The 57,671-nt window shown below is 50.8% G+C and carries 52 protein-coding genes and 1 other annotated feature (2 of these 53 cut by a window edge); of the genes, 8 read left to right on the forward strand and 44 right to left on the reverse strand.

Translation table 11 applies throughout. The features are described 5' to 3' along the window. From pyrF to pyrR, 6 genes are all read right to left on the reverse strand, one after another. Positions 1-724, reverse strand: the 5' portion of a protein-coding gene (gene pyrF, locus BBD42_RS28335) for an orotidine-5'-phosphate decarboxylase (protein ID WP_099520882.1). The gene continues 8 nt to the left of window position 1, outside the view; the window shows 724 of its 732 coding nt (coding positions 1-724); the start codon lies at positions 722-724; its stop codon lies off the left edge, out of view. 134 nt (positions 725-858) lie between these two features. Next, positions 859-4,080 (reverse strand): carbamoyl-phosphate synthase large subunit, encoded by a 3,222-nt coding sequence (carB, locus tag BBD42_RS28340; protein ID WP_099520883.1) that lies wholly within the window; start codon positions 4,078-4,080, stop codon positions 859-861. Further along, complete coding sequence (locus tag BBD42_RS28345; RefSeq protein ID WP_099520884.1) at positions 4,067-5,218, reverse strand: carbamoyl phosphate synthase small subunit; 1,152 nt, start codon at positions 5,216-5,218, stop codon at positions 4,067-4,069. The genes carB and BBD42_RS28345 overlap by 14 nt, the downstream gene beginning before the upstream one ends. 62 nt (positions 5,219-5,280) lie before the next feature. Further along, a complete protein-coding gene (locus BBD42_RS28350) occupies positions 5,281-6,570 on the reverse strand; it encodes a dihydroorotase (RefSeq protein WP_099520885.1) in 1,290 nt (429 codons plus the stop codon). 32 nt (positions 6,571-6,602) lie between these two features. After that, complete coding sequence (locus BBD42_RS28355; RefSeq protein WP_099520886.1) at positions 6,603-7,502, reverse strand: aspartate carbamoyltransferase catalytic subunit; 900 nt, start codon at positions 7,500-7,502, stop codon at positions 6,603-6,605. Next, complete coding sequence (gene pyrR, locus BBD42_RS28360; RefSeq protein WP_442952562.1) at positions 7,503-8,048, reverse strand: bifunctional pyr operon transcriptional regulator/uracil phosphoribosyltransferase PyrR; 546 nt, start codon at positions 8,046-8,048, stop codon at positions 7,503-7,505. A gap of 524 nt (positions 8,049-8,572) precedes the next feature. Between pyrR and BBD42_RS28365 the strand changes: the two genes are divergently transcribed. From BBD42_RS28365 to BBD42_RS28380, 4 genes are read left to right on the forward strand one after another with little or no spacing between them, the layout of a single operon-like run. Next, the gene (locus BBD42_RS28365; RefSeq protein ID WP_099520887.1) at positions 8,573-10,093 is read left to right on the forward strand and encodes a spore germination protein; all 1,521 of its coding nucleotides are present in this window, start codon (positions 8,573-8,575) and stop codon (positions 10,091-10,093) included. A 15-nt stretch (positions 10,094-10,108) separates the two neighbouring features. Next, complete coding sequence (locus tag BBD42_RS28370) at positions 10,109-11,314, forward strand: Ger(x)C family spore germination protein (RefSeq protein ID WP_099520888.1); 1,206 nt, start codon at positions 10,109-10,111, stop codon at positions 11,312-11,314. Positions 11,315-11,318: 4 nt separating this feature from the next. Further along, positions 11,319-11,558, forward strand: coding sequence for a hypothetical protein (locus BBD42_RS28375; protein ID WP_099520889.1), 240 nt, complete (start codon positions 11,319-11,321; stop codon positions 11,556-11,558). Positions 11,559-11,579: 21 nt separating this feature from the next. Then, positions 11,580-12,677: a GerAB/ArcD/ProY family transporter gene (locus tag BBD42_RS28380; RefSeq protein ID WP_099520890.1), complete on the forward strand. Its 1,098-nt coding sequence runs from the start codon at positions 11,580-11,582 to the stop codon at positions 12,675-12,677. A gap of 128 nt (positions 12,678-12,805) precedes the next feature. On the opposite strand, the gene BBD42_RS28385 is transcribed toward BBD42_RS28380, so the two are convergent. The 3 genes from BBD42_RS28385 to lspA form a co-directional block, all read right to left on the reverse strand. Then, positions 12,806-14,041, reverse strand: a complete 1,236-nt coding sequence (locus BBD42_RS28385) for an LL-diaminopimelate aminotransferase (RefSeq protein ID WP_099520891.1) — start codon at positions 14,039-14,041, stop codon at positions 12,806-12,808. 126 nt (positions 14,042-14,167) lie between these two features. Then, complete coding sequence (locus BBD42_RS28390) at positions 14,168-15,145, reverse strand: RluA family pseudouridine synthase (RefSeq protein WP_099520892.1); 978 nt, start codon at positions 15,143-15,145, stop codon at positions 14,168-14,170. Then, entirely contained in the window at positions 15,126-15,650 is a 525-nt protein-coding gene (gene lspA / locus BBD42_RS28395) for a signal peptidase II (RefSeq protein ID WP_099520893.1), read from the reverse strand. Before lspA ends, BBD42_RS28390 begins: the two co-directional genes overlap by 20 nt. Before the next feature lie 161 nt (positions 15,651-15,811). On the opposite strand from lspA, the gene BBD42_RS28400 reads away from it, so the two are divergent. Then, a complete protein-coding gene (locus BBD42_RS28400) occupies positions 15,812-16,513 on the forward strand; it encodes a TraR/DksA C4-type zinc finger protein (protein ID WP_237163260.1) in 702 nt (233 codons plus the stop codon). Between the two features lie 124 nt (positions 16,514-16,637). On the opposite strand, the gene BBD42_RS28405 is transcribed toward BBD42_RS28400, so the two are convergent. The 33 genes from BBD42_RS28405 to BBD42_RS28570 all read right to left on the reverse strand — a co-directional run bounded on the left by BBD42_RS28405 (position 16,638) and on the right by BBD42_RS28570 (position 53,704). Next, positions 16,638-16,985, reverse strand: coding sequence for a DUF5665 domain-containing protein (locus BBD42_RS28405; protein WP_099520895.1), 348 nt, complete (start codon positions 16,983-16,985; stop codon positions 16,638-16,640). 146 nt (positions 16,986-17,131) lie between these two features. Further along, positions 17,132-20,221: an isoleucine--tRNA ligase gene (ileS, locus tag BBD42_RS28410; protein WP_099520896.1), complete on the reverse strand. Its 3,090-nt coding sequence runs from the start codon at positions 20,219-20,221 to the stop codon at positions 17,132-17,134. 90 nt (positions 20,222-20,311) lie between these two features. After that, positions 20,312-20,612 (reverse strand) — a binding site (T-box leader). Between the two features lie 68 nt (positions 20,613-20,680). Next, positions 20,681-21,178 (reverse strand): DivIVA domain-containing protein, encoded by a 498-nt coding sequence (locus BBD42_RS28415; protein ID WP_046230429.1) that lies wholly within the window; start codon positions 21,176-21,178, stop codon positions 20,681-20,683. Between the two features lie 87 nt (positions 21,179-21,265). Further along, positions 21,266-22,054, reverse strand: a complete 789-nt coding sequence (locus BBD42_RS28420; RefSeq protein ID WP_056041611.1) for a YlmH family RNA-binding protein — start codon at positions 22,052-22,054, stop codon at positions 21,266-21,268. A gap of 27 nt (positions 22,055-22,081) precedes the next feature. After that, complete coding sequence (locus BBD42_RS28425) at positions 22,082-22,330, reverse strand: YggT family protein (protein ID WP_056042062.1); 249 nt, start codon at positions 22,328-22,330, stop codon at positions 22,082-22,084. A gap of 34 nt (positions 22,331-22,364) precedes the next feature. Next, positions 22,365-22,820, reverse strand: coding sequence for a cell division protein SepF (locus tag BBD42_RS28430; RefSeq protein ID WP_046230426.1), 456 nt, complete (start codon positions 22,818-22,820; stop codon positions 22,365-22,367). 3 nt (positions 22,821-22,823) lie between these two features. After that, positions 22,824-23,540, reverse strand: coding sequence for a YggS family pyridoxal phosphate-dependent enzyme (locus BBD42_RS28435; protein ID WP_099520897.1), 717 nt, complete (start codon positions 23,538-23,540; stop codon positions 22,824-22,826). A gap of 5 nt (positions 23,541-23,545) precedes the next feature. After that, positions 23,546-24,400 (reverse strand): peptidoglycan editing factor PgeF, encoded by an 855-nt coding sequence (gene pgeF / locus BBD42_RS28440; protein ID WP_099520898.1) that lies wholly within the window; start codon positions 24,398-24,400, stop codon positions 23,546-23,548. A 33-nt stretch (positions 24,401-24,433) separates the two neighbouring features. Continuing rightward, the gene (locus tag BBD42_RS28445) at positions 24,434-24,712 is read right to left on the reverse strand and encodes a YlmC/YmxH family sporulation protein (protein ID WP_046230423.1); all 279 of its coding nucleotides are present in this window, start codon (positions 24,710-24,712) and stop codon (positions 24,434-24,436) included. A 273-nt stretch (positions 24,713-24,985) separates the two neighbouring features. Next, positions 24,986-25,768, reverse strand: coding sequence for an RNA polymerase sporulation sigma factor SigG (gene sigG / locus BBD42_RS28450; RefSeq protein WP_056041617.1), 783 nt, complete (start codon positions 25,766-25,768; stop codon positions 24,986-24,988). Positions 25,769-25,870: 102 nt separating this feature from the next. After that, entirely contained in the window at positions 25,871-26,593 is a 723-nt protein-coding gene (gene sigE, locus BBD42_RS28455) for an RNA polymerase sporulation sigma factor SigE (protein ID WP_046230421.1), read from the reverse strand. Positions 26,594-26,598: 5 nt separating this feature from the next. Continuing rightward, on the reverse strand, positions 26,599-27,603 hold the full coding sequence (gene spoIIGA, locus BBD42_RS28460; protein WP_237163261.1) for a sigma-E processing peptidase SpoIIGA: 1,005 nt from the start codon (positions 27,601-27,603) through the stop codon (positions 26,599-26,601). 257 nt (positions 27,604-27,860) lie between these two features. Next, entirely contained in the window at positions 27,861-28,994 is a 1,134-nt protein-coding gene (gene ftsZ, locus BBD42_RS28465; protein ID WP_099520900.1) for a cell division protein FtsZ, read from the reverse strand. A 16-nt stretch (positions 28,995-29,010) separates the two neighbouring features. Continuing rightward, positions 29,011-30,258, reverse strand: coding sequence for a cell division protein FtsA (gene ftsA / locus BBD42_RS28470; protein ID WP_056041624.1), 1,248 nt, complete (start codon positions 30,256-30,258; stop codon positions 29,011-29,013). A 354-nt stretch (positions 30,259-30,612) separates the two neighbouring features. After that, positions 30,613-31,362 carry a cell division protein FtsQ/DivIB gene (locus BBD42_RS28475; RefSeq protein WP_099520901.1) on the reverse strand — a complete coding sequence of 250 codons (750 nt, stop codon included), beginning with the start codon at positions 31,360-31,362 and terminating at the stop codon, positions 30,613-30,615. Positions 31,363-31,446: 84 nt separating this feature from the next. Next, positions 31,447-32,724 (reverse strand): UDP-N-acetylglucosamine 1-carboxyvinyltransferase, encoded by a 1,278-nt coding sequence (gene murA / locus BBD42_RS28480; protein WP_099520902.1) that lies wholly within the window; start codon positions 32,722-32,724, stop codon positions 31,447-31,449. A 15-nt stretch (positions 32,725-32,739) separates the two neighbouring features. Continuing rightward, the gene (murB, locus tag BBD42_RS28485; protein WP_099520903.1) at positions 32,740-33,645 is read right to left on the reverse strand and encodes a UDP-N-acetylmuramate dehydrogenase; all 906 of its coding nucleotides are present in this window, start codon (positions 33,643-33,645) and stop codon (positions 32,740-32,742) included. Between the two features lie 170 nt (positions 33,646-33,815). Then, a complete protein-coding gene (gene spoVE, locus BBD42_RS28490) occupies positions 33,816-34,913 on the reverse strand; it encodes a stage V sporulation protein E (RefSeq protein WP_099520904.1) in 1,098 nt (365 codons plus the stop codon). 44 nt (positions 34,914-34,957) lie between these two features. Next, a complete protein-coding gene (gene murD, locus BBD42_RS28495; RefSeq protein ID WP_099520905.1) occupies positions 34,958-36,403 on the reverse strand; it encodes a UDP-N-acetylmuramoyl-L-alanine--D-glutamate ligase in 1,446 nt (481 codons plus the stop codon). 322 nt (positions 36,404-36,725) lie between these two features. Then, positions 36,726-37,688: a phospho-N-acetylmuramoyl-pentapeptide-transferase gene (gene mraY / locus BBD42_RS28505; protein ID WP_056041635.1), complete on the reverse strand. Its 963-nt coding sequence runs from the start codon at positions 37,686-37,688 to the stop codon at positions 36,726-36,728. A 4-nt stretch (positions 37,689-37,692) separates the two neighbouring features. Next, positions 37,693-39,132, reverse strand: a complete 1,440-nt coding sequence (locus BBD42_RS28510; protein ID WP_237163262.1) for a UDP-N-acetylmuramoyl-tripeptide--D-alanyl-D-alanine ligase — start codon at positions 39,130-39,132, stop codon at positions 37,693-37,695. Next, positions 39,129-40,619, reverse strand: coding sequence for a UDP-N-acetylmuramoyl-L-alanyl-D-glutamate--2,6-diaminopimelate ligase (locus BBD42_RS28515; RefSeq protein ID WP_099520907.1), 1,491 nt, complete (start codon positions 40,617-40,619; stop codon positions 39,129-39,131). Before BBD42_RS28515 ends, BBD42_RS28510 begins: the two co-directional genes overlap by 4 nt. A gap of 99 nt (positions 40,620-40,718) precedes the next feature. After that, the gene (locus tag BBD42_RS28520) at positions 40,719-42,662 is read right to left on the reverse strand and encodes a stage V sporulation protein D (RefSeq protein ID WP_099520908.1); all 1,944 of its coding nucleotides are present in this window, start codon (positions 42,660-42,662) and stop codon (positions 40,719-40,721) included. A gap of 221 nt (positions 42,663-42,883) precedes the next feature. Continuing rightward, entirely contained in the window at positions 42,884-45,028 is a 2,145-nt protein-coding gene (locus BBD42_RS28525; RefSeq protein WP_237163263.1) for a penicillin-binding transpeptidase domain-containing protein, read from the reverse strand. Positions 45,029-45,157: 129 nt separating this feature from the next. After that, the gene (ftsL2, locus tag BBD42_RS28530; RefSeq protein ID WP_056041647.1) at positions 45,158-45,559 is read right to left on the reverse strand and encodes a cell division protein FtsL; all 402 of its coding nucleotides are present in this window, start codon (positions 45,557-45,559) and stop codon (positions 45,158-45,160) included. A gap of 19 nt (positions 45,560-45,578) precedes the next feature. After that, complete coding sequence (gene rsmH, locus BBD42_RS28535) at positions 45,579-46,529, reverse strand: 16S rRNA (cytosine(1402)-N(4))-methyltransferase RsmH (protein ID WP_056041648.1); 951 nt, start codon at positions 46,527-46,529, stop codon at positions 45,579-45,581. Positions 46,530-46,605: 76 nt separating this feature from the next. After that, a complete protein-coding gene (gene mraZ, locus BBD42_RS28540) occupies positions 46,606-47,043 on the reverse strand; it encodes a division/cell wall cluster transcriptional repressor MraZ (RefSeq protein ID WP_046230405.1) in 438 nt (145 codons plus the stop codon). Positions 47,044-47,232: 189 nt separating this feature from the next. Next, complete coding sequence (locus tag BBD42_RS28545; RefSeq protein ID WP_099520910.1) at positions 47,233-48,279, reverse strand: DUF4349 domain-containing protein; 1,047 nt, start codon at positions 48,277-48,279, stop codon at positions 47,233-47,235. A 153-nt stretch (positions 48,280-48,432) separates the two neighbouring features. Then, positions 48,433-49,692, reverse strand: coding sequence for an adenosylhomocysteinase (locus BBD42_RS28550; protein WP_046230404.1), 1,260 nt, complete (start codon positions 49,690-49,692; stop codon positions 48,433-48,435). Between the two features lie 27 nt (positions 49,693-49,719). Continuing rightward, positions 49,720-51,360 carry a bacillithiol biosynthesis cysteine-adding enzyme BshC gene (gene bshC, locus BBD42_RS28555; RefSeq protein ID WP_099520911.1) on the reverse strand — a complete coding sequence of 547 codons (1,641 nt, stop codon included), beginning with the start codon at positions 51,358-51,360 and terminating at the stop codon, positions 49,720-49,722. Between the two features lie 174 nt (positions 51,361-51,534). Then, entirely contained in the window at positions 51,535-51,930 is a 396-nt protein-coding gene (locus BBD42_RS28560) for a DUF3397 domain-containing protein (protein ID WP_099520912.1), read from the reverse strand. A gap of 13 nt (positions 51,931-51,943) precedes the next feature. Further along, positions 51,944-52,951, reverse strand: a complete 1,008-nt coding sequence (locus BBD42_RS28565) for a ketopantoate reductase family protein (protein ID WP_099520913.1) — start codon at positions 52,949-52,951, stop codon at positions 51,944-51,946. Positions 52,952-53,050: 99 nt separating this feature from the next. Beyond that, entirely contained in the window at positions 53,051-53,704 is a 654-nt protein-coding gene (locus BBD42_RS28570; protein WP_099520914.1) for an RsfA family transcriptional regulator, read from the reverse strand. A gap of 463 nt (positions 53,705-54,167) precedes the next feature. On the opposite strand from BBD42_RS28570, the gene BBD42_RS28575 reads away from it, so the two are divergent. Both BBD42_RS28575 and BBD42_RS28580 read left to right on the forward strand, forming a co-directional pair. After that, a complete protein-coding gene (locus BBD42_RS28575) occupies positions 54,168-54,404 on the forward strand; it encodes a DUF2626 domain-containing protein (RefSeq protein WP_056041661.1) in 237 nt (78 codons plus the stop codon). Between the two features lie 188 nt (positions 54,405-54,592). Continuing rightward, positions 54,593-55,690: a hypothetical protein gene (locus BBD42_RS28580; protein WP_099520915.1), complete on the forward strand. Its 1,098-nt coding sequence runs from the start codon at positions 54,593-54,595 to the stop codon at positions 55,688-55,690. Here the strand turns inward: BBD42_RS28580 and BBD42_RS28585 are convergent. After that, entirely contained in the window at positions 55,685-56,959 is a 1,275-nt protein-coding gene (locus BBD42_RS28585) for an extracellular solute-binding protein (RefSeq protein ID WP_099520916.1), read from the reverse strand. The genes BBD42_RS28580 and BBD42_RS28585 overlap by 6 nt on opposite strands. Here BBD42_RS28585 and BBD42_RS28590 point away from each other — a divergent pair. Further along, entirely contained in the window at positions 56,934-57,245 is a 312-nt protein-coding gene (locus BBD42_RS28590) for a hypothetical protein (protein WP_099520917.1), read from the forward strand. The two genes, BBD42_RS28585 and BBD42_RS28590, sit on opposite strands and share 26 nt — an antisense overlap. A 42-nt stretch (positions 57,246-57,287) precedes the next feature. On the opposite strand, the gene BBD42_RS28595 is transcribed toward BBD42_RS28590, so the two are convergent. Then, positions 57,288-57,671: the final stretch of a PhoH family protein gene (locus BBD42_RS28595; RefSeq protein WP_046230396.1), read on the reverse strand. The gene runs 948 nt beyond the window's last position; 384 of the gene's 1,332 nt are visible here — the last part of the coding sequence; its start codon lies beyond the right edge, outside the window; its stop codon occupies positions 57,288-57,290.

The following is a 57,671-nucleotide window of genomic DNA, read 5'->3' on the forward strand; positions in this document are numbered from 1 at the left end:
GCTCCTCAATAATCGCTTCTAATACTGCTCTTGAATTTGCGGCAGCCGTGATCGGCCGGCCAATAACCATATAGTCTGTACCTTGCTTTAACGCTTCTGCTGGTGTCATAATGCGCGATTGGTCGCCCACATCGGCACCTTTCGGGCGAATGCCCGGCGTTACCGTCTGGAAGGAAGCGCCGCATGCCTGCTTGATGGCCTGCACTTCAGCAGGGGACGCCACTACGCCATTCAGACCTGCAGCGCGGGCAAGCTCTGCGTACCGCAGAACAGCCTGCTCCACCGTTCCAGCAATGCCAATTTGCTCGTTGAGCATCGCTTGGTTGGTGCTGGTCAGCTGGGTCACTGCAATGATGCTTGGCTTTTTTTGTCCAACAGCAAGCGCAGCTTCCATGCCCTCGACCGCTGCCGCAAGCATTGCGCTTCCGCCAGCAGCATGGACATTAAACATGTCGACGCCGAGCCGGGTCACACTGCCTGAGCCGCCTTTGACCGTGTTCGGAATATCATGCATCTTTACATCAAGGAATACAAGGTAGCCCCGCTCCTTAAGTCCCGTTATGAACGCAGGACCCGCAGCATAAAACAGCTGCATGCCCACCTTCATATAACAGGGGATACCTTCCAGCTCATTCAATAAGCGCTCGGCGGAAGCCGCGTCCGCATAATCGAGCGCAACCATAATTTTTCCGGCTGCCTGTTCCCGTTCCCGTGTCAAACCCATCGTTAACCGTCCCCTTTGCCGTGTTTTTGCGAAATATGCGCATTAAAAAGGCCATCCGCCGGGCCACGCGCACCCGCAAAAGCAAAGCCATTTGCGGGCCGCAGGCAATCGGCGCTGGCCGTGCTTGCTAAAACTTATTTGTGCAGCAGTGTTGGCATCGAACGCGAGGAGAAGTTGATGGTCTCCATCATCCGCAGCAAGGCGCGAACCGTATCAAGCGACGTCATACATACAACGCCGTTCTCAACCGCTTCACGACGAATACGGAAGCCGTCGCGCTCAGGCGTTTTGCCTTTTGTCAGCGTATTGAAGACGAACTGTGCTTTGCCTTCACGGATCAGATCAAGAATGTTCGGCGATCCTTCGCTGAGCTTGTTCACTGTCGTTACCGTCATGCCCGCTTCTTCAAGCATAGCTGCCGTGCCGCCAGTTGCAATGATTTTGTAGCCAATGCTGTAGAAGCCACGAAGCAATTCGAGCGCCTCTTCTTTATCTTTATCCGCAACGGTCGCAATGATCGAGCCCGTTGTCGGGATTTTCATGCCTGCGCCTAGCAATCCTTTGTACAAGGCTTTCGCATATTGCACATCGCGTCCCATAACCTCACCCGTCGATTTCATCTCCGGTGTCAAGGTAGGGTCAACACGGCGCAGCTTCGCGAACGAGAAGACCGGAACTTTAACCGATACATACTCGTCTTCAGGCCACAGTCCGTCTTTATGGCCCAGGTCAGCCAGCTTCGTGCCAAGAATCGCTTGTGTCGCAAGGTTCGCCATTTGCAAGTTTGTTACTTTGCTCAGGAATGGAACCGTACGCGACGACCGCGGATTTACTTCAATGACATACACGATCTCGTTATGAATTACGAACTGGATGTTAACCAAGCCGATTACGTTCAGCGCCTTGGATACTTTGATCGTAATGTCGACGATTTGCTCCTTCACGCTGTCAGACAACGATTGCGGCGGATACACAGCAATCGAGTCGCCGGAGTGAACGCCTGCGCGCTCAATATGCTCCATGATGCCTGGAATCAATACGGTGTCGCCATCACAGATCGCATCCACTTCCGCTTCCATGCCAAGCATATAACGGTCGATGAGGACAGGATGCTCTGGATTGATCTTTACCGCTACTTCCATGTAGCTCAGCAAATCTTCATCCGAGTATACGATTTCCATTGCGCGGCCGCCCAAAACGTACGATGGACGAACGAGTACAGGGTAACCAAGCTTTTGTGCCGTCGCTACTGCTTCGCCAACCGAGGTTACTGTGCTGCCTTCCGGCTGAGCCACGTTCAAGCCGCGAAGCAAAGCTTCGAACTTTTTGCGATCCTCTGCCATATCGATGCTTTCCAGGCTGGAGCCGAGAATTTTCACGCCAGCTTTGGACAGCGGAGCTGCGAGGTTAATCGCCGTTTGGCCACCGAACTGCACGATTACGCCGATTGGCTTCTCTTGCTCAATAACGTTCATGACATCTTCAAGGAATAAAGGCTCAAAGTACAGGCGGTCCGATGTGCTGAAATCGGTCGACACCGTCTCTGGGTTGTTGTTGATAATAACCGCTTCATAGCCAGCTTTCTGAATCGCCCATACCGCATGAACCGTCGAATAGTCAAACTCAATGCCTTGTCCGATCCGAATGGGGCCAGAGCCAAGTACAAGCACTTTCTCTTTCGTCGAAGGCGTTACTTCGTTTTCTACCTCGTAAGTTGAATAGTAGTAAGGCGTGCTCGCTTCAAACTCAGCGGCGCAAGTATCAACCATTTTGTATACAGGTACGATATCAAGCTCTTTACGATAAGTACGAATATCATGCTCATTCGTGTGGCTGCCATTCGGGTTGCCTTCTTTGCGAAGCTCAGCGATCGAACGGTCGGAGAAGCCTTTGCGCTTCGCCTGGTACAGCGTTTCACGGGAAAGCGTTGCTTCCTGGCGGATTTTATCCTCGAATGCTACGATGCCTTCGATTTTGTCCAGGAACCACCAGTCAATGTTCGTCAGATCTTGAATTTCCTGCAAAGCATAACCACGGCGGAACGCTTCGCCTACCAAGAACATGCGCTCATCATCCGGTTTTTGCAGGCGTGCGCGCAGCACATCATCGCTGAGGTCTACTGCTTCCTTCAAGTGGATGCGATGCGTGCCGATTTCAAGCGAACGGACCGCTTTATGAATCGACTCCTCGAAAGTACGGCCAATCGCCATAACTTCACCTGTCGCTTTCATTTGCGTGCCGAGCTTGCGGTTCGCATTCACGAACTTGTCAAACGGCCAGCGCGGAATTTTCGATACGATGTAATCCAGCGTAGGCTCAAAGCAAGCATACGTTTGGCCGGTTACAGGGTTTACGATTTCATCAAGCGTGTAGCCAATTGCGATTTTAGCAGCCATTTTAGCAATCGGGTAGCCTGTTGCTTTGGAAGCCAGCGCCGAAGAGCGGCTAACGCGCGGGTTAACTTCGATTACATAATATTGGAAGCTTTGTGGATCAAGCGCGAACTGTACGTTACAGCCGCCTTCGATGTTCAAAGCGCGAATGATTTTAAGCGAAGCGGAACGAAGCATTTGATACTCGCGGTCCGACAACGTTTGGCTAGGCGCTACTACGATACTGTCGCCAGTATGTACGCCAACCGGGTCAAAGTTTTCCATGTTGCAGACAACGATACAGTTGTCATTCGCATCACGCATAACTTCGTATTCAACTTCCTTCAAGCCGGCAATCGATTTTTCGATCAAGCATTGGCCGATTGGGCTGTAACGGATACCGGAAGCAACTGTTTCTAGCAATTCTTCTTCGTTTGCGCAAATACCGCCGCCTGTACCGCCAAGCGTGTAGGCAGGACGAACGATAATCGGGTAGCCGATTTCATTGGCAAAAGCAACTGCTGCTTCAACTGTCGTTACGATGTCGCTCTCTGGTACCGGCTGCTCCAGCTCGCGCATCAGATCGCGGAACAAATCGCGGTCCTCGGCTTTTTCGATAGCTGTCAGCTGTGTGCCGAGAAGCTGCACATTTTCTGCTTCCAATACGCCAGCGCGCGCCAGTTCAACCGCCATATTGAGGCCTGTTTGGCCGCCAAGCGTCGGCAGCAAACCGTCTGGACGCTCCTGACGAATGATTTGCGATACAAATTCAAGCGTAATTGGCTCAATGTAAACTTTATCAGCCATGTTTGTGTCTGTCATAATGGTAGCCGGGTTGCTGTTAATCAATACAACCTCATAGCCTTCTTCCATAAGCGCCTGGCAAGCTTGCGTGCCGGCATAGTCGAATTCAGCGGCTTGGCCGATTACAATCGGGCCGGAGCCGATGACGAGAATTTTTTTGAGTTTATTATTTTTGGGCATACTGAAGCTCCCCTTTCACTTTCAACGTTTCCGCGAGTACGACTTGGCGACGCTTTTGCGGGTTATTTAATTTATGTGTGCGAATCATACTCAGGAATTCGTCAAACAGATAGCTGGAATCATACGGTCCTGGAGCAGCTTCCGGGTGGTATTGCACCGAAAATGCAGGATGCGTATTATGCTTCAGCCCTTCAATTGTGCGGTCATTGTTGTTAATATGCGTTACAATCAGACCGGAGTTCGCAATCGAATCTTCCATTACAGTGTAGCCATGGTTCTGGGAAGTAATGTAGCAGCGGTTCGTTGCCAGTTCCTTCACCGGGTGGTTTCCGCCGCGGTGGCCGAATTTAAGCTTCGTTGTATCAGCGCCGCAAGCAAGTGCAAACAGCTGGTGTCCAAGGCAAATACCGAAGATCGGGAACTCGCCGAGCAGCTCGGAAATCATTTTAACCGCATGTGGAACGTCTTTCGGGTCCCCAGGGCCGTTAGACAGCTGAATGCCATCCGGTGCCAGGCGGCGAATTTCTTTTGCAGTCGTGTCATGAGGCACAACGACGACGTCGCAGCCGCGTTTAGTCAGCTCGCGCAAAATGCCGCTTTTTGCGCCAAAGTCTACGAGCACAATGCGCTCGCCATTGCCTGGGCTGGAAAATACATGCTTCGTCGATGTGCGAGCTACTTGATCCGTCATTAGTGTGGACAAGCCAAGGCGCTCTTGCAGCTCCTCAATGCGCTCGTTGCCAGTTGTAAGCAAGCCTCTCATCGTGCCATGGTGACGCAAAATCCGCGTCAGCATGCGCGTGTCGATTTCGCTGATGCCCGGAATGCCATATTCCTTAAGCAGCTGCTCAAGCGAATATTGGGCGCGCCAGTTGCTCGGCACCGGCTCATTGCGGCGAACGACAAAACCGTGGATATACGGGCGAATCGATTCAAAGTCATCGCGCGAAATGCCGTAGTTGCCGATCAGTGGATAAGTCATCGTCACGATTTGTCCACAATAGGATGGATCCGACAATACTTCCTGATAGCCAGTAATACCTGTATTAAAAACAACCTCACCCATCGTTTGCACTTCTGCACCGAAGGATAGTCCTGTAAACAATGTTCCATCTTCCAATAATAATCTCGCTTGCATCCGTCTCACTCCTCAGGTCTTCGTATTCCTATATGTCAATTAGCATATCCAAGTTAACGTTCTTATGCTTGCTCCGACCACACAACCGCACCATTCACAATCGTCGCTACCGGCCAGCCTTGCAGCTTCCAGCCGCCGAATGGCGTGTTGTTGCTGCGCGAGGCAAAGGTTGCCGGATCGACTGCACGCTCGCTATCGAGATCCACTATCGTCAGATCAGCTGGCGCACCTGCTGCCAGGCGGCCTGTCTCCAGCTTGAACACCCGTGCCGGATCAGCCGTCATACGGTCCAGCAGGAAGCCGAGCGTCCATTTGCCGGTTTTAACAAACTGCGTGTACAGCAGCGGGAAAGCTGTCTCAAAGCCGACGATTCCGAACGGCGCCAGCTGCATGCCGCGCGCTTTCTCTTCCGCGCTATGCGGCGCATGATCCGTTACGATCATGTCGATCGTGCCATCTTCCAGCGCTTCGATGACCGCAGCCACATCGCGCGGCGTGCGCAGCGGAGGGTTCATTTTCCAATTGGCGTCAAAGCCTGGAATGTCCTCGTCCGACAGCACCAGATGATGCGGGCAAACCTCAGCGGTTACGTTGACTCCAATTTGCTTGCCAAGGCGGATCAGCCTTACCGATTGCTCCGTGCTGACGTGGCAGACATGATAATGAACGCCTGTCGCTTCAGCGAGCAAAATGTCGCGGCCGACATGAATCGCTTCCGATTCATTCGGAATGCCTTTCAGTCCGTTCTCGCGGGAGAACTTGCCTTCCGAGACGAACAGTCCCTCAACCAGCGTATTGTCCTCGCAGTGTGCAATGACCGGCATGTCTAGCGACTTGGCCAGCGCCATCGCATCCTTCATCATTTGCGCGCTTTGCACGCCGACACCATCGTCGGTAAAGCCAATTGTGCCAGCCGCTTTCAGCGCTGCGAAATCCGTCAGCTCGCGACCGAGCTGATTTTTGGAAATTGCGGCGTAAGGGAGGACCCGAACGACGCCTTCCTTCGCATTTTTGTCCAAAATATAGTTGATCGTTTCAGGTGTATCTGTCACCGGACGAGTGTTCGGCATGCAGGCGATTGTTGTAAAACCGCCTTTCGCTGCTGAACGCGTCCCTGTTGCGATATCTTCTTTATATTCGAAGCCAGGATCGCGCAAATGCACGTGCATATCGATGAAGCCGGCTGATACGAGCTTGCCCTCTGCGTCAATCACTTCTGCTGAACCTGTGTCCGGCATTGTTTCGCCGCTTGCAAGCTCGGCGATTTTGCCATCCTCAATTCGAATATGCTGCTTCACTAGGCCGCTTGCAGCTGTATCCCATACGCTGCCGTTAATAATCCATAATGACATTATCCGTTCACCCTCCCGATTTCATCTAAAAGTTAGTTCAAAGCCCGTTCTATGACGGCCATTCTGACCGGAACCCCGTGCTCCATCTGCTTAAAAATCCGGGACTTGGCATGCTCGACAAGCTCATCGTCAATTTCAACATTGCGGTTGATCGGCGCCGGGTGCATAATAATCGCGTGATCCGCCATTGTTTCGCTGCGCTCCACCGTCAATCCAAACTGCTCGCGGTAGCTTTCAGCCGAGCTCAGCATGCCGCTTTCGTGACGCTCCAGCTGCACCCGCAGCATCATCACGACATCAGATTTCAGCGCTTCCTCCATCGTTACATAACGGGCATCAAGCTCAGAGGCCTGCAAGTTCGCAGGAGCGCAAAACTTCACCGTAGCGCCGAGCTTTTGCAGCGCATATAAGTTCGAACGCGCTACGCGGCTGTGCAAGATGTCTCCGATAATCGAGACGGTCAATCCTTTTATTGCGCCAAATTGCTTGCGCATCGTATATAAATCAAGCAGCGCCTGCGTCGGATGCTCGTTGTTGCCATCGCCCGCGTTAATCAGCGGCACTTTAATTTTCGTAGCCAGTTCGGCTAGCAAGCCAATCGGCTTGAGCCGGATAATGCCGACGTCTATGCCCATCGACTCCAAGGTGCGAACGGTATCATATACCGACTCGCCCTTCTGCACACTCGATACGGCTGCTGAGAAGTTAAGCACTTCCGCTCCCAGCCGCTTCTCCGCTACCTCGAAGGAGAAGCGTGTGCGCGTGCTGTTCTCGAAAAACATATTTGCTGCGAACTTGCCCTGCAGCACATTCTGCACTTTCGACTCCTGCTGCTCCCAATGGGCGGCACGGTCCAGTATGGCGATAATTTCCTCTGCGTCAAGCTCCTTCAAACCAAGCAAACTGCGCTGTTTGAGCTGTAAAAGTGTCATTTAGGCTTGCCCCCTCTGATGAATAATTTTCACCTGGTCTAAGGAATCAATCTCGGTTAGCGTAACGGAGATTTGCTCTTGTTTGGAGGATGGCACATTTTTGCCTACAAAATCCGGCCTTATCGGCAATTCCCGATGACCGCGGTCAACCAGCACAGCAAGCTGAATGCTTTGCGGCCTGCCGCAATCCATTACCGCATCCATCGCGGCGCGAATCGTCCGGCCGGTATACAGCACATCATCGAACAAAATAATGTTGCGGTCCTGTACGACCGACAGTTCGACATCAATCTCGCCGATTATGCCCGCTTCCATTTCGGTGCGGCTGCCTGGCGCCTTGCCATCATCGCGATAGCGGGTAATATCCAGTTCCTTCACTAAAACAGGCTTGCCTTCAATTTCCTGTATGCGCTCTGCGATTCTTCGGGCTAAATAAACGCCTCTTGTCCGAATGCCGACCAGTGTACAGTTGTCAATTCCTTTGTTCTTCTCCACGATCTCGTGGGCGATGCGGGTCAGTGCCCGGCGAATGGCTGCATCATCCATAATGACCAAGTGCTCTTCTTCCACCGTTACGTTACCTCCCATCCTAGCGCAGGTTGAACTGCCAACTCTCATCAAGGCGCTTCACAAGCGTAAACGGATTGGGCTTAAGCCGTCTTCTGGCGGCAAAGCTACCGTTTCGCGATGAAATATAAGCCCGTTATAAGTGTGTAACTTATAAATGCTTATATTTGAAAAAAGACTCCTTGCGTATTCGCAAGGAGCCCATGATTAACCGCTAAGGATTCCATCCATCCCCGCCAACCTTATGAGTTGCGGAAGATGAGGAGTTTCTTGTCCCCAGCTTAATTAATCAACTATTCACGCTACCTTGCCAGCCTCACAGGACTGAGTTAAAGGTACAACTTTATACCAAAGGAATTATCCCACGTTCGACATAAGATGTCAAGTGGCAGCAGCCTTAAACACGATCTGCCCACCTCGTGCTGGATGTTTATCATATTTATGGCAATCTGTTGGCATACTAACTGGCAACTACGGACATTTTGCAAGCAGGAGGAAACAAGATGCAGTCGCACGTATCACAGCCACATGAAAAAGTCAGCCTGCCCGCTTCACTCGATGCATGCATCGACCATATTCAGACAGAGATCGGCGGCAGCTCGGATCTTGTCATCAAGCGCTTTTCCTGCCTGCATCTGTGGCCCGGCGCACTCCTTTATCTCGAAGGCATGATTGATGTTCAAATGCTTCATCAGTCGGTATTGGGCTCTTTAATGGGCTATGCGAATGAGCATACGCCGAGCTTTGACGATCCCAATGACCGTCTGACGCATCTGAAAGAGGATGTGCTCATTGCCGGAAATACCGATTATGCGGAAGAGATGGCGCTCTTGTTCCATCGCCTGCTGTCGGGCTGCATTATTTTGCTGCTGGACGGAAGCACGAAAGCGATTTGCATTAGCGCCGCTGGCTGGGAGGATCGCAATATTAGCGAGCCGCAGACCCAATCCGTCGTTCGTGGACCGATGGAAGGCTTCACCGAAAACCTGCGAAAGAATACGACACTAATCCGCAGAAGAATCAAAGATCCCCAGCTGTGGATGGAAACGAGGCAAATCGGTCAAATAACGAAAACTTCCGTTGCCCTGATGTACGTCAACCATTTGGTTGATAAGGGCGTGCTCGACGAGATTCGGCGCAGGCTTGATGATATTGATATCGACAGCATTTTGGAAAGCGGCTATATTGAGGAGCTGATCCAGGACGTCACGCTCACGCCGTTTCCAACGATTTACAATAGCGAGCGCCCGGATACGGTTGCCGCCGGACTTCTGGAAGGGCGGGTGGCCATTATTGTGGACGGCACGCCATTCGTGCTGCTTGTCCCTTCCCTGTTCGTTCATTTTTTCCAATCGGCCGAGGACTATTACCAGCGCGCAGATATCAGCACCCTGCTGCGGCTGATTCGCTACTTAGCATTTTTCATCGCCATGCTTGCGCCTTCCTTCTATATCGCTATTACGACCTTTCATCAGGAAATGCTGCCGACCAGCCTGCTCATTAATCTCGCCGCACAGCGTGAGGGCGTACCATTCCCCGCTTTCATCGAAGCCGTGCTTATGGAGCTTACGTATGAAATTTTGCGGGAGGCGGGCGTACGCATTCCAAAAACGGTAGGCCAGGCGGTATCCATCGTCGGAACACTGGTTATCGGACAAGCTGCGGTAAATGCAGGCGTCGTTTCGGCGGCGATGGTCATTATCGTCTCGATTACCGCCATATCGAGCTATGTCATACCCGAAAACGGCATGTCGATCGCCGTACGGATTTTGCGTTTTTTCCTCATGATTCTCGCGGCCACATTTGGGTTTTTCGGTATTTTGCTCGGACTGCTGGCCATTTTGCTGCACTTGACGAATTTGCGTTCGTTCGGAGCGGCATACATGAGCCCATTCGGCCCATACGTAGCTTCAGATATTAAAGATTCCCTGTTTCGCATGCCATGGACGCACATGATGAATCGGCCTTATTCTAATGGCAACGGACAGAAAAAACGGCAAAAAAAACGGACAAAACGCTTATAAGGAAGGGGTCAGCACATGAAAAAAACCATACTTTCCTTGCTGGCCTCTACGTTGATGCTGCTGCTGGCATCCGGCTGCTGGGATCGCCAGGAAATGAACGATCTGGGCATTGTGCTCGCGATGGCAGTCGATAAGGGCAAAAACAATATGCTTGAAATATCCTGCCAGGTCGTCGTCCCATCAGAGGTTGCTTCCAATTCCGGCAAAAGCACGACAACGCCCGTGACGCTGTATCAGGCTAGCGCGCCCACTATTCTTGAAGCCATCAGTAAAATGAGCCTTACGAGCCCGAGAATAAATTATATGTCCCATATCCGCGTCCTTATTTTCAGCGAAGCTGTCGCTAAAATGGGCATTGCTGATGAACTGGAAAACCTATTAAGGCAGCCGGAGGTACGTCCCGATTACAACGTTATGATTGCCCGTCATTCCAAAGCTGCAGAAATTCTGAACATTTTAACCCCTTTGGAAAGCATACCAGCGAACAACCTATATCTTTCCCTGCAAAATTCAGCCAAAACCTGGTCGCCTACGATAACTGCTACTGCCGATGTTTTATTAGAGAAAATGGTTAACGACGGTATAGAGCCTGTGCTGACAGGGGTTGAGATTATTGGGAATAAGAAGGAAGGCGGCAGCAAGGATAATTTAACATCGATTAAGCCTAAAGCGAATTTGACCTATACCGGAATGGCTGTGCTTAGGAAGGACAAGCTGATTGGATGGATGAACGAGCAGGAAAGCAAAGGCTATAACTATATTACGAATAATGTAAAAAGCACAACGGGAAACTTGCCTTGCCCGCACAATAAAGGCAAGCTGAGCGTTGCTGTCCTGCGCTCCAATACCGATGTAGTCCCCAAAGTTGTGGACGGCAAGCCTGTCATGCATATAAAAGTTAAAAATATGTCCAGCATCATGGGAGATGGCTGCACCACACCCATCTCAAGTCAAGACGATATCAAAGCGCTTGAAAAAGTGGGAAGCGAGAAACTGATCATCTTGATGAAAAAGGCTGTTGAAACGGCTCAAAAGCAATATAAAGTGGATATTTTCGGATTTGGCCAAAATATTAGCCGCAACAATCCAAAGCTGTGGGCACAGCTGCGCGATCATTGGGAAGAGGAATTTCCAAAGCTGAAAGTCGAATATGAGGTTCATGTACAGACGCGGCGGGTCGGCATGCTGGACGATTCTATCTTGAAGGATATAAAGGAGTAAGCCGATGTCCCTTCCAACACTAGTTGTGTTATGCGTAGCGTTTTCCTTTGGCATGATTCAAATGCCGGCCTTGTTCAAAAAAAAGCTGAAACGCGAGGCTTGGGCGTATTTTGCTTTGTTAAGCGCTGGAACAGCCTTCAGCATTTATGCAGCCAATGTGCAGCCCGTGCCAAGCCCGCTTAATGCTTTGATTACCATTTACGAGCCCATTAACCAATTTTTCGATCGGTTGTTAAGCCCTTAGGTTATGAAAGGAGCCATTTGCATGCTGGAAAAAGGAAAAATTAGCGCCAGACAGCTGACCGTGCTTGTTTTTTTATCCGTCATTGGCGATATGATTTTGATCATACCCGCTGTTGTAGCGAGCTACGCGCAGCAGGATGGCTGGATAGCCTCCTTGCTCGGCATGCCAATCGGAATGTTTTTTCTTTGGCTGATGCTCCATATAAGCAGCTTTTACCCTAAGCTTAACCTCGTTCAAATCAATGACCGCATACTAGGAAAATGGCTAGGTGCACTCATGAGCTGTGCCTACCTGCTCTTTTTCCTATTGGCTGGATCAACGTTCATCCGGGAGGTGGGCGATTTTTTGACGACACAGCTATTTCAAACGACTCCCATTCGCTACATCCATTTATTGTTTGTGCTGATTTTGCTTTGGGGAGTGTGGAATGGCATTGAGTCTATTGCCAGAAGCGCCGAAATCTTGCTGCCGCTGTTCCTTTTTATTTGTTTGGTATTAATCGTGTGTCTAATTCCGCAAATCGATTTGGAACGCTTAAAGCCGTTTCTAGGCTCGGAGCGGTTATCCTTTGCCCATGCCACGTTAATGGCCAGCGTCTATCCGTTCGGAGAATTATGCTCCTTCCTTATGATTTATCCTTATGCCGCCAAGCCGTCTCATCGCCAGAAGGATGTGCTGCTCTCCGCCTTGTGCGCTGCCCTGCTGCTGTTCTCGCTTGTGTTTATTTCCTTGACCGTTCTCGGCGCTTATTTTACCGAGCACAATATTTACTCGACCTATCTGCTGACGCAAAAAATTAACATTGGCGCCTTCCTTCAGCGCATTGAGGCATTAATGGCAACGGCATGGGTGATCTCCACCTTTTTCAAAACGGCGCTATTTTTTTACGCCTTTGCGGTTGGGACGGCGCAATTGCTCAGGCTCTCTACAGCAAAGCCGCTTATTATCCCGACGTCGTTCCTCATGTACGGTCTGGCGATGATGGTGGCGCCCAATCTTTTATATTATGTTAAAACCATTGTCCCTTATTGGATTGACTGGGATTTCACCTATGCCTTTGTGCTGCCTATGCTGCTCATTGTCGTTTATTATATGAAGAAAAAACTCAAACGAGGGTAAATATCGCCAATACAGCAGCGCTGCAAATAAGAAGAAGATAGATCAATGCTTATAATAAAAAAAAGCTCCGCAACCTGAGGCTGCGAAGCTTTTTTGTCATCTGGTATACATTGTGCCAGCCGCTTGGCTTACAGCGACATTTTGCGAATGCGTTCAACCGCTTTTTCCGTATTTTCACGGCTGCCAAATGCAGTCAGGCGGAAGTAGCCTTGGCCGCTTTGCCCGAAGCCGACGCCCGGCGTGCCCACAATGTTCGCTTCCGAAAGCAGCTTGTCGAAGAAGGCCCATGAATCGAGGCCGTTTGGCGTTTTCAGCCAAATGTACGGCGCGTTAACGCCGCCAAATACTTCAAGACCAATCGAAGCAAGACCGTCACGAATGATTTTTGCATTCGTCATGTAGTAGTCGACCAGTGCTTTAATCTGCTCTTTGCCTTCTGGCGAGTAGATTGCTGCTGCTCCGCGCTGAGTGACGTAAGACACACCATTGAATTTCGTCGTGTGACGACGGTTCCACAGATCATTGATCAATACTCCCTTGCCGTTGTCATCAAAGCCTTTCAGCTCGCGTGGAACGACGGTGTAAGCACAACGAACGCCTGTGAAACCTGCTGTTTTGGAGAAGCTGCGGAATTCGATTGCGACTTCCTTCGCGCCTTCAATTTCATAAATGCTATGCGGCACATCCGATTCTTGAATGAAAGCTTCATAAGCCGAATCGTACAGGATGATGCAATTGTTGCTTTTCGCATAGTCGACCCATTTTTGCAATTCCTCACGGGAAAGCGTCATGCCGGTCGGATTGTTCGGGTAGCACAGGTAAATCAGATCCACCTTGCGGTCTGGCAGGCTTGGCGTGAAGTTGTTTTCCGCTGTGCACTCCAGGTAAACGATATTTTCATAACGCTTCGAATCTGTATTGTATTTGCCAGAGCGTCCAGCCATAACATTCGTGTCCACATAAACCGGGTACACCGGATCTTGAACAGCTACGATGCTGTTTTGGCTGAAAATCTCCTGAATGTTGCCGACGTCGCATTTGGAGCCATCGCTCAAAAACACTTCGTTCGTTTGAATATCGACGCCGCGCGCTTTGTAATCATTCTCGATAATTGCGTTAATCAAGAAGTCATACCCTTGCTCCGGGCCATATCCGCGAAATGAGCCTGGTACAGCCAGCTCGTCCACAGCTTCGTGCATCGCTTTAACAACCGCTTCCGGCAATCCCCGCGTAACGTCGCCAATCCCTAAGCTAATAATTTCAGCATTCGGGTTTTCTTTAATAAACTGGGTGCGACGCTTTGCGATCTCGGAAAATAAATAGCTGCCTTGCAGCTCCTGGTAATTATGATTAATGTTCGTCATTATTTATCACCAATCCTTTAACTACTAGAATAGCTTACTTTTCCCCGAGACTTAATATAGGATTTGCCCAAAAGTTTGTATTATCGCGATACTGCTCCGCCAAGTCCAAGAGAGCCTCCGCCCGGCTTATCGGCCGCGCAGCACGTTCAATACATGGTTCATATCGCCGGGAATCGGCGCTTCGAAATGCATGAGCTCGCCTGTGCGCGGATGCTTAAAGCCAAGCACTGCCGCATGCAGCGCTTGTCCTTTAAGCGCTACTGTCTTGTTGCGACCATACATTGGATCGCCTGCCAGCGGATAGCCAATATACTTTAAGTGGACGCGGATTTGATGCGTGCGCCCTGTCTCGAGCTGCAGCTCCACTAGGGAATAGTCTTCCCCAATCCGCTCGATAACCATGAAATGCGTGACCGCATGCTTGCTATTGCGCTCCGTGACCGTAAACATTTTACGGTCATTCGTATCTCTGCCGATTGGCGCATCAATCGTGCCATGGTCATGCGGCAAATTGCCATGCACCAAACCGATATATTTGCGCGTTATCGAATGGTCCTTCAGCTGCGCAGCGAGCGAAGCGTGAGCCAAATCATTTTTCGCAATCATTAGCAGCCCTGAGGTGTCCTTGTCAATGCGATGGACGATGCCGGGACGAAGTACGCCGTTAATGCCCGACAAGTCTTTACAATGATACATGAGCGCGTTGACAACGGTGCCCGATGAATGGCCCGGCGCAGGGTGAACGACTAGTCCGCGCGGCTTGTTAATGACGATGACATCGCTATCCTCATAGACGATATCAAGCGGTATATTTTCAGGATCAATGACGGCCTCTTCCGGATCGGGAATCGTAACGACGACAACGTCGCCAGCGGCAACTTTATAATTTCTTTTGCCTGCTTGGCCGTTTACCGTTACAGCTTGGACCTTAAGCCATTCCTGCACTTGCGTGCGCGATATAGCCGGATCATCCATCGCTTCGGTTACGACCTTGTCCAGACGTTCGCCAGCTTGATCCTCGTCAATGACAAAACCCACTTGCTCCTGCTCTTCCAGTTCAAACTCTTGCTCTATTTCTTGCTCATCAAACGGTTTGCTGCTCATTCGGGTTAGACTCCTTATCCTCTTCACTTCTCATTTGATCCTGCTTCTCCTGCTTCGAGGTCAGCAAGGCATCAATCAATATTAATGCGACACCTACGCAAATCGCCGAATCAGCGACGTTAAAAATCGGGAACGAATAGCTGCCGAAATTAAACAGCAAGAAATCGACAACTTCGCCGTACATCGCCCGGTCCAGAAAATTGCCGAACGCTCCGCCAAGCACAAGTCCAAGACCTGTTAACAGCCATACTTTGCCGAGCTTCCGAGTCGTTTGTATGTACCAGATAATCGCGGCTAAAATAACAACTGTAATGACGATAAAAAATAAACGCTGCTCCTGCAAAATACCAAAGGCAGCCCCTTTGTTGCGGTGCGATGTAATGTAAAAGAAATTGCCAATTACACTAATCAAATCACCCAGGTTCAGCTGTGTCGCAATTATTTTCTTCGTTATAAAATCTACAACAAATACGAATAAAGCGATCCAGTAGTAGTAATAACGCATCTACTTTCTCCTTTCGTTGTGCATGCAAGGCCTTTCCGTCTGCATAACATTCCGTCATATGTCCCAAGCTATTGTAGCATAGTCAATATGGAATGAGCCAGCCTCTGCGGTGCGGAGGACTAAATGCGCAAAGGACGGTGCCTGACATGAGGCTGCCTACGATGGAACAGCTAAGCGAGCTGCACGCCCGGTTAATATTGGACAAGCAAGACATTGAACAACGACTAGAGCATAACGGCCATTATGGCCTTGATTCCGAATGGAAAGCAAGCAACAGCGAGCTGTCAGCGGTGGACAATCACCCGGCAGATGCTGGAACCGATTTGTTCGAGCGCAGCAAGGATATTGCCCTGCTGGAGCAGGAGGAGCTGCATTTGTACAGAATTGATGCGGCGCTGGAAGCTTTTCAAAACGGGACCTACGGTTCCTGCATCGTGTGCAAGGAGCCTATTCCTTATGAAAGGCTGGAGGCCCTTCCCGATTGCTTATACTGCCTGGACCATGCTCCGCGGCAAGATCTGAACAGGCAGCGTCCAATTGAGGAAGAGACGATTCAAATGCCTTACGGCTATTCCAGTGAAAAAGTCTACACGGGCTGGGCCGGCTTCGACGGCGAAGATGCGTGGCAAATTGTCGAGCAATGGGGCAACTCCGACTCCCCGGCGATGTCTGCCAACCGCGAAGCAGCCGATTATGAGCATATTGGCTCGGCCTCCGAGGAAAATGAAGGTTTTGTAGAGCAGCTTGAAAGCTTCGTTGCCACCGATATTACCGGGCGCCATGTGTCCATTATTCATAATTCACAATATAAGCGTTATATGGAAAGCAATGAAGGCGACCACCATTTGGAGCAGGACCGTTAACTACGTTTCGCTCATGGACAGCAGCTTCCGTTATTTGTTCATAAAAAGGCCCCTGCTCTTATAAGGCCAGCATTATGAACAAATAACGGAGCGTTTGTCTTTCACCGTGTATGTAACCTGCTGCCTAATAGTTTTTCCCTTCCAGCTGAATCTGAACGATGCGCACGATATCCGCAATATAGTCGCCGATAATCGGCAAATTGAGCGCCCCTAAAATTTGCAATACATACAAAATCGTCGCTGCAAAAAAAGTAAAGCCAATCGCGATACCGACGCCTCTCGCCAAGCCAGCAAGCACATTGCGCCATATGAGGCTGATCGGCCGATTAAGCAAGTCCACATATTCGGCTATTTGCGTGCGTTCCATTTCCGCTGCTATTTTGCTCAGCCTGCTATCCAGCTTGCTCAGCGTATGTTCAAGCGACTGCTCCTCCTTCACGGAACGAATCGGCTTACGCTCCAGCTCCTTCATCTCAGCATCCCTCCCAGGCATAAAATAAGGAAAAAACGAGCATAAGCTATGCTCGTTTTTTATTTGCTCCTTATACTATATCCTTAAACGCCTTTTTCTTATGCTGAATAAAACAAGCTTGGCACAATTTTCTTCGCGCCCTGGCTTTAGCCTTTGATCAAGATTCCAATTTCCTTCTCGCCCAATTGGACCCGCTCGCTGCCTTCCAGCTCTTCATAGGAAACGCTGCTCAGCAGTACATTTTCCTCCAGCACATGGCTGAACGCTTCAAGCGCTGCGCGCAATCCTTCATCGACGCTCAGCACAAGGTCAATGCGCTTCTCGATTGGCAGATCCAGCTTTTTGCGCGTATCTTGAACCGCACGAATCACTTCGCGCACCCAGCCCTCTTGCTCCAGCTCAGGCGTAATGTCCGTATTCAAGGCTACGGTGATCCCGCCGCCAGAAGCGGACGCAAAACCGGATTTCGCTTGCTTCTCAACGAGCAGCTCCTCGACAGGAATGAACAGCTCTTCCGCATCCACCGCCATAGCGAGCGCGCCATGCGCTATAACGGCACGCGTTTCGTCGGCCGTTAGCGATTTCAGGTGAGCCTGAATCGGACCTACGTTTTTGCCGTATTTTTTACCAGCCACTTTGAGGTTCAGCTTAAGCGTGAAATCCACAAATCCGCTGTCGCTGTTTTGCACGACGATTGATTTGACATTGATTTCATCCTTCACGATTTCCTCATAGCCTGCCACGTCAAACTCACGGTCAAGGGACACGATAAGCTCAGACAGCGGCTGACGCGTCTTGATGCCCGTCTCGTTGCGGACGTTGCGAGCAAGCTCCACGATTTGCTTCGCGCTCTCCATATCCTGCTCTAGCGTTAGGTCAATAGCGGACTCGTCTGCTGCAGGATAGTTTGCGAGATGGACGCTTTCTCCGCCGCCGAGGTTGCCATAGAGGTCTTCCGCAAGAAGCGGGGCATATGGCGCAATGATGCGTGCCAGTGTCAACAGCACATGACGCAGCGTTTGATAGGCATTGATTTTATCTTCGGTAAGACCGCTGCCCCAGAAACGGTCACGGGAACGGCGGATGTACCAGTTGCTCAGCTCGTCAACGAAAATTTCGATTGCCTTCGCCGGATTCAGGAAGTCATTACCGTCAAGCCCTTTCACAGTCGTCTTGATCAGGCTGTTCAGACGCGATACGATCCAGCGATCCAGCTTATTCGCGGAATGACGCTCTTCGTGTGTTTTGTGATCGAAGCCATCGATCGTTGCATACAGCGCATAGAAGGCATGCGTATTGACAATCGTGTCGATGACCTTCGATTTTGCTTCGCCGACAATCGAACGCGAGAAACGTTTGCTGTTCCAAGGTGCGCTATCCGCAAGCAGCGCCCAACGGAATGCATCCGTGCCGTACTCGTTGATAATTTCCCAAGGATCAATAACATTGCCTTTGGATTTGGACATTTTCTGACCATTCTCATCCAAAATATGTCCGGTCGAAATAACCGCCTTATACGGCGCCTTGCCGTTGTATAACGTCGATACCGCAAGCAGGCTGTAGAACCAGCCGCGCGTCTGATCGATGCCTTCGCAAATCATATCCGCCGGATACTGCTCCGCGAAACGATCGTTATTTTCAAAAGGAACATGATGCTGCGCAAACGGCATCGAGCCGCTGTCGAACCATACATCGATCACTTCTGGCGTACGCGTCATAATTGCGCCTTCGGCAAACGGCGATTTCAGCTTGATTTCATCGACGTAAGGCTTATGCAGCTCAATGTCCTCCGGCACGTCGCCAACCGCACGCTCGCGCAGATCGGCAATGCTGCCAGGCGAATATTGCTTGCCCGTCGCTTCGCAAATCCATACGTTCAGCGGCGTTCCCCAATAGCGGTTGCGGCTGATGTTCCAATCCACCAAATCCTCAAGGAATTTGCCAAAGCGTCCATCGCGGATATGGCCTGGGTACCAGTCTACTCCATTGTTGTTCGCGATCAGCTGATCTTTAACGGCAGTCGTCTCAATGAACCAGCTTTCTGTCGCATAATACAAGAGCGGCGATTTACAACGCCAGCAGAACGGATAGCTGTGCTCGTAACGCTCCTTAGAGAACAGCAGGCCGCGCTCGCTAAGCATTTTCACAATGTCGACATCGCAATCTTTGACGAAGCGTCCAGCAAGGTCGGTCACTTCATCGACGTAACGGCCTGCATTGTTCACGACGCTCAGCATGCTGATGCCGTTTTGGCGCGCCACTCTATAGTCATCCTCACCATGCGCCGGCGCAATGTGTACGATACCCGTACCGCTCGTATCGCTTACGAAATCGCCAGCGATGACTTTATGAGCATTTTCTATGGCAACGTAACGGAATGGCGGCTCATAGCTTTGGCCAACCAGCTCGGAGCCTTTAAGCGAGGACAGCACCTCGTGCTCCTCTTTAAATACGCTCTCTACCAGGTTTTTAGCGACGATAAATACTTCGCCCTTGCTTGCTACTCGAACGTATTCAAGCTCCGGATGAACAGCAAGCGCCACGTTTGCCGGCAGCGTCCAAGGCGTAGTCGTCCACGCCAGCACGGATTCGCCAGTGTCCACAAGCTTAAACTTGACCGTTGCACTCAAATCCTTAACGTCCTCATACCCTTGAGCAACCTCATGGGAGCTCAGTGTCGTTTGGCAGCACGGGCAATATGGGCTGACGCGGTGGCCGCGATACAGCAAGCCCTTGCTATGAATCGTCGAGAGAATATGCCATACACTTTCGATATATTCGTTTTTAAGCGTAATGTACGGGTTGTCAAGATCTGTCCAATAAGCGATGCCCTCGGTCAGCTCGCGCCACTGCTTCTCATATTCAAAGACGCTGTCCTTGCATTTTTTGATAAAAGCTTCTACGCCGTAATTTTCGATCTCCTGCTTGCCGGAAATGCCGAGCTGCTTCTCAACGCCAAGCTCTACAGGAAGGCCATGCGTATCCCAGCCCGCTTTGCGAACAACGCGGTAGCCGGACATCGTTTTGTAGCGGCAAATAAAATCTTTAATGACGCGGCCCAGCACGTGGCCGATATGCGGCGCGCCGTTAGCGGTCGGAGGACCTTCATAAAATACGAAATTCGGCTTGCCTTCGCGGTTTTCAATCGACTTTTTGAACGTATCGTTATCCGCCCACTGCTTTAATACGCGAAGCTCGCGCGTTCTTGCTTTTTCCTTTACGTCTACACGTTGCATCTTCAAATTCCTCCCGACAATTATAAGCCCTTTATAAGGGTGAAGCTTATATAGGCTTATATTTTCAAAAAAATAAAGCCCCGCCCCTGTAGAAGGGACGAGGCTTGCTCGCGTTACCACCCTTGTTCCGTCAACGTAGCTGCATAAGCAGCCAAAAAGACGGCACCTTTGGCGTGAATGCCTTAGCATCCACGGTCCTTGTAACGGAGGACGGACCGTCAGCCCTTACTCCTTCTACCTTACAGCCGTAAATCGCAGCTGGTCAGGCAAAGTTTCGGCGCCGCTTCTCGGAGATGATATTCTGTAACTGCTTGAACGTCGTCTTGCAGCAAAGCAACGACTCTCTGGGGATCAAGCCACGATACATACTCGTTCTCGTCAACGAAGTTTCACATCTGAACAATCATTAATCCTATTTATAGCGTATCGTCGCCCCGTTGTCAATTCGCTTTGTGCGGATTAACCTCGGGAAAGCTGTTCCAGCTCAGGATGCTGGCCTGGATCAAGCGTTCTCCAATCGTCCTGGCTCAGCAGTTCCAGCTGCGCTTCTACAAGCGTCCGGAACCGTGCACGGAAGATCGATGCCTGCTTCTTCAGCTCCTCAACCTCAACCGATACTTTGCGCGACTTGCTCAGCGAGTCATTAATAATGCGATCCGCATTTTTCTCCGCTTCCTTGATGATCAGCTGCGCTTCCTTCTTCGCATTGTTTCGAACCTCGTCAGCCGCCTCTTGTGCGACGATAATCGTCTTGCTCAGCGTCTCTTCGATGTTCGAGAAGTGGTTCAGCTTCTCCTGCATATTAAGGATCTGGTTCTGCAGCTCCTTATTTTCGCGGATTATCGTTTCATAATCTTTAATGACCTGGTCAAGAAATTCATTGACCTCATCCTCGTCATAGCCGCGCAACCGGCGACCAAATTCCTTATTATGTATGTCCAATGGCGTTAACGGCATCGGCGCACCTCCTCGACTTATTTCCATACCGGAAAACATTTGCTGTGGAAAGGATTCGACAACCGCCAGCAAAATCCTGCAATAGGGCTAAATAAATTTGCCCACCTTCAGCCGAATTCTGCCTTTCTTCGTCACGCCATCCGCCTCCATAACTTTAAATCGGCCCAACCCTTTTATAGATACGACATCGCCTTCGCGCAGCTGCTCGGACGGGTCCTCCACCGTTTTCCAGTTCACCCGGCATCTGCCGGCGCGAATGGGATCTACAATTTTTGTACGGCTAATCCGGTGCACATCGCTCGCAATGCCGTCCACTCGCATCGAGGCTACTGTAAAGCTCATTTCCTGCAGCTCTGGCACGACTGGCGACAAGGAAGACAGTGGAATGATTTCGGTCAATACGCTCGCCCGGTGCACCTGCCTTAAGTGAACGTTCAAATAATCCGCAATGTCTTCCGTCATCATAATGTGAGCGAAAGTTTCATGGACATGAATGTCCCCTACCCGGTCACGCTTGATGCCCAGACCCAGCAGGGCGCCAAGGTAATCGCCATGATCGAGCTGCTGGCTTGTCCCGCCCGGGCCGCTGACCTGTACCTCCAGCACAGCAATTGCGGCAAGCTCCTGATCCAGATCGCGGTAATCCGGCCCAATAATGGCCCGGCAGCGCTCTGCCTCAGGGTAGCCGCCATCAAGCCGCAGCTCCACATCCGGATGGCGATTGACGAGGCTTTGAACGATCTGAGCCTGTCTCGGGTCCAAAAAATCGGTCCGCTTCAGCTCATGCTGCTGTGCGGACCGCTCCACCCATTCCCACGCCCGGTCAACGAATGGCTTCTCGTCCGGGTGGAAATGGTCATATATAGGTAATTTCATTGAAATTCCCTTCCTAACTTTTGAAATCTAGCCCGGCAGTATAAAGCCTACTACCGCAATGAGCCCCATTGCCACAAAACGAAGCGCAAAAATCGCTACGATTGGGGAAATATCAATCATGCCGCCAATCGGTGGAATGAAACGGCGGAAAATGCCTAAGTACGGCTCAACCAGCTTGCCTAAAAATACGCCAATAAAGCTTTCGCGCGCATTGGGCAACCACGACATTAACACATAACCAATAATCATAAAGCTGTAAATACTTTGAAGGTTCATAATGAGCCCTGATACACTACTAAACAATCGGTGGTCACCTCATTTTGGAGTATTCATTGTCCTCTGCCATCATTTCCGTAATCGACCCTTGAATTTCAACCGAATCCGGCGTACATAGGAAAATGTTCGGGCCGAGCTTCGATATATTGCCACCCAAAGCGTACACTGTACCGCTGAGGAAATCAACAATGCGAAGCGCCAAGTCGGTACGCACACGCTGCAGGTTTACAATGACGGCACGGCGCGAACGCAGATGATCGGCAATATCCTGCGCCTCATCATAGGAGCGCGGCTCGCTTAAGATAACTCGTACATTTTTCTGCGAATGTATGCTTACGATGTTGTTGCCCTTTGTATTTTTACGTGCTTCGAACGGAGAGGTTTCAATTTCATGGTCTGGCTCCTCCGGCTGCGCGCTTCTTTCCCGTTCAATGATCTCTTCTTCCTCCTGCAAACCAAGAAAATTCATAAACTTATTCATAACGCCCATTCGTCATCCCTCTTTTCCAACTAGTATCGTTCCTAATCTAATCCACGTTGCGCCTTCTTCAATCGCGACCTCAAAGTCATTCGACATGCCCATGGAAAGTTCCGTCAGCGGAGCATTCAAAGCCACTTCCCTATTCATCTTATCCCTCAGCTCCCGCAAAGCGCGGAACACAGGCCGGGTCTGCTCAGCTTCAGCCTCATAAGGCGCCATCGTCATCAAGCCTACCGGCTGTACATACTGAAAGCCTTTAATCGCTTCCAAAAGCTCCGGCAGCTGCTCCGGTTCAAGGCCATGCTTGGAGTCTTCGCCCGATACATTAACCTGAATCATACAGGGCACCTGCACGCCAAGCTGCGCTGCTCGCTTCTCGATCGCCTGTGCAAGCGACAAGCGGTCCAGCGAGTGAATGTATGTAAACTTCCCTATGACATCTTTAACCTTATTCGTCTGCAGCGAACCGATGAAATGCCAGATGGCTTGTCCATCGCCTCCTTCGGCTGCATCGCCGCTAATGGCTTCCCACTTGGGCAGCGCGTCCTGAAAGCGGTTTTCGCCTAAATGGCGCAGCCCCTCTTCAAACGCCTGAACAGCTGTAGCGAGCGATACATATTTAGTCACCGCAATAACGTTCACATCCTCCGGCTTACGACCGCTTCTCTCGCACGCTGCATCGATCCGGCGCTGTACTTCTGCTATCCGCTCTGTTAATGAGCTATCCAATTTCGTCACCTCTTCGCAATCCCAATCCAGCTGGCCATTCGTCCTGTTTTGCCGCCCTCCATCCGGTGGGAGAAAAACAGATCCTGACGACAGCCAGTACACCACTGTGTTAATTCGATATGGATCGGCATAATTCCTGCTTTTATCATAATCTGACGGTTAATTTCTTTCAAGTCGACCATCGCCTTGCCATTTGGCAGCAGCTTTATTAGCGAATTACGCGCTTCTTCGCCGCTCAGCTCGAAAGATTCGAGCAAAGGAAGCACCTTGCTGATGACCGTTTGGTCAACCTCATAACAGCAGCCGCCAATCGCTGGGCCGATAGCGGCACGCACATTGTCCGCTCTAGTGCCATATTGCGCGGCCATCGCCTCTAGCGTCGCTTTAGCAATCTGCGCGACGGTCCCTTTCCAGCCTGCATGGGCAAGCGCTACCGCCTGATGCTCCGGATCATAAAAATAAAGCGGCACGCAATCCGCATAAAAAGATGCGAGCAAAATGCCCGGCACATCCGTCATCAGGGCATCGGTATCCGCAATCGCATCGCTGCGGGACTTCCTGCCCCGCCCAGCGTCCTGCTCGGTTACTTTATATACATCAGCGCCATGCACCTGCTCCGCGCAGGTCCACGCCTCGAAGGGAAAGCCGACCGCATCAGCAACCTGCTGGCGGTTGCGAATAACGTCGCGATCTGCATCGCCGACATGGAGCCCCATATTCAGCGTCGCCCAAGGCGCGGCGCTTACACCGCCATCGCGGCCGGTAAATCCGGCTGTCAGCTGATTATTTTCATCCAACCAATTAGACAACAAAAAAAGCGAAGGATTCTTCGCTGAATGATTCCACTTAAAAGCTTCCATTCGGGTCATCACCTCTTTATGCAGTTTACCCTGTTATCCTCTTGCGTGCAAATCCTCTTCCTCTAGACGCTGCTTCGTTTCATCCATGCGTACGAGCACTACATCCGCCCCGATTTTCACAATGTTGCGCCAAGGAATGACGACCTCGCCGCCTGGCCCGCCAAACAGCCCCATAAAGCGGCTATACTGCGGAATGACGATGGAATCGATGCGTCCCTGCCTCAAATCCAGCTCCAAATCGGTAATATGCCCAAGCTTCTTGCCATCCACAATATTAATGACATCCTTCGTCTGAAAATCAGATATCTTCATCGTCTGCTCACCACTTTTCCAGCGGGATGAATAACCATTTTTATGACCGGGCATGCTGTACTGCCCTGCTTCGCCTAGCCGTGCTCTCTTTTATATCAGTATATGTAAGACGCGCCCAAAATGTCCTCTTTCGCAAAATAACTACGTTTAGCAGCATCCGGCGGGCATAAAAGCATTAAAAAGACCGGACATTAATGTCCGGCCTGCTTCCCATAGGGCGAGCTGCGTGAAAGCCAAACCTTCCACGCAGCTCGTCATCTTTGTCTTGAGCGTCTACGTCTTGACATACTTCTGCATTTGCTGGATCGCCGACTTTTCTAGGCGTGATACTTGAGCCTGCGAGATGCCGATTTCATCGGCAACCTCCATTTGCGTCTTGCCTTCGAAAAACCGCATCGACAAAATCATTTTTTCCCGATTATTCAGTTTATGCATCGCTTCGCGGAGCGCGATTTCCTCGATCCACGACACGTCTTTGTTTTTGTCGTCGCTAATTTGATCCATGACATAAATCGGATCGCCGCCGTCATGGTAAATCGGCTCAAACAACGATACCGGGTCCTGAATCGCATCAAGCGCGAACACCACATCTTCTTTTGGAACATTCAGCATTTCGGAAATTTCAAAAATCGTCGGCTCGCGCGAATTTTGATTCGTCAAGCTGTCTCTGGCTTGCAGCGCTTTATAAGCGATATCCCGCAAGCTACGAGAAACTCTAATCGGGTTATTGTCGCGCAAATAACGGCGGATTTCCCCAATAATCATCGGGACAGCATAGGTGGAAAATTTGACGTTCTGGCCAAGATCAAAATTATCTATCGCCTTCATAAGTCCAATGCAGCCGACCTGGAATAAGTCGTCTACAAACTCTCCCCTATTGTTAAACCGTTGAATGACACTGAGCACAAGCCTCAAGTTGCCATTAACCAATTTCTCTCTGGCTGCCCACTCATTGCGGGTTTGCAAAGCGGTGAACAGCTCCCGCATTTCAACATTTGTCAGGACAGGCAGTTTTGCGGTATCCACTCCACAGATCTCGACTTTATTTCGTGCCAACGTGATTACCTCCCAAGGAGAAACATTAATGTTCATTATCTCCTCGGACGCCCGAAATATTCCTGCTTTGCCCTCCGCTTTGCAAGTCTATGGATTGCCCTTTTATACCATTTTGTTGAACTCCTTGCGCAGCCGCTTAATTATGCGTTTTTCCAAACGCGAAATGTAAGATTGAGAGATACCGAGCAGATCGGCAACGTCCTTCTGTGTTTTCTCTTCCCCGTCCGCCAGCCCGAATCGCAGCTCCATAATGATGCGTTCACGCTCCGTCAGCTTGTCGAGCGCCTTATGCAGCAGCTTGCGATCGACCTGCTCCTCAATGTTGCGGTAAATCGTATCGTTTTCCGTTCCGAGCACATCCGACAGCAGCAGCTCATTGCCATCCCAATCAATATTCAGCGGCTCGTCAAAAGAGACCTCGGTGCGCGTTTTATTGTTGCGGCGCAAATACATGAGAATTTCATTTTCGATACAGCGCGATGCATAGGTGGCCAGCTTGATTTTTTTCTCAGGATCAAACGTGTTGACCGCTTTAATTAAGCCAATGGCGCCGATCGACACCAAATCCTCAATGTGAATGCCTGTATTTTCGAATTTGCGGGCAATGTATACGACAAGCCGCAGGTTGCGCTCTATGAGCATCGCCCGGATAGCCGTATCGCCAGAAGGCAGCTTGCCCAGCAAATATTCTTCTTCTTCCCGAGTCAAGGGAGGCGGCAGCGCCTCGCTTCCACCAATATAATAAATCTCTTCGCTTTTTAGTCCGAATAAAAATAAAGTCCGATAATAATATAACTGCAGAACCAATTTCCACTTGACGAGCATCCGGCCTATCCCTCCCCGATAATCGTAGTTTTTTCAGTCTCCTGTTTCACATCCGCTTGCGGGGTCTGCACAAGTGCCGGATGAATAATCGCCTGATACGAGCTGTCTGCTGTCAGCTTGCCGCCATCGAGCCCAATCAACACTTTTTTCGCTACATAACTGCAGCCATCCCGCTCAATTCGGACAAAATCCGGCTTTAGGGCCAGCATAAATTGCGAGCCGCGGTTGACGCCGCGGTAAGGAATGAGGCGCAATCGATGCTGCCAAATAAACACTTCTTCGCCCATGCCTGCTACCAGACGATCCACCTCGGCCTCACGAATGCTTTGCAGCCATGAAGGTGGCAATTCATTTTGCCAAAGAGCGGCTTCAACGACCATTACCGGAGTTCGTGACAACGGATCATAGAGCTGATTGCCCGTATCAATCAATCCGATGCAGCGAAATTCCTGATTTTCAATATGAATACTTACATCGGCAAGATGAGTTTGCACCAACTCCCTTTCACGACGCTGCGTCAACACGGTGCGGTATATATACAGCCCGATACAAAACGCTGCAAATAAATAAATAAGGCTCATTTTCAGTTCAACATGCATGCTTCCATCGACAAAGGCAATCGTTCTCCATACTTCTCCCGAGCCCTGCATCAGCAAATAATAAATGCCGATGATCGCTCCTGCCGCCACAAAATTCACGGCATAAAAGGCTGCCGTCGTGCGAAGAAAATGCTGAATCGACCCATAACCAAAAGCAATCCACAGCATCAGCATCGAGATGCCTAGCTTGACTACTAAAGTAAACAGGACGGACAGCATCGGAAACAGCATAAGCACGACGTAGCTGGCTCCTACACTTGCAGCGGCGAGCACCCGCCATGGCTTGGCACGAATGTTCCTCGCCCATGCTGTCGTCAGCAGCAGCCCACCGTCGACCAGCAGCTCCCGCACAAACATGACATCGACATATACAGCCACAATCGTCACCTTCCCGCGAATTCCGTCCGCCAAGCTTGCTTCATAGCGCCGGTGAGAACGATTGAGACTAGTATATTAAAATCCTATTTCAAAGTCTGTCTAATCATGACGGGGTGAGCCATCTTTTTTTGTCGAGCGAGCAAATAAAAAACGGCAGGACAAGCGGTCGTTTGACAGCGGCAAAAGTGTTTATGCCTGGCTCCTTCTAGGCATAGGAAACGCAAAAAAAGCCCGCTTCCCCAAAATAATATGGGGAAAAGCGGACTTTCTTATAATAGATAAACGGCCATCTAGCGATCGCTGCGTGGACGGTTGCGCAAAAAGGCTGGAATCTCAAGCTGGTCGCTCGAGGTGCTTGCGCCAAAAGGCTTGACAGACGATGTCGAAGCAGGCGCGGAGGTCGGACTTGCCGGCTGGCGAGTCTCTGATTCTCCTTGCTGCTGCGGCGAGCGTCTAGCAGCCGGAGCGCCCTTGTGCTCAAAGCCAGTCGCAATGACGGTTACTTTGATTTCATCTTTCAAATTATCGTCAATGATGGCGCCAAAAATCATATTCACTTCCGGATCGGAGGCGGAAATAACAATTTCAGCTGCTTCATTAACTTCATACAAGCTCAAGTTGCTGCCGCCTGTAATGTTCATAATAACGCCGCGTGCGCCATCAATAGACGTTTCCAGCAGCGGGCTCATAATCGCTTTTTTCGCTGCTTCTGCTGCACGGTTCTCACCGCTGGCTTCGCCGATTCCCATCAGCGCAGAGCCGCGCTCTGTCATAATCGTCTTAACGTCTGCGAAGTCAAGGTTGATAAGACCAGGTACTTGGATCAAATCGGAAATACCTTGCACCGCTTGGCGAAGCACGTTATCCGCTTCACGGAACGCTTCCAGCATAGGCGTCTTCTTGTCGACAATCTCAAGTAGACGGTCATTTGGGATAACGATCAGTGTATCTACTTTTTCTTTAAGCGCTTCAATGCCCATTTCCGCTTGTGCGGCACGCTTGCGGCCTTCGAAGGTGAATGGACGGGTTACAACGCCTACAGTCAGCGCTCCGCATTCTCTTGCGATTTCAGCAATAACAGGCGCAGCACCTGTTCCTGTACCGCCTCCCATACCTGCGGTAACGAATACCATGTCCGAGCCTTTCAGCTGGTTGAGTGCCAGATCACGGGATTCCTCAGCCGCTTTCTTCCCCACTTCCGGGTTAGCGCCCGCGCCAAGTCCGCGTGTCAGCTTATCGCCGATTTGCAGCTTGTGCTCGGATTTCGCCAAATGCAGCGCCTGAGCATCCGTATTGACGGTAATGAAGTCAACACCTTTTACCCCATTTTCAATCATTCGGTTAACCGCATTGCTGCCGCCGCCGCCGACGCCGATTACTTTTATTTGAGCGAGCTGCTCCAATTCCATGTCGAATTCCAACATCATCAATTTCCCCCGATCAAATAAATTCGTTAAACATATTTTTTATCCGTTCGAACATACCGGGTTTGGATGAAGCGGTGGAACCCGTTTTGCGGCTGCTTGCGGCTTTTTTCACTGTGCTGGTTGTTCCGCGCACTCCCATATATTTCGATACGTATTGAATCATTCCCACACCGCTGCTGTAAGCGGGGTCGCGCACGCCGATATAATCCGGAAGTGCCACGCGCACGGTGGATTCAAGCTCTGCTTGAGCAAGTGCCAATGTGCCCGGCATTGTCACTGCTCCTCCAGTCAGCACATAGCTGCTGACCTTGTCATGATAACCAAGACGACGAACCTCTTGCTTGATCAGGCTGAAAATCTCCTGCATCCGAGGCTCGATAATGCTCGCCAAATCGACTTGAGAAAATTCCTTCTCAACATTGCTTCCCATACGGAGTACTTTGAACTTCACATCTTCCGCAGCATCGCCAATGTAGGAACAGCCATATTTCAGCTTGATTTTCTCCGCTTGATCACTTTGGGTACGCAAGCCGTAAGCGATATCGTTCGTTACGTACTCTCCGCCGATAGGAAGCGTAGAAGTCGCCGCAAGTCCGCCCTGCTCGAAAATCGTAATCGTGCAGGACCCTGCTCCGATATCCGCTAATACAGTACCCATCGTTTTCTCGTCTTTCGTCAGCGATATGACGCCGGATGCCAATGACATCAAGATGACGCCGGAAATGCGTAGTCCTGCTTTCTCCACACATCGCATCAAATTATGTATCGCTGTCTTAGCACCTGTTACAATGGTGGCTTCCACTTCCAGACGCACGCCGATCATCCCCCGAGGATCGGATATGCCTTCCAGTCCGTCTACCAAATATTGCTTAGGCACTAAATTAATAATCTCGCGTTCAGGCGGCAAAGCTACTACTTTCGCAGCCTGCACAACTCTTTCAATATCTTCCTCGCCAATTTCACGGTCCTCATTGGATACGGCAACTACGCCATGATTGGTTTGCAAAGCAATATGATTGCCTTGAATCCCTACATAGACGTCTGATATTTGAATACCTACCATTCGTTCCGCATGCTCAATTGCATTACGAATAGACTGAACGGTCTGGTCGATATCTACAATAGCTCCTTTGCGAATACCCTCTGAGTCGGCAGATCCAACTCCAATAATATTAATGGCTCCGTTATTCACTTCGCCAATAATAGCACGAACTTTGGATGTACCGATGTCTAAACTGACGATGATGTCGTTGCTGCTCACCCCGCGGCACCTCCGTTTCAACTTATAAATTATACAGCTTGTATCAGTTTAATCACAAAACGCCTTTTTACATATTCAACGCAGTTAATAGTATCCCTCTTTTTTAGGCACTATTTTTCTAACTCTATATGAATTTTAATTTCATCAAGGTGAAACGGCTGTCGCGATCCTTTAGCGGCGCGGCGCGTTTCATTCCGGGAAATATAGAGAAAGGATGGAGAAATCATATCCTTTCTTATATTTTAAAAAATACTCATATGGTGTTTAAGCGCCATGCACGTCGTTTTGCTTTCTTTTTTAAAAGTCCGCCTATAAAATTTTATCACTGTTTTCTTAAAATGAGTAGTCTGTTTTTCAACTGCCCTCTTCATTTTCTGGATCTGTCTTAATAAAGGAATCATACGTATCGGCGAGCAGCAGGGTGATTTTCCCAGGCTCCTGCGTTTCAATGACCGCATTCATCGTTTCAATTTTCTCGCTCAGCAGGGAAATAGCCGTTACTACCTCGAATTTCGTGCGCGTGTAAATTTTGATGCGGTCAGGATACGCCTTCGATGGATATGGCATAATTTCGGATAAATCAGACAGCTGCTTCGCCGGGATTTTGCCAAGCTGCTCCGCTAGCTCTACGCGATATTCATCCCCCTGCTTCCAGCCAGACAATACAGGCTTATTGACCAATAGCTCCTCATTAGCAGCTGGAAGCTCTGACCCGTTCGCAAGCAATGCTGTCAAATTGCCATCGCTTAACAGCTCAAAGGCGACTACCGGATATTCCTCTACCGTAATCGTTACCTTCCCAGGGAAAGCTTTGTCGACAGTAACCTTGTTAATAGTTGGAATCGCTTTAACCGCTTGCTCAATCGTTGCTGACGTTGTGCCGAAAAAAGCGTCACCCACCGATATGGCGGCAGCCTGTCCAATTTCTGCAGTCGTCGTATAGGCAGTGCCCTCAATATGAATCTCCGAAATTTTGCTAATAGAAGAATTAAAAAATAGCACGGACAGCAAAATGACAAACAGCAGCACAAGCACGCTAAGCAGCTTGCGATTGCCTTTTCGTTTGCCAACCGGTTTTTTCAGCACTGGCATCGGCGCGCTCATAACTTGTCCCTTCTTTCCCCAAAAACATCCGGTTCCCAAATAGCAGGAGCCGGGAGTTTCTATTCAGGCGCTTGTTCGCATACACTAGTTATTAGGAACATGAGGAACAGGAGAATTGCGAGAAATCCTTGCTCCCAGTTTGCTTAACATCGTTTCAATGCGATCATAGCCCCGATCAATATGATGAATTTGCTCCACTACCGTCTTTCCTTGCGCAGCGAGGCCCGCGATTACAAGCGCTGCTCCTGCCCGCAAATCCGTTGCTTCCACCGTCGCTCCATAAAGACGGGGAACGCCCCGGATAAAAGCCGCATTCATATCAACCCGTATATCCGCACCCATTCGCGATAGTTCGTCAACATGCCTCAGCCTGCCTTCGAAAATCGTCTCCTTCATAATGCTCGTTCCGTCTGCAAGCGCCAGCAGCACCATCACTTGAGATTGCAGGTCGGTTGGAAAAGCAGGGTATGGAGAAGTAACAATTCGTTCAATGGCTTTGGGGCGGGATGCACAGCTGACTTTTATTATATCATCGTGGGTAGTGATTTGAATACCTGACCTGCGAAGCACGTGTATTAAGGAAGACAAGTGGGAGGGGCATGTATTCAGAAGAGTAATTTGACCGCGCGTAGCAGCCGCGGCAACCATTAAGGTGCCGGTTACAATTCGATCAGGAATGACCTTGTACGCACATGGAGAAAGCGAGTTCACGCCATTGATCGTAATCGTATCCGTACCCGCCCCGATCATCTCGGCGCCCATCGCATTGAGAAACCGCTGCAAATCTTGAATTTCCGGCTCGCGAGCAGCATTCGTAATCATCGTTCGCCCTTCAGCAAGCACCGCAGCCATCATAATATTTTCCGTCGCTCCGACACTAGGGAAGCTTAGATGGATATCAGCTCCTTTGAGACGGTCTGCCCGGCAAATAATGCGATTGCCCGCTTCTTCAATTTCGGCACCGAGCGCCCGAAGTCCCTCCAGATGCAAATCAATTTTGCGCTGCCCAATTGCGCAGCCGCCAGGCTGATACACCTGCACTTCACCAAATCTCGCAAGAAGCGGCCCCATTAGAAAGATGGACGAGCGCATCTGCCCCATTAACTTTTCCGGCACATGGGTTAGGTGCATGCTTTCCGTATTCAGCTGTACCGTATCGCCCTCATGCTCCGCATGGCATCCGAGTTCCCGCAGTATGCTGAGCATGACGTCGATATCCAGCAGCTTCGGCACATGTTCCAGCGTCGTTTCGCCTTCAGCCAACAAGCTGGCTGCCAATATTGGCAAAGCGGCATTTTTCGCTCCTTGGATAACAATGGTTCCTGAGAGTGGTTTCCCGCCTTCAATCACCAATTTGTCCAATGTCTCACCTCCGAATTACCGCTCACCCACCACCAGCACTTCCGGCACCAAGCTGATCCCATATCGATCTACAATGACGCCTTGAATATGAGCCATGAGGGTAAGCACATCTTCAGCTGTCGCTTGCCCGGTGTTGACGATAAAATTGGCATGCAGCACGGATACTTCGGCTGCACCTACACGGAAGCCTTTAAGCCCCGCCTCCTCGATCAATCTGGCAGCATAATCGCCTGGCGGATTGCGGAAGACGCTGCCCGCACATGCCAGCTGCAGCGGTTGCGTGCGCAGCCGCCTTTCCTTGTAAGAGGCCAGCGTTGCAGCAATTTCCTGACGGTCTCCAGGCGTAAGCTCGAAGGTCGCTGAAAGCACGAGCCCTTTGCGCTCATGGAGCACGGAGTGTCGGTAAGAAAATTGCATATCCTCGGGTCCGTAGGTTACCAATTCACCATTTTCCAGCACAATCTCAGCTGATTTGAAAATACGCGACACATCCGATCCATGCGCACCGGCATTCATATAGACGGCCCCGCCTACCGTTCCCGGAATGCCCCCGGCAAATTCCAAGCCCGTCAGTCCTTCCTTGCTGGACATCACAGACAGTTTAATGAAGGAATAAGCCGCTCCGGCATGAACGGTGTTCCCGTCGAAGCGCACATAATCCAGTCCGCCCCGCGGCTTAATTACAACGCCGCGAATGCCTTTGTCGCTCACCAGCATATTGGAGCCGCGTCCCAAATGGGTCCATGGTATGCCGTTTTCATGAAGCAGCCGGACAGCTGACATTATTTGCTCCTGTCCATCCGGTATAATAAGAATATCGGCAGGACCGCCAATTTTCCAAGTAGTATGATTTTCCAGCCGTTCATTAACGAATACTTTACCAATTTTTGCATTCTCCAACAGCTCAGCTACATGTTCCATGCTGTCTAACCTCCTTCTGCTTCAAGGTGAAGAACAGGCTCACTCGGCGATGGTCACGATTTATAAGAGTATCCTATGCCTCATGCCCGGGTAGTGTTACAAATGCCTATAGCGCCCACTGTTAAGCCCGCTTATTGTGCGGAGCAAGCTTCGCTAGCCTAGTTGTTCCTTCACCTTGAATAACGTGAAATATTAAGTAAAATGCCCAGCGATGTGAGCAGAAGCGTAAGCGATGAACCGCCATAGCTGACAAGCGGCAGCGTAATGCCCGTAACAGGCATCATGCCGATAACGACACCGATGTTGATAAGCACCTGAACGCCGATAATGCTCGTGATGCCAACTGCGAGCAAGCTGCCGAACGTATCAGGCGCGTAAATCGCCGTTCGAATGCCGCGCCAAACCACAATCATAAACAGCACAATAAGTGCCGACCCTCCGATAAAACCAAGCTCCTCTGCAACGATGGAGAAAATAAAGTCCGTTTGCGGCTCCGGCAAATAGCTGAACTTCTGCCTGCTCATGCCTAGACCAAGCCCGACCAGCCCTCCTGGTCCAATCGCATATAGCGATTGAATAATTTGATAGCCTGAGCCGAGCGGATCCGCCCACGGATCTAGGAAGCCCGAGATGCGCTGCAGCCGGTAGGGAGCGGCCAGTATAAGGCCGACAAGCCCTGCCATGCCTGCTAGCGCGAGCAAGCCCAAATGCTTGAGCTGGGCGCCTGCGGTAAAGATCAACAGCAGCGATGCCGCGACCATGACCGCACCGGAGCCCAAGTCGGGCTGCAGCATAATAAGGCCGAAGGCGAGCAGCGCCATCCCGAGCGGAGGCAGCAGCCCCTTGACGAACAGCGTAATCGTCTGCTGCTTCTCGGAAAGCCATTTTGCCAAAAATAAAATCATCGCCAGCTTCATGAATTCGGAAGGCTGAATGCCGAACGAGCTAATGCCGAGCCAGCTTCGCGCACCGCCGCGCACGACGCCCACGCCGGGGATCAGTACGATGATAAGCAGCACGAAGCAGATGATCAAGGCGATTTTTGCCCATTTGCGCCATACGAGATAATTCATATTCATCGTGAAGATGAGCGCACAGGCGCCGAGACCGGCAAACAGCAGCTGGCGCTTGACGTAATAATAGCGGTCTCCGAATTCATGAAAAGCGAGCACTGCGCTCGCGCTGTATACCATAATGATTCCGATAGCCAGAATGAGCGCAATAGAGACGATCATCCATACGTCCGGGGCAGACCTGGCTTTGGCCATAGCGTACACCTCTTTGCATGTAAAAGTAGGGACAAGCCCCCTACTTACAAGGTATGCGCCGAATCTTTAAAAATGCGCCCGCGCTGCTCATAGGATGTAAACATATCCCAGCTGGCGCAGGCAGGCGACAGCAATACGATGTCGCCCGGCGCTGCCAGCGCGGCTGCCTGCCGCACGGCTTCGCGCAAAGTCGCTTCGGCGCTGTCTTCAGGTTCGACCAAACGAACGCCCGCTAAACCTGCCAGCTCCGCAACATGTCCAAGCTTGCCGCGCGTCTCGCCTAGCGCCACAAGCCCTTTGAGCCGATCGCGGAACAGCGGCAGCAGCTCCATGTAATCCGAGCCGCGATCAAGGCCCCCAGCAATAAGTACGATTGGCGCAGTCAACGATCCAACGGACATTATAGTCGCCGTCGGATTCGTTGCCTTGGAATCGTTGTAGTACTTGACCCCTTTCACTTCGCCTGCATACTCCAGCCTGTGCTCTACACCTTTAAAGCTCCGCAGCGTCTCGGCAAGCTGCTCTGGCAATGCACCGGCCGCTAGGCATGCTGCAATGGCTGCAAGCGCGTTTGCCGCATTGTGGCGCCCTGGGAGGCCCAGTTCGCCCACTTCAAGCAGCTTCGTTTCCGTCCCATCCTGCGTGCGCCATACGATATGGCGTACGTCAGCAGCTTCATTTTCCGCGGGAGAAGCGTTTGCAGCGCTCTTAACATATGGAGGCTCAATTGCTAGCCCATAGCTTAGCTTCTCATAAAGCGAGAAGGGCATAATGGTCGCTTTCAGCTGATCAGCGAGCTGCCGGCAAACCGGATCATCCCAATTCAGCACAGCCGTATCTTCCGCCGTCTGGTTGGCAAACAGCTTTGCCTTCGAAAGTATGTAATCTTCCATGCCGCCATGATAATCCAGATGCGTCTCTACTAGATTGAGCAGCAGGGCGATGCGGGGACGGAAACCGTTTGTCCCTTTAAGCTGAAAGCTGCTCAGCTCGGCAACAAGCCAGTTGTCTTCTGTCGCCTCTACTGCTGCTTCGCATAACGGGCGGCCAATATTGCCAGCCACAATGGGATTTTTACCTGCCGCCTCCAGCAGCTCGCCGATCCAGGTTGTCGTTGTCGTTTTGCCATTCGAGCCTGTAATGCCAATAATCGGTGCCGGCGAAAGCCAATAGGCCACTTCCACCTCGGTCACAATTTCAACGCCTGCTGCTTCGGCTTGCACAATGGGCGGAGTTGAATAAGGGATACCCGGATTTTTCACAAGCAGCGCTGTATCAGCCGAAATGAGGTCGTCTGGATGTGAACCGCAAAGCACAGAAATGCCCAAAGCGATTAACTCATCCGCTTCGGGACATTGGTCTTGCTCTTTTTTATCGTTTACTATTACCTCCGCCCCATAGGAATGAAACACCTTTGCGACGCTTACCCCGCTTCTTGCCAGGCCAAGCACCACAACGCGGCGGCCCCGGTATGATGCCGGATGATCCATAAAATGACAGCTCCTTGTAAAGGCCAGCAGCATGAGACTCGCAATGCCACGATCCACCATGGGATCGGGACGTTGCTTGAGGCTCCAGCTGCGATCCTAATAATTTTGAAAAATATAGGAAAGGATATGATTTTGCCATCCTCTCTCTATATTTCTACGCGAAACGGCAGCTTTGCCGCCAAAGGACGGCGAAAGCCGTTTCACCTTGAATTCTAAGCATTTATAAGTTTAATCCTTATATCCTCCGCTTAGAATTCTAGGGCAAGGCTCTTCGCACGCCCTAGAAGGACGACGAAGTCGGTTTTGCTTGTGTGCAGCAATTTTAAAATACGCGAATCAGCAGCAGCGACAGCAGCGCAAACACGAGGCCAACCGCCCAAAACGTGGATACGACGCGCCACTCGGACCAGCCGGACAATTCAAAATGATGATGAATCGGACTCATTTTGAATATCCGTTTGCCGCGCAGCTTGAAGGAACCAACCTGCAAAATGACCGACAGCATTTCGAGTACGAAAATACCGCCAATCAAAATGAGCAGCAGCTCCATTTTCGTCAAAATCGCTACGGCCGCAATGCCCCCGCCGATGCCAAGCGAGCCGGTATCCCCCATAAATACTTTGGCAGGATAGGCGTTGTAGATCAGGAAGCCGAGCACGGCTCCAATCATCGCGGCCGAGAAAATAGCAGAGCCATAAGCCGACACTTGCAGCGCTACAATGGTAAAGGCGCCAAAGGCAATCGCGCTTGTACCAGCGAGCAGCCCATCCAGCCCATCGGTGAAATTAACCGAATTGCTGGCAGCGAACAAAATAATGACGACAAACGGGTAATAAAACCATCCCATATCGAAGCTCCAGGACGTGCCAGGAACGATGATTTCTGTGCTATGGTGCATCTGGTACAGCAAAGCGCAGACGATAACTGAGAACAGCAGCTGTCCGAACAGCTTCTGGCGCGCGGTCAGGCCGAGCGAGCGCTTGAAGACGATTTTGATGTAATCGTCGAGAAACCCTACGAGGCCGAAGCCTAGCGAGGCGGTAAGCAGCACCCAGAAATCCGCCGTCTTATCGGCAAAATTTAAAAAGGCTATGAGCAGCGCCAGCATAATAATGATGCCGCCCATCGTTGGCGTGCCGCTTTTTTTCAAATGGCTTTGTGGTCCGTCCGTCCGAATTTGCTGGCCAAACTTCATCCGTTTCAGCAAGGGAATACAAATCGGCCCAAGCAGAGCCGCGAGCAAAAAAGAAACGCCTAATGTGAATAAAATAATCATCATGTCCATGCTCTCACCCCACCTCTAAAGCTTGGACAATCTGTTCCATACGCATACCGCGCGAGCCTTTGACCAGCACAATATCCGCAGGCTGCAGCTGCTGTTTGAGCCACTCCGCCAGCTTTTCCTTCTCTTCAAAATGAATAATGTCCGCAGCATCAGCCGCAGCGCCGAAGCTGCTCTTCACGCCAAGCGACGTGTGACGCGACAGCTGTCCGCAAGTTAGCACGGCACCCGCTTTCGCCGGCGTAATGAAAGCGCCTGTGTCATAGTGAAGCTGCTCCTCATCGGGTCCTAGCTCAAGCATGTCGCCAAGCACGATCCATTTTTTGCGGAAGCCGCTTACGCTCTCCAGCAAATCGATGGCCACCCTTACCGCAGTCGGATTCGCGTTGTACGCATCATTCAATATCATGGCGCCATTAAAGGCTTTCACCGGCTGAATCCGCATGCCTGTCAGCTGCAGGCTGGACAATCCCTGGCGAATCCGCTCCCCAGTGATGCCAAAATGATAGCCAATTGCAATAGCTGCCAGCGCATTGCTGACATTATGCTTGCCCGGCACGGGAATGGAATAGACTTCCGCTTCGGGTTCCGCTGCATTAGCTTGTGCGCCAGCGCTTCCGCCTTTCAGTTCGAAGGCTGCTGATACCGCGTCTATATCCATATTCGCAGCCGTCCACCGATTTCCGTCCATCAGGCCAAAAGCTTCCAATCTTGCACCAGCAGGAAGAGCGGTATGGCCAAGACCGGAGGCGAGCAGCGGCTCATCGCCGTTATACAGCAGCAGCCCGCCGGGCTGCAAGCCGGACACGATTTCCAGCTTCGCTTTCGCGATGCCTTCGCGCGAGCCCAATTGCAGCATATGCGCATCGCCTATATTCGTAATGATGGCAACATCCGGCTTAGCAATATGCGTCAGCAGCTCAATTTCGCCAAAGCCGCTCATGCCCATCTCCAGTACCGCTACCTCCGTCTGCTCATCCAGCTCCAGCACCATCAGCGGCAGCCCGATATGATTGTTCAGGTTGCCTGCCGTTTTGTGCACGCGAAGCGAGGTGCCGAGTACTGCGGCAACCATATCCTTCGTTGTCGTTTTACCATTGCTGCCCGTAATGCCCACAACGCGCAGCCCTGCAAGCTCGGTGCGATAAGCACTCGCAAGCGCTTGAAGCGCTGCAAGCGTATCATCGACCTGAAGCAGAGGAGCGTCAGCAAGCTCCGGCGGAACAGCATGGCCGCGCTGCCACAATGCAGCCGCAGCTCCATCCTTAAGCGCCTGGGCCACATAGTCATGCCCGTCGAATTTATCTCCCACCAGCGGCACGAACAGCTGCCCCGCTGTAATTTTACGAGAATCGGTTCCTGCGCCTGTGATGGCAACAGCGGAAGCAGCCGGATTCCACTCCGCCTTGCACATGCCGCCTATTTGTTCCAGCGTACGTCTAATCAATGTAATAATCCCCTTATCGCTTCTTTCGCAACTAGTCGGTCATCAAACGGATGCGTAACGCCTCCGATAATTTGATAGGTTTCATGACCTTTCCCCGCAATCAATACTACATCGCCAGGGCTTGCCATTTCAACCGCTTTTTCAATAGCGGCATGACGATCAACGAGCAGCTCATAGCGGCTCTTGTCCACACCGTCCTTCAAAAGCCCCGCCTCTACGTCCAGCAAAATGAGCTCAGGGTTCTCCGTACGAGGATTATCCGAGGTAATAATTGTATAATCGCTGTATTTGGCAGCAATGGCTCCCATAATCGGACGCTTCGTCCGGTCGCGGTCGCCGCCGCAGCCAAATACGCAAATGATGCGAGGCGGTGCGAGCTCCTTGACCGCGCTCAGCACGTTGTCAAGCCCATCCGGCGTATGGGCATAGTCAACGATAACGGCAAAGTTTTGCCCAACGCTTACCGATTCCACGCGCCCCGGCACACCGGCCATTTTTTCCAGGCTCGCCTTGATTTGCTCAAGCGCTATTCCTTCAATCAAAGCCGCACTCATGGCCGCAAGCGCATTATACACATTAAACTTGCCGACCATCTTGAGCGTAATATCCGCGCTGCCCGCGAAGGTGTCGACATGGAAAGACGTCCCTTGCGCCGTAATTTGAATATGAGAGGCGCGGACATCCGCGTCATGATCAATTCCATACAAAATCGTATCCGCAGCTGTCATTTTTGCAAACATCTCCGAAGCTGGATCATCCGCATTGAGCACCGCATAGGAGCGCTCCGCCTCTTCACTTGCATACACATTGCCAAGCCGTGAGAAGAACAGCCCCTTCGCTTCAGCATAACGCTCCATCGTGCCATGATAATCCAGGTGATCCTGCGTCAGGTTCGTGAAAATCGCCGTACGGAAGCGGCAGCCCTTCACCCGGCCCTGCTCCAGCGCATGGGAGGAAACTTCCAGCGCGCAATATTGCGTGCCAGCATCACGCATTTCTGCCAAATAACGCTGAAGCTGCAGCGCTTCTGGCGTCGTGCCTGACATCGGCTCGGTTTTTCCCGCATAACGCCGCTCCACTGTACCGATAACGCCTGCCGGCTTATGCTGATCATTCAAAATTTGCTCAATTAAATACGTCGTCGTCGTCTTTCCATTCGTGCCGGTAACCCCAATCAAATACAAGGAGCTGCTCGGCTGCTTGTAAAAATAGTCCGCAAGCACCGCCATCGCATGGCGGCTGCTGCCTACCACGAGCTGCGGAGCCGCAATATGCGGCAGCTCGCGCTCGACTACAAAGGCAGACGCCCCGCGCTCCGCCGCTTGCGGAGCAAAATCATGCCCATCCACCGTATGGCCAGGCAAACAAATAAACAAGCTGCCCGCCTGTGCTGCGCGGGAATCCGTCTCAATAGCTGTAATCTCTATATCACCGCTGCCAATTAGCTTGGAAGTGATTAATCGGCTTGCCAATTCGCTTAATTTCATACGCTTATCTTCTCCTCCCATTACTCGGCAAACATGAAGCCTTGCTGCCAAACCGAGCATGATGTCCTTCATTATTATTTATTATGTCTACCAGTATAGTCAATGCGTATGAGATATATCATCCTCGTCGCCTAAATAGATGCGTATCGTAGAGCCGCGATCCACCCGCGTGCCAGCAACAGGCGCTTGGCGAATAACCGTCTGCCCCGTCCCTGCCGAGCTGAGGTTGAAGTTCATGTTCAAATCCTCATAAATATCGGACACCGACTTGCCGATCAGATTAGGGACAGCGACAATTGGCGTCTCGCCGTATTTATATACTTTGCCAATCTGCTTCTCCCTTTGCGGCACCTGCAGCACCGTCAAGGCGTCCTCCATCATATTGCGCACGATCGGCGCCGCAACGAGGCCCCCGAACTGGATCCCTTGCGGGTTGTCGACCGCTACGTAAATGACGATTTCCGGATCATCCGCTGGGGCAAAGCCGATAAAGGAAACGATATGCTCGTTTGGCGAATATTTGCCACCTACGACCTTTTGCGCCGTACCGGTCTTGCCGCCTACGCGGTAGCCATCTATAAACGCATTTCTCCCGGTTCCTTTTGCTACGACACTTTCCAGCGCCTCCCGTACCGCCTTCGACGTCTCCTCAGAAATAACCGTTCGCACCGCCTCCGGCTCTACGGTTTCCACCGTCTCCCCGGTGTCCGGATTTATCCAGCCCTTCACCACATGCGGCTTGTACAGCGTACCGCCATTAATAGCAGCTGAGACAGCGGTAATTTGCTGAATGGGCGTAACCGAAACCCCTTGGCCGAAAGCGGTCGTCGCCAGCTCCACCGGCCCGACACGGCTCAGCTTAAACATAATGCCGTTTTCCTCGCCGCCGATATCAATGCCTGTTTTTGTGCCAAAGCCAAAATTTTTAATATATTCGAACAGCTTATCTTTGCCCAGCCGCTGCCCAAGCGTCACAAAGCCCGGGTTGCAGGAGTTCTCAACAACTTCCAGAAAAGTTTGGCTACCATGGCCGCCCTTCTTCCAGCAGCGAAGCCTTGCGCCTCCAACTTCAATTGCACCCGGATCATAGAAACGCTCATTGTTCAGGTTGACCTTCTTTTCTTCGATAGCTGCGGCGAGCGTAATAATTTTAAACGTTGAACCCGGCTCATAGGTCATCCAAATCGGCAAATTCCGATTATACACCTCGGACGCGACTTCCTTGTACTTATCCGGCTCATAGGTCGGGCGGCTCGCCATCCCTAATATTTCGCCATTTTTTGGATTCATCGCAATCGCCATAATTTGGTCGGGCTGGTGCTGTGCCATCGCTTGGTCCAGCTCTCGCTCCATAATCGCTTGAATCTGCTTGTCGATCGTCAGCTGCATCGTCAGCCCTTCCTTCGGCTCCACATACGTATCCGAGGAATTCGGCATCTGCCTGCCGCGCGCATCCGACAGAAAAGAGACATTCCCTTGAATGCCGCTAAGCTCGTCATTATACTTGGCTTCCACACCCGTCAGACCTTGGTTGTCTATGCCTGTAAAGCCGAGCACATGCGCTGCCAAGCTGCCAAAGGGATAAAAGCGTTTATTGTCCTCGGCAGCTACAATGCCAGGAAGCGAGAGCTCCCGCACCTGCTGCGCCTTCTCCGGCGTCATTTTGCGGCCGCCGGGACGAAGCTGGACGAGCATTGATTTTTTCGTATTGATTTTGCCATACAGCTCATCTGCCGTCATATCCAGCAGCGGCGCGAGCGCATCAGCCGTCGCCCGCTTGTCTTTAATTTGCGCAGGAATCGCCCAAATGGTAGGCGAGGTTACATTGTAAGCCAGCTTGACGCCATTGCGGTCCCAAATTTCTCCCCGCTTCGCCATATAGGGAATATCCCTGCGCCATGAATTTTCCGCCTTGGCCGTCAGCTCGCTGCCCTTCCAAAGCTGAACATACCCTAGCCGCACACCTAAAGCGGCAAATGCAATTACCCCAAAAATAAGCACCATAAACAATCGACGGCGCACCGTCACATTTGATACTTTCATCGCTTGCTCCTCCTCCGCCCTTTGCTTAAGGCAGAGCGTACACTGACGCTCATTCCCAGCCTATTCATGCGGCGGAGGAGATAGAACAAGCCCCTGGCGTGTCCTCTATACTATCCTTGCTAGTCCGTGCCAGTCCATACAAGACCTTGCTAGTTCTGCTATTGCTCCTGAATTTCTCCTGTATCCTCTACATCATCCTACATGGAGCTGCCTGAGGCGGCCTATTCTTCTGTGCCGGCCTCTGCTTCTGTGCCAGTCTCTGCTTCTGTGCCAGCCTCTGCTTCCGCTCCAGCCTCGTTCTGTGCATTTGCCAATGCTTCCTCTGCTGTGACAGCCCCCTCGGCTCCTGTTGGAGGTGAAAGCTGTACGCGCAAAATCCGCTTGTCCCCCTGCTTCTCTTCCTTCTGGGAAATGATAAAGCCTTCCCCTTCTGCCAGCAGCTGCACATCCATCAGTGAAGCAACCTCCAGCGCATCACGCAGCGACAGCCCTGTCATGTCGGGAATGGTCAGCTTGTCCTGCTGTTCCGTAACGAGATAAACACGCTGGGTCCCCACAATATTTTCCCCTGCTGCCGGAACCTGCTTGACTACTGTCGTCCCGGTGCCCACGACCTCAAACATCACATTGCGCGCTTTAAGCTCCTCTTGCGCTTGAGACAAGTTCATTTCGGTGACATCCGGCAGTTGAACGGTTGGCGTCTTTTTATCGGTCGACGATTCCACTGTCGCGTTATCCGGCATGACGCCCATATGGCGCAATGTTTTGTAGACGATTTCCTTGAAGGCTGGTGCTGCAACCTTGCCTCCGCCCGCGAGCGGATCATTAGGCTCATCGACGACAATATAGACGACGACCTTCGGATTTTCAACCGGCGCGTAGCCGATAAACGAAACGACATATTTATTTTTGGAATATTTCCCATTAATAATTTTTTGCGCCGTACCGGTCTTGCCTGCTACACGGTAGCCCTCAATGTAGGCGTTTTTCCCAGTTCCGTTTACTTGGTCGGATACGACCTGCTCCAAATATTCGCCGACCTTTTTCGACGTATCCTCGGAAATGACCTTGCGCACAACCTTCGGCTCAAACTTCTCGGTCGTATTCGTGTTCGGGTTGTAAATTTGCTTAATAATTTGCGGCTGCATTAAATTGCCGCCGTTTGCCACTGCAGCGACTGCAGCGATTTGTTGAATCGGCGTTACAGATACGGGACCTTGTCCAAACGATGCCCGCGCTATATCACTGGGAATACTCAAATTAATATTGATAACACCCTTTGATTCATTGCCCAGTTGAATGCCTGTCGGCTGCCCAAATCCAAAGCGATTAATGTAATCAACCAGCTTCTCGCCGCCGAGCATTTGCCAGCCTAATTTAACGAAAGCGACGTTACTGGAATGCTTCAGGCCATCCAAATAAGAGATTTTCCCCCAGCCTATCCGGTTGGAATCACGAACGGGACTACCTGGCACATTAATGCTGCCGGATTGAAAGGTCGCATTCGGTTCGAACAGCCCTTCTTCAACCGCAGCCGCCAGCGTTACAATTTTGAACGTTGAACCCGGCTCGTACAAGGACTTGATGGCGTGGTTGTATGCATTTTCAAAGTTCGTATCCCAATACGTATTCGGATTAAAGGTCGGATAATTCGCCATGGCGAGAATTTCCATCGTATTGGGGTCAGCCGCAATCGCCGTTATGCTTTTGGGCTGATATTTATTCGCCACTTCCTTGATAGCGTCCTCTACATAATGCTGAATTTCGTTATCGAGAGTCAGCGTAATATCCTGCCCGTCTACGACTGGCTCGTAAACAACGTCGCCTTCTGCGAGCTGAACACGCTTGCCATCCTTCTCATACTTGATTTCACCATTCGTGCCCTCGAGCTTGTCATTGAAAAAGGATTCAATGCCCGCGAGCGCTTTACCATCCTTGTCCACGTAGCCTATCAGTTGGGATGCCATTGCATTGCGAGGATAATAGCGTTTTTGATCATCATATAAATAAATGCCAACGTCACTTACCTTCTTTTCTTTCTTTAGCTCATCCCGCAGTTCCTTGATTTTATCGGCTACCGATTTGTCGATATTCCAGCCGCCGTCGCGAATTTCGCGCTGCGCGTAATATTCGCCTTTATCGTTTTGGGCGGTTATGATTTTGCGCAGCTCATCCTGCGGCTTGTTCAAAATCGCATTTAGCCCTTCTACGACCTTATCGGCAATGCCCAAACTATCAATCTGCTTCGGATTAACTGCTACATTATAGGCAAGTGCATCCATTGCCAGCACATTGCCATTGCGATCCGTAATGGTCCCCCTGTTCGCGACTAAAGTTTCTGTATCCGCCCAGCGTTGTTTTGCCATGTTATACCAAGTGTCTCTATCAACTACCTGCACCCAGAAAATTCTACCAATTAGAATAAGAAAAAGGAGGGTAATTACCCCTCCAAAAAACAATGTGCGCATCCTGATTCGTTTTACCATACGTCCTCCCTACTCACCCATTGCAGTAGCCGATTCCTCTTTGCCTGTATTTACAGTTATGCCTGGCTGATAATTGTTGACCATCCCCTGGCTTTCCGCCATTTTCCGAATAAACTCCGGATCGCTCAGCATTTCAACCTGCTTCTTCAGCTCTTTCAGCTCCACGTTCACCGCTTCATATTCACTGGTCACGTGTTTTATTTCTACGCTCATTTTATAAATTTCGGCATACCTGAAAATAATAACGCCTGCAACAAGCACGCATGCGATTACTGTAAACAAATACAATAGCTTTTCCTGCATCGTTATCGTTTTTCTTTTTACAACCACCCGTTTGTTTTGCTTAATTGCTGGCTTCTGCTCCGGTTTTTTCTTAGGCTGCAGAGCCAAATTCCCATTCGTATAGGCCACTCCAGAACCTCCTCAGGTCTCACAATTTTTCTGCGATTCGCAGCTTGGCCGAACGAGCGCGTGGATTAGTCTCCAGCTCCTGCTCACTCGGAACAATGGGCTTGCGGTTCACTAACCGAAGCTTTCCTGTGCCGCCGCACACACATTTAGGGAAATCCGGCGGACAAGTGCATTTTTCTAAAAGGCTCGCAAATAGTTGCTTGCAGATTCGATCCTCCAGGGAATGAAACGTAATGACGGCCGCCCGGCCGCCCGGATTCAGGCAGCGAATCGCCTGCTCCAAAGCTTCTTCCTCCGCGCGCAGCTCATCATTAACGGCAATCCGCAGCGCCTGGAACGTACGCTTTGCAGGATGTCCGCCAGTGCGTCTTGCCGCAGCAGGAATGGACAGCTTAATTAGCTCGACAAGCTCTCCTGTCGTTTCAATCGTCTTGCTTTCCCTTGTTTTGATAATCGTCCTGGCGATGGATCTGGCAAACTTCTCCTCGCCATAATGGGACAGAATCCGCGAGATTTCACGTTCGTCCCATGTGTTGACAATTTCATGAGCGGTCATTGCCCCGCCTTGATCCATCCGCATATCAAGCGGCGCGTCATGATTATAGCTAAAGCCGCGCTCTGCCTCATCGAGCTGAGGGCTTGATACGCCAAGGTCAAACAGGATGCCATCTACCTGAGGTACGCCGTCCACAACTGGCACATCGCAAGTGAGCAGCATTTGTTCCAAATAACGAAAATTGCTTTTTACAAGCGTTACTTTATCCAAATACGGTGCAAGCCTGATCTTTGCGTGGTTCAGCGCAATATCATCCTGATCAAAAGCGATTAACCGTCCTCCCTCGCCCAAACTCGACGCAATGCGTTCACTGTGTCCCGCCCCGCCGAGCGTGCAATCGACGTAAATGCCGTCCGGCTTAATGGCCAGGCCGTCAACCGCTTCCTCCATAAGTACTGTTACATGCTGAAACACGCAATTGCCCTCCCGTTCTTGTTGTCTAGTCTTGGTCGATTTGTTCCAATATCAGCAAGTTTTCGAAATCGCCCGTTTAAAAGTTGAAGTCAAAGTCGACCAGCTTCTCGGCAATTTCATTAAAGGTTTGCTCGGACTCTGCATAGTAGCCGTCCCAAACTGCCTTGCTCCATATTTCTACCCTGCTTGAAACCCCCAGAACCATACAATCCTTGTCAATTTTCGCATATTCTCTAAGATGTCCCGGCAAGTTTACCCTTCCCTGTTTATCCAGCTCGCATTCGGTTGCCCCGGAGAAAAAGAACCGGGTGAACGCCCTTGCATCTGCCTTCATGAGCGGAAGCGATTTGAGCTTCTGCTCAAGCACTGTCCATTCGCTCATAGGATAAACAAACAAGCAGTTGTCGAGACCGCGGGTGGCAATAAAGGAAGCGCCTAGTGAATCACGGAATTTGGCTGGTACGATAAGCCGACCTTTGTCATCAACGCTGTGTTGATATTCGCCCATGAACATAAGATCGCCTCCACCCTCTCTCCCTTATTCCCCACTTCGCTCCACTTTCCCCCACATAACATAGTGTAATTCGCCATACAACAATAAAATCCTGCTCATAGGAGCAGGATTTTGTTAAAATGTTTGGCCTTATGAATAAATTTTCATCTTACCTTTCGTTTATAGCACGGAAAGCGAGCTAAATGTGCGCTATTGCTGCTCTGGCTCTGGCTTTGCAGGCGATGTTTTGGCGCGGGAGCGACGTACAAACCACCATATGACCAGCCCGATGATTGCAGGAATAACGAGTGCGGGAAGCGCTCCTGCGAGGAAAACGAGCAGCCCTTGAAGGACGTTCCATGTTCCTTCGTAGCTTGCTTTGAAGGATGACAGCATTTTTCCGCCTAGCGATTTCTCTTCCTTATCCGTCTTCACTGACCCATCAATCGGCTGATACAGCCTCAGCTCAATCGTTGAGAAAGCTACATTTTTGTCCAAATAGCGGGTGCGCCCTTTGATCTGTTCAATTTCCTCCTGAACCTTGGCAAGCTGCTGCGAAAATTTGACCAAATCATCCGCTTTTTCCGCCTTATCCATGAAAGCAAGCAGCCTTTGCTCCACCACCTGCTTCGCCTTCAGCCTCGCTTCCAGATCGACGTATTCCTCCGTCACATCGGTTCCTTTCAGCTCGCGCTCCAGATGCTTGTTCTCGATCCCCTCCAGCCGCTCCACAAATGGCATAAATCCTTGAGCCGGCACCTTGATCGTATAGTTCGCCCCCTTCTCATTGCCATACTGCCCATCCTGAAAAGCAAGAATGTACCCGCCAGCTTGATGGATGGCATTACGCAGCTGCTGGGCCGCCGCCTCATAGTCGGCAACCTCCATCGTCATTGTCGCCGTATAGATCAGCTTTTGGTTAAAAGCTTCTCCTCCTATCGTCATGCTGTCGATGGGACTGTCTGCGGGTGCGGTCGTCAACGCTTTATTGTCTAAAGCACCGCTCGCTTCTGTAGCAGCAGCTGCACCATCACTCTTGCTTGAACTGCTGCTCTGCTCCTCAAGCTTCTCGCTAGAGGTCTGGGCTCTGCCCATTTCCCCCTCGGATGCATAATCGCTGTTTGCAGACGAGCAGGCCGAAAGCAGCAGCATAAAAGCCAGCATGAGCAATGCCGGCAGTAAAATAAATTTTTTACTTAAGCCGCTTTCATTTGTGCTCTCTTTCATTCTCCATTTTGTTTTCTCTATTTCTGTCATAAAATGGCCCCCTTTGCCCTAGTTACCGTCCTAGACGTAAACTTTGACAAAAGGTTGCTCTATTGGAAACAAAAACAGCCGCTGCCACCGCATTTAAGCGGCAGAAGCGGCTGTTTCTCAGTTTATCTGTTGCTATACAACATCGGGGTAGGATTAAACGTTCCAGCTATCCTGATAAGCAATTTGCTCTGCTGTCAGCGTATCGATGCTGATGCCCAGCGATTCCAGCTTGATGCGCGCTACGCTTTCGTCCAGCTCATACGGCAAATTAACCACTTTTTTGCCCAGCGCTTTATATTGCTCATTCACATAGCGAAGCGACAGCGCTTGAAGCGCAAACGTCGTATCCATAATTTCTGCCGGGTGGCCATCGCCAGCTGCCAAGTTGACAAGGCGTCCTTTGGCAATGACATAGATGCTTCTGCCATCTTCCAACTGGTATTCCTCAATATTGTTGCGAACGGTGCGCACATTGGTAGAAAGCGCCTTAAGCTCAGGAATGTTGAATTCCACATCAAAGTGTCCAGCGTTCGCCAAAATCGCGCCGCCTTTCATCACCTTGTAATGCTCGCCGCGAATGTTGTCGCGGTTGCCTGTTACCGTAATGAATACATCGCCCAGCTTGACCGCTTCCATCATCGGCAGCACGGTGAAGCCGTCCATATGCGCTTCCACGGCACGAATCGCGTCCACTTCAGTGACAACTACTTTGGCGCCAAGGCCTTTGGCGCGCATCGCTACGCCTTTGCCGCACCAGCCGTAGCCTACGACTACGACGGTTTTGCCGGCAATAACGAGGTTCGTCGTTTTGTTGAGCGAGTCAAATACCGATTGGCCTGTACCATAACGGTTGTCGAACAAATATTTGCAGTAGGCATCATTAACCGCAACCATCGGAAGCTGCAGCGTGCCATCCTTCTCCATCGCTTTCAGACGAATGATGCCCGTCGTCGTTTCTTCCGCGCCGCCACGAAGATTTTCACGCAAATCCGGGCGGTCTTTGTGCAATAGCGTAATCAGCTCGCCGCCGTCGTCAATAATAAGGTCCGGCTTCGATTCGATCGCTTTAATAATGAGCTCATTGTACTCTTCCGGGCTAGGATTATGCTTTGCAAACACGGTAATGCCGTCTTCTACGAGCGCCGCACAAATGTCATCCTGCGTGGACAGCGGATTGCTGCCCGCAATTGTAACTTCCGCTCCGCCAGCCTTTACCACTTTAGCCAAATAAGCCGTTTTCGCTTCCAAATGCAGCGCAATCGATACTTTCAAGCCTTTGAAAGGCTGTTCCTTCTCAAATTGCTCGCGAATGCTGGAAAGCACAGGCATATGGGCGCTAACCCAATCAATTTTCAAATGTCCTTCCGGGGCAAGCTTAATGTCGCGAATAATGCTTTTGTCAATTGTGCTCATAAATAAATTCATCCTCCAAATTTAAGTTTATAAATAAATGATTTGATGACCGCCCAGCGGGGAAAAAGGAGCTTCCAGCAGCTTGTCGAGCCACGAGGTTCCGTAACGGTTCCAATAAGCGATCATATTCAGCACCCGCTCCTGCGGTTTGCCGCTTGGCCACAAGGACAGCGCAATGCGGTCCAGCTGGCGAATAGCCGCCTCGTATTGCTTCTCATGGGCATCCTTTGTGCGCGTCTCAAGAAACGTTATTTGCTCGATGATTTTCTGACGATTCGTATCGCCAAGCTTGGCAAGGCCCGGTTGTACCGAAGCAGCTAAGTCAAGCAGCGGCGCATACAAATCCTCAAACGCCTGCTTCGCTGCGGCAAACTTCTCGTCAATGGACAGCTGGTCCTGCTCCGCCAGCCACTGCTGCTTGCGCTCCTCGAAGCGCACCGCCACATCCTCCAGCGTCAGTTCATATTTGCTCATATGCTTGGCCACTGTACCTTCAACAAGCGTAAAGGATATACGCGGCAATACAAGCGGCATTTCCATATCCAGCTTGCGGAAAGCTTCTCCGGTAATTGCCCAATAAGCAATTTCCGCACCGCCCAGCACCGTTCCAAGCACCGGGAACAAATAATCCTGCATCAGCGGGCGTGTCAGCACATTGTTGCTGAGCTGCTCCGGCTGCTGCCGCGCCATGTCCAGCAATTGTTCCTTCGTTAGCGAATAATCGCCCTTGCGGCTTTGGAAGCTTCCTTCCTGCTTATAAAGCAGCGTCCGCTCCTGCCCTTTATTTGTTTGGAAAACAAACAGATTGGCACTGCCAGGCGTTACATCAACCTGCAGCGGATAGCCAAGCTCCTTCACCTGGTTGGCCGCAGCTGTATACGCCTGCTCCAGCTCATCGTTGTGCGTAATCAGCTTCTCGAACATTGGCGCCTCCAGCTTGCGCAGCTGCGGATCATCGGCATCCATAATAACTAGGCCTTGCTTGCTCAGCAAGCAGCTGATTACACCGGCAAACATTTCCGATAACGATTGCGCCTGCTCCGTAATTTGCCCCAGCTGCTGAAGAATTTCCGGCTTAAAATCGGAATGAGGCAGCGCCTGTTCCAGCTCGGCCAGCAGCTCAGCCCACGTATTAGCATCAATAGCCGTCCGGCTAACTGATGTTCTTGCCCCTTCCGGACGGGCAGCCGCAAGCTTGCGCAGCCCTTGGTCAGCGGTTAGCACATAGGCATGGTTCGCTTCGTCCCAGTCATGATCCTCTCCAGCAATCCAGAATACGGCAGCGACCTTTCTCCCAAGCAGCTGCTCGGCATGGCGGGCTGCGCCGATAATCGATACGGCTTTATGTATAACGAGAAGAGGTCCAGACCATAGTCCAGCCTGCTGGCCGCCAACGATAACCGGCGCACCTTCCGCAATCGCATCAATGGCAGCCAGCGCCTCGGGCGCAGCGTTCCATTTGCTATTGTAATCACGCAGCACAGCAGCGACTGACGCCGCTTCCGCCCTTGCGCCCGCCGATTCTGCAAGCCGCTTGGCACGCAGCTCCCAATCGCCCTTGCGACCCGGATGATAGCCAAACAAGGACTCAACCCTTGAGTCCGTCAGGTTCACATAGGCATCCGTGAGCGGCTGGGTGCTTGGCAATGAATAAGTTTCGGTAGACATAAGCCACCCCTACCTCCTAATTGAAACCATATATTTAAGCTTAAATGCTTATGATTCTGCCTGTAACAGACAAATTGATTGTACACAAGATGTAGGGCGCGCGTCAAAAAGAAAAACAGGCCCTTTGCAAAAAGGCCTGCTTTGAAGCAGTTTGCAGTCTGTTGCAATCCGCCATTAGATCGAAAATATAGATTGCCCGATGGCAATAAACATAAGCAGCAGATAAAGCATGCTCATCGTGAAAAATCCAAGCCGCCATACGGCGCGGAATATTCTTTTCACATTGACGCTGCCGCGTTTGCGGAACTGGGCGTTGCCCAGCAAGCCGCCGCCAATCAGCATAAACAATAAAATGCCATATAATCCAAAAGAATTATTGAACAAGGAATCAAGCAGTACAGCCACGCAGCCGATCAGCAGCGCAGTCGTCACATCCATTGCCAGACGAAAAGCTTTTTTGCGGTCTTGTATAATTGCGCCGTAGCCAAAATAAATCAGGAGAAAAGGTATTACCGGAATAACCGCCATATAGGCATAAAAATGCTTGATGCTCTCCCATATTATCCCCATCTGTATCGCCTCCCTATCGCCGATCATCCTGCAAATGACGAACCATTTCGCTCATGGCATCGTTCAGCGGCGATTCCATGCCCACACGTCTCGCAAGGCTGGAAACGCCGCCATTAATCCATTGCACTTCAGTTGGACGGCCCGCCCGCACATCGCTAAGCATCGATGAAACATTGGCTGAAGTAGCCGCGCAGACAGCAAGCACTCTCTCCCAAGCGCCCTCTTCAAGCTCCGCACCGCCTGCCGCTCGTAATATCTTATTTGTTTCCTCATATAAAGCTCGCATGAGCCGCAGCCTTGCCGAATGCTGAGGCAGCTCGCCGTTCGTCACATCAAATATAGCTGTAAGCGGATTAATGATCGCATTAATGAGGAGCTTCTCATAAACTCGATTGTTCATTGTCTTCGACAGCAACACCGTAAATCCTGCCAATTGCAACGTATTTTGCAACATTAATTGTTGATTTTCATCCTTTTTGCCCGCTGCTTGTCTATTTAATGGCGCTGGGCCAAGCGAAAGCTGCCCCCTGCCGGTATGCCGGACCGTTCGTTCATCTTGGCGCAGCGCCCCTTCGGTCGTAACCCCAATAAATAAAGGCAGCTCCGGAAGCTCCTCCGCTGCCAGCTCCAGATGTCCGATGCCATTTTGTAAAAAAAGAACGGCAGCAGCAGCCCCAGCGAGCTTCCTTATGTCGCGAAGCAGCTCTCTCGTCAAATCCGCCTGCTTGACGGTGACGATGATCCAATCTGGCGCCTGCTGCTGCCCCGCGCAGTCAGCCTTTGCTTCAGTTGCTGCCGCATTTAAGCTTCTGCTATGTACCCTTGCTACCTTTGCAGGCTGCGGTGACGTTTCCCCGGCTCCGCCCGCTTCGTCAAGCTCCAGCAAGCGAATGCCTTCTTCCGCCAGTAGAACGGACTGCTGCTCTGTGCGCGTCCATACCGTAACCTTGGCTTGCGCAGAGGCCAGCTTCGCTGCATGAAGCAGTCCCAGCGCTCCTCCGCCTACTATGGCGATATGCATTCCCTCTACCTCCTGCTTTCATACGCTTTCTTCCATTATACGCCTATCCTATAAAGACGCCAACAGCCCGCCGAATCATCCGGCGGGCTGTTATCGATTCTATTCAATTCTCTCCAGGTTGCCATTGGCATCCATCTTGAAGCGCGGCTTCGCTTCCTCATCATTCGTCAGCACGGCAAGCCGTCTGGCGCGGTCCATAATTTGAATCAACGTTTTGTAATCATCATTAACGGTGTGGTAATCGCTTTGAGCGTTGTTTACCTCACGAGACAATCTTTCATTTTCGCCCCGCAAGCGGCCAAGCTCCTCTTCCTTCTCTCTCAGCTCTTTCTCGAACGACTTGAGCTGACGTCCTACATCATGGTACGTTGTCTTGATTTGACGCAGGAAGCGAATGACCGAATCAATGGAAAGCAATTCTTCCGTTGATTGCGCTTCCGCCTTGAAACCTCTCTCGTCTGTCGCCTCATAAGCAGACAGCGAAGATACTTGCGGGGTTGCCGCTATCGCTTGTTTTTTCAAATAATTGCGTTTCTGCCGCTGTTGCTTGGCAATTTGGATTGCCTCTTCATAACGCTTGCGGACACAGCTGTTCCAGCGGAATCCACATGCTGCGGACGTGCGGCCAATCCGCTCCCCCACCTCTTCGAAAGCTCCAAGCTGGGTACTGCCTTCTCTAATATGGCGCAGGGTCACTTCGGCGAGAATTAAATCATCGTCTGGACTCCACGCATCTTGTCTGACTGCTGTCATGCAACCAAAACCTCCTAACGTAAAGACGCTTACCTTATATCTATGCCCTTGGTAGAGTTCATAGAATCTATTGGATACTAAATTGTATAACCATTTTTTTAAGCGCTCATACATATTCGGCCTGTTTCTGGTACAAACTTATGCAGAAAGCACGCTTTCTTCGCAAAAATGTTGTCCTTAGCCAAGCAAAAACGACTTCGTCATCCTTCTGGTACGAGCGAAGAGCTTTGTCCTAGAATTCTAAGCGGATATAAGGATGAAACTTATAAATGCTTAGCATTCAAGGTGAAACGGCTGAAAGCTGTCCTCTGGCGGCGCGTTTCACTCCGAGAAATTTAAGCGTATTCATAGGAGTAAACTTATAAATGCTTATATTTTGAAATAGCAGGTTTACACCTATTTGTACAAACGTTATAATAATCTGTAGAAAATCGTGTCTAAAGCGAAAGGGGGATATACAGATATGGCACGTATGTATCGGGTTTTGGGTTTCTGGACCCTTGTCATTGGCCTTATGGCGTTTGCTGGACATATGACAGAATTTGCATTATTGTTTTTCGCCCAAGCAGTAGCTTTCGTATTTTTAGGCTATTTGAACTTTACAGAAAAAACGTACATCGTTATGTTCTGGGGCTACATGATTATCGCATTTGGAGGCTTTACATATTGGACCGTGTTCCAAATGGGCAATCCTTTTTAATGTCCGCTTGCATATCGGAAAAAACGGCGTGATCCTCTGGGGTCCGCCGTTTTTTAATGCGCAAAATAGCCTGTTTACGTGTAAAATACCGCGATAATTGCCCTATAGTCCTGTTCATGCTTTTCCAAATGTAAGATATAATAGAATAATTCGCCGCATATAATGACCAAGAAGAGAGGAGGCCGAGAGTGGCATTTCAAAGCTTTCCTACACGGTTCGCGCTGCTTGCGCTGATAGCCAGCATGCTGTCCCTGTGGTGCGTGATGCCTGCATTTGCCGAGCCCGCGACCTCTAATAGCGAGGAAACTCGGCTGCTGCTGGAAAAAAGCCTGTCCGTCGTCGAAATTGATAATGAAATCAAGCGCGTTCAAGTGCAGCAGGCCGACTTGACCAAAGAGACAGCAAGCGCCAAGCAAACGCTGGAAGAACAGGAGCAACAAATCGCTTACAAGCGCGAGCAAGCCGGTAAAGTACTGCGTGCTTATTATATGGGGGATCGGGATATATGGCTGACTGCGCTGTTATCGTCACGATCATTGTCGGATTTTTTAATGGTTATGGAATATGCCGATTTGATCTTCGCACATGACCGCGATGTGATGAAGCTGTACAAGGAGGAATATGCCAAGCTCGCGAAAGGGATCGAGCAGCTTGGCAAGAAGCAGCAAGAGCTCGCCTCCATCGAGCAGCGGCTGAAAGAACAGCGTGCCCGAGTACTTGCGCTGCAGGAGCAAATAGAAGGTGGACTTGCCGGGCGTTCGGATGCCGACAAGCTGCGGCTTATGATGGAGGAATTGACCAAGTACTGGGAGTCGATTGGCCTTTATGAAGTCAAGCAGCACTTTAGCGCCTTAGCGAAAGCGATGCAGAAGCTGCCGGAATGGCTGCAAAACAATAAGAAATATTTGGAAACGAGTGGCCTAACGTATACGATTCGCATTCCCGAAGATGCCCTGAATGCCTTTCTGCGGGAACAAGATGAGCGCTTCAAGCAATTTTCCTTCTCCTTTAAAGATGGCTCCTTGACCGCCTATGGCAAGCGGGATGCGCTGGAATTAAGCGTGACCGGCCACTATACGGTTGAACAAGAGCCGCGCAATGGCATTATTTTTCATGTAGACGAGCTTCTATTCAATGGTCTATCGTTGCCTGACACGACTAAGCAGGAGCTGGAGAAGCAGTTTGACCTTGGCTTCTATCCCTCCCTCATTATCTCCTTCCTGCAAGCAACTGAAGTGGAAATTAAAGACGGCGAGTTAATCGTCACGTTACAAGTCAAGCTATAGGGATGTCCCTATAGCTTGTACGAATGCTTTCATTGGGATTTCGCCTTCTATATATTGCTGCCATAGCTGCTGCGCATGCATCCAGCGCTCATGCCAATCGGGATCAGTCGGCTGAGCGGAAGGCTCGCCGTTCAGCACCTTAAGCCACCACTGCGGCGGACTTCCGGCACCCGCTGTACCGCTCTCCTGAATATTATCGGACCCTGTATACAAGGAATTTTTGGCCGGCAGCTTCCCCGTTGTCGCATAGCTTTGCTGCTGCCCGGAAATTTCCACCATTTCTTTAATCCACGTAAAAGCTTCTTCCTTCACTTTGCTCGATCCGGCCACGACATAGCTCCTGCTTCCAAGCCATACGTCATGAATCGCGCCTTTATCCAGCAGCAGCTTGCTTTGCTCCTTCGCAGATAGCTTGCTGTAAACGGACCAAGGAAGGCTGGCAGCGGCAATATGCTGCTCCACCATTTGTGTGCCTGTAGACAAGCTATAGTCTGCCAGAGCTGATGAGGTAATTCGTCCAGCTATCGACTCCAGACGTTTTAGCTGTTCCTGCACAGCCTTGCTGTCAAAATGCAAATATGCCGCTCCAGCTTCTTCTCCCTCTGCTGTCCATTCATCCAGCCACACAAGCAAGGAGGCGACATTATGAGGCTCTACATAAAGCGCCTGCCACTCTTGGCCTCCACTTTCCAGCTTATGAAGCAGATTGCCAAAAGCATCCCAATCCGCTGGGGGCTTCGACAAGCCCGCTTCAGCGAGCAAAGCCTTGTTCCACACCGTCACATAAGGGTCTGCATCAACAGGGATGCCCCACAAATAGCTGTTCCACCTCAGCGGGTCAAGCAGCCTTGCAGGACGCTCAGCCATTGTATCAGAGGTGCTGGGCACATCGACGGGATTGAGCAAGCCGCGCACCGCAAACTCGCGCACCCATTCGCTGTCCATGAGCATAACATCCGGCGCTGCTCCAAGCTCCAGTGCTTTTTTCCACTGGGCATAGCCGTCGCCTTCATCCACCATATTTGTCAGCTTGACCTTTGTATTCGCATGCTTCATTTGATAGCTATTTGTCGCTTCCTTAAGCTTTGAAAATTCATCCTCATCCATGGAAACGGTTACATTTAGTATCTGCGATTGATCTGCCTGCTCTTCTCCGCCCGCTGGCTCGGCATTCGTATCTCTATTTAAATTTTCAGCCCGGTTAAGGGTCCTGTCGCTAAAGTTTAATAGAAGAAAAATAATAATGAATAAAGCCAAAACCGCTGTCATTGTAGCATATTTCCTGATCGACACAGCAACCCTTCCCTTCCACTTTCATCTGGGCACATTTTATATCATAGCAATTAATGCAAGTATTGTCCAAATTAGTAGAGAGCGGCGTATTGGTGAAAAAGGAACGGCGCTGCCTGAAAGGTTTGGCTTTCGATCGCTATTGCCATTTTCACCAAATGGGAATGCGCAGAGAAAAGGACTGCGCTCATTTCGTCGCAGTCCACTATTGCAGAACCATGAAAATCTAAAATCCCAGGCATATATCTTGAGGATTGAAACCTAAACTTGAGAGCTAGACCTAAGAAATAAGCCCGAGAGGCAGAGCTTAAAGCAAATCCGCTGCCAGTTGGGCCAGCTTGGAGCGTTCGCCCTTCTCCAGCGTCATATGGCCGCTAATGCCTTCGTTTTTGAAATGCTCCACAATATGCGTTAAGCCATTGCTGGTCGCATCCAAATACGGATGGTCAATTTGCTCTGGGTCGCCCATAAGGACGATTTTACTGCCTTCGCCTACACGCGATACAATTGTCTTCACCTCATGCTTGGTCAAGTTCTGAGCCTCATCAATAATGATAAATTGGCCCGGAATAGAGCGCCCACGAATGTAGGTCAGCGCTTCTACTTGAATGCTGCCAAGACCCATCAATATTTTCTCAATATCTCCGGATTTTTTCGTATCGAATAAATATTCCAGATTGTCGTAGATCGG

Origin of the sequence: Paenibacillus sp. BIHB 4019 (assembly GCF_002741035.1) — a bacterium.
Lineage (GTDB): Bacteria > Bacillota > Bacilli > Paenibacillales > Paenibacillaceae > Pristimantibacillus.

What these genes read in the sequence shown, in the direction of transcription:
- carB (WP_099520883.1), bottom strand. Translation starts at nt 4,080, where the DNA reads ATGCCCAAAAATAATAAACTCAAAAAAATTCTCGTCATCGGCTCCGGC.
- BBD42_RS28345 (WP_099520884.1), bottom strand. Translation starts at nt 5,218, where the DNA reads ATGCAAGCGAGATTATTATTGGAAGATGGAACATTGTTTACAGGACTA.
- BBD42_RS28350 (WP_099520885.1), bottom strand. Translation starts at nt 6,570, where the DNA reads ATGTCATTATGGATTATTAACGGCAGCGTATGGGATACAGCTGCAAGC.
- BBD42_RS28355 (WP_099520886.1), bottom strand. Translation starts at nt 7,502, where the DNA reads ATGACACTTTTACAGCTCAAACAGCGCAGTTTGCTTGGTTTGAAGGAG.
- pyrR (WP_442952562.1), bottom strand. Translation starts at nt 8,048, where the DNA reads ATGGATGATGCAGCCATTCGCCGGGCACTGACCCGCATCGCCCACGAG.
- BBD42_RS28365 (WP_099520887.1), top strand. Translation starts at nt 8,573, where the DNA reads ATGCAGTCGCACGTATCACAGCCACATGAAAAAGTCAGCCTGCCCGCT.
- BBD42_RS28370 (WP_099520888.1), top strand. Translation starts at nt 10,109, where the DNA reads ATGAAAAAAACCATACTTTCCTTGCTGGCCTCTACGTTGATGCTGCTG.
- BBD42_RS28375 (WP_099520889.1), top strand. Translation starts at nt 11,319, where the DNA reads ATGTCCCTTCCAACACTAGTTGTGTTATGCGTAGCGTTTTCCTTTGGC.
- BBD42_RS28380 (WP_099520890.1), top strand. Translation starts at nt 11,580, where the DNA reads ATGCTGGAAAAAGGAAAAATTAGCGCCAGACAGCTGACCGTGCTTGTT.
- BBD42_RS28385 (WP_099520891.1), bottom strand. Translation starts at nt 14,041, where the DNA reads ATGACGAACATTAATCATAATTACCAGGAGCTGCAAGGCAGCTATTTA.
- BBD42_RS28390 (WP_099520892.1), bottom strand. Translation starts at nt 15,145, where the DNA reads ATGAGCAGCAAACCGTTTGATGAGCAAGAAATAGAGCAAGAGTTTGAA.
- lspA (WP_099520893.1), bottom strand. Translation starts at nt 15,650, where the DNA reads ATGCGTTATTACTACTACTGGATCGCTTTATTCGTATTTGTTGTAGAT.
- BBD42_RS28400 (WP_237163260.1), top strand. Translation starts at nt 15,812, where the DNA reads ATGGAACAGCTAAGCGAGCTGCACGCCCGGTTAATATTGGACAAGCAA.
- BBD42_RS28405 (WP_099520895.1), bottom strand. Translation starts at nt 16,985, where the DNA reads ATGAAGGAGCTGGAGCGTAAGCCGATTCGTTCCGTGAAGGAGGAGCAG.
- ileS (WP_099520896.1), bottom strand. Translation starts at nt 20,221, where the DNA reads ATGCAACGTGTAGACGTAAAGGAAAAAGCAAGAACGCGCGAGCTTCGC.
- BBD42_RS28415 (WP_046230429.1), bottom strand. Translation starts at nt 21,178, where the DNA reads ATGCCGTTAACGCCATTGGACATACATAATAAGGAATTTGGTCGCCGG.
- BBD42_RS28420 (WP_056041611.1), bottom strand. Translation starts at nt 22,054, where the DNA reads ATGAAATTACCTATATATGACCATTTCCACCCGGACGAGAAGCCATTC.
- BBD42_RS28425 (WP_056042062.1), bottom strand. Translation starts at nt 22,330, where the DNA reads ATGAACCTTCAAAGTATTTACAGCTTTATGATTATTGGTTATGTGTTA.
- BBD42_RS28430 (WP_046230426.1), bottom strand. Translation starts at nt 22,820, where the DNA reads ATGGGCGTTATGAATAAGTTTATGAATTTTCTTGGTTTGCAGGAGGAA.
- pgeF (WP_099520898.1), bottom strand. Translation starts at nt 24,400, where the DNA reads ATGGAAGCTTTTAAGTGGAATCATTCAGCGAAGAATCCTTCGCTTTTT.
- BBD42_RS28445 (WP_046230423.1), bottom strand. Translation starts at nt 24,712, where the DNA reads ATGAAGATATCTGATTTTCAGACGAAGGATGTCATTAATATTGTGGAT.
- sigE (WP_046230421.1), bottom strand. Translation starts at nt 26,593, where the DNA reads ATGCTCGTCAAGTGGAAATTGGTTCTGCAGTTATATTATTATCGGACT.
- ftsZ (WP_099520900.1), bottom strand. Translation starts at nt 28,994, where the DNA reads ATGTTGGAATTCGACATGGAATTGGAGCAGCTCGCTCAAATAAAAGTA.
- BBD42_RS28475 (WP_099520901.1), bottom strand. Translation starts at nt 31,362, where the DNA reads ATGAGCGCGCCGATGCCAGTGCTGAAAAAACCGGTTGGCAAACGAAAA.
- murB (WP_099520903.1), bottom strand. Translation starts at nt 33,645, where the DNA reads ATGGAACATGTAGCTGAGCTGTTGGAGAATGCAAAAATTGGTAAAGTA.
- spoVE (WP_099520904.1), bottom strand. Translation starts at nt 34,913, where the DNA reads ATGGCCAAAGCCAGGTCTGCCCCGGACGTATGGATGATCGTCTCTATT.
- murD (WP_099520905.1), bottom strand. Translation starts at nt 36,403, where the DNA reads ATGGATCATCCGGCATCATACCGGGGCCGCCGCGTTGTGGTGCTTGGC.
- mraY (WP_056041635.1), bottom strand. Translation starts at nt 37,688, where the DNA reads ATGGACATGATGATTATTTTATTCACATTAGGCGTTTCTTTTTTGCTC.
- BBD42_RS28515 (WP_099520907.1), bottom strand. Translation starts at nt 40,619, where the DNA reads ATGAAATTAAGCGAATTGGCAAGCCGATTAATCACTTCCAAGCTAATT.
- BBD42_RS28520 (WP_099520908.1), bottom strand. Translation starts at nt 42,662, where the DNA reads ATGAAAGTATCAAATGTGACGGTGCGCCGTCGATTGTTTATGGTGCTT.
- BBD42_RS28525 (WP_237163263.1), bottom strand. Translation starts at nt 45,028, where the DNA reads ATGGCAAAACAACGCTGGGCGGATACAGAAACTTTAGTCGCGAACAGG.
- mraZ (WP_046230405.1), bottom strand. Translation starts at nt 47,043, where the DNA reads ATGTTCATGGGCGAATATCAACACAGCGTTGATGACAAAGGTCGGCTT.
- BBD42_RS28545 (WP_099520910.1), bottom strand. Translation starts at nt 48,279, where the DNA reads ATGACAGAAATAGAGAAAACAAAATGGAGAATGAAAGAGAGCACAAAT.
- BBD42_RS28550 (WP_046230404.1), bottom strand. Translation starts at nt 49,692, where the DNA reads ATGAGCACAATTGACAAAAGCATTATTCGCGACATTAAGCTTGCCCCG.
- bshC (WP_099520911.1), bottom strand. Translation starts at nt 51,360, where the DNA reads ATGTCTACCGAAACTTATTCATTGCCAAGCACCCAGCCGCTCACGGAT.
- BBD42_RS28560 (WP_099520912.1), bottom strand. Translation starts at nt 51,930, where the DNA reads ATGGGGATAATATGGGAGAGCATCAAGCATTTTTATGCCTATATGGCG.
- BBD42_RS28565 (WP_099520913.1), bottom strand. Translation starts at nt 52,951, where the DNA reads ATGCATATCGCCATAGTAGGCGGAGGAGCGCTGGGACTGCTTCATGCA.
- BBD42_RS28570 (WP_099520914.1), bottom strand. Translation starts at nt 53,704, where the DNA reads ATGACAGCAGTCAGACAAGATGCGTGGAGTCCAGACGATGATTTAATT.
- BBD42_RS28575 (WP_056041661.1), top strand. Translation starts at nt 54,168, where the DNA reads ATGGCACGTATGTATCGGGTTTTGGGTTTCTGGACCCTTGTCATTGGC.
- BBD42_RS28590 (WP_099520917.1), top strand. Translation starts at nt 56,934, where the DNA reads ATGAATAAAGCCAAAACCGCTGTCATTGTAGCATATTTCCTGATCGAC.
- BBD42_RS28585 (WP_099520916.1), bottom strand. Translation starts at nt 56,959, where the DNA reads ATGACAGCGGTTTTGGCTTTATTCATTATTATTTTTCTTCTATTAAAC.